Source organism: Thalassotalea sp. LPB0316 (assembly GCF_014898095.1).
In the GTDB taxonomy this organism is placed as follows: Bacteria; Pseudomonadota; Gammaproteobacteria; order Enterobacterales; family Alteromonadaceae; genus Thalassotalea_G.
In genome coordinates, this window is record NZ_CP062946.1 from 1,557,127 (window position 1) to 1,614,797 (window position 57,671).

Sequence of the window (57,671 nt, forward strand, 5' to 3'; positions counted from 1 at the left end):
CTCCGGCCGCTGGTGTGGTAACTGAAATTAACCGTGGTGAAAAACGTGTTTTACAGTCTGTTGTCATTGAAATAGATGGCAATGAGCAAGAAACGTTTGCAAGCTACGCCGCAGACCAACTATCAACAATTGCTCGTGAAGTTGTTGTTGAAAACTTGGTTAAGTCAGGTTTATGGACAGCGCTTCGCACGCGCCCATACAGCAAAATCCCAGCGATTGATGCAACGCCTAAAGCGATCTTTGTGAGTGCCATGGATACCAACCCACTAGCGGGTGATCCAGCGGTAATTATCAACGAGCAAAGTGAAGCGTTCAAAAACGGTTTAAACGTGTTAGCTCGTTTAACTGAAGGTGAAGTGTTTGTTTCTAAAGCGCCAGGTGCAGATATTCCTGTTGAGAGTCATGTAGTTGTTAACGAGTTTGCAGGTAAACACCCTGCGGGCTTAGTTGGTACACACATTCACTTCTTAAAGCCGGTTAACGCTGACAACATGGTTTGGCATTTAAACTACCAAGACGTTATAGCATTCGGTAAGTTATTTACGACTGGTGAATTAGACGCGTCTCGTGTGGTTTCTTTAGCTGGTCCAGCTGCTAAAAATCCTCGTTTAGTGCGCACCGTTATGGGTGCCAACATCAGCGAGTTAACAGCGGGTGAAGCAACCGACGGCGAAGTGCGTGCGGTATCTGGTTCTTTATTACAAGGCCACACAGCGCAAAGCGTTCACGCTTACCTAGGTCGTTATCACGTTCAAGTCTGTTTGTTACTTGAAGGTCGTGAAAAAGAGTTCATTGGCTACATGATGCCAGGTGCGAATAAGTTCTCAGTAACTCGTGCTTATCTATCGCATTTCTCGCCAAGCAAGTTATTCAACATGACAACAACGACTAACGGTAGTTCACGTGCCATGGTACCAATCGGTAACTTCGAGCGTGTAATGCCATTAGATATTTTACCAACCTTATTGTTACGTGATTTATGTGCCGGTGATACCGACAGTGCGCAGCAACTAGGTGCATTAGAGCTTGACGAAGAAGATTTAGCGTTATGTACATTTGTTTGCCCTGGTAAAACAGATTACGGCGTATTACTTCGTGATTGCCTAACCACGATTGAGAAGGAAGGTTAGACATGGGCTTGAAAAAGTTTATTGAAGATATTGAACCGCATTTTGAAAAAGGCGGTAAACACGAGAAGTGGTTTGCTTTATACGAAGCAATCGCTACTGGTTTATTTACTCCTGGTTACGTAACTAAGGGTAAAACACACATTCGCGACAGCATCGACTTAAAACGTATCATGATTACGGTTTGGTTGGCTGTATTCCCAGCTATGTTCTGGGGTATGTATAACATAGGCTTTCAAGCGCAAGATGCTTTAGCTGCTGGTTATGCAATCCAGCAAACATGGCAAGTTGGCCTTTACGAATTCTTTGGTGGTAACTTAACTGCTGAAACGGGTTGGTTTGGCTTGATGGGCTACGGTGCATGTTTCTTCCTGCCTATTTACATGACAGTGTTCATTGTTGGTGGTTTCTGGGAAGTATTATTTGCTGCGGTGCGCAAGCATGAAGTAAACGAAGGTTTCTTCGTAACATCAATTTTATTTGCCCTAATTTTACCAGCGTCTATCCCATTGTGGCAGGCGGCTTTAGGTATTACCTTCGGTGTCGTTATCGCAAAAGAAATCTTTGGTGGTACAGGTAAAAACTTCTTAAACCCTGCATTAGCCGGTCGTGCGTTCTTATTCTTCGCATACCCAAGTGAAATCTCAGGTGACGCTGTTTGGGTTGCTGTTGACGGCTTCTCAGGTGCTACTGCGTTAGCTGCTGGTGCTGCTGCACAAGTTGGCGCTATCGATTACAGCTTAAACGCTGATTGGTGGAACGCGTTCTGGGGTCTAATTCCTGGTTCAGTGGGTGAAGTTTCTACAGCGGCAATTTTCTTAGGTGGTGCATATATCCTTTACAAAGGTATCGCATCATGGCGCATCGTGTTAAGTGTTTTTGTTGGTATGGTTGCAACAGCAACGTTATTCAACATGATTGGCTCTGAGACAAATGCAATGTTTGCAATGCCTTGGTACTGGCACTTAGTCGTTGGTGGTTTTGCTTTTGGTATGATGTTCATGGCAACAGACCCAGTAACTATGTCGTTCACTAATACTGGTAAATACTGGTTTGGTGCGTTAGTTGGTGTAATGGTGGTATTAGTACGTGTTGTCAACCCAGCATTCCCAGAAGGTATGATGTTAGCAATCTTATTCGCTAACCTATTTGCTCCATTGTTTGACTACTTTGTCGTTCAGTCGAACATCAAGAGGAGGGTTGCTCGCAATGTCTAGTAATAAAGAAACATTCGGTAGAACGGTTGGGTTCGTTTTAGTAGTTTGTTTAGTTTGTGCTTTATTAGTATCGTTCTCAGCGGTGCAATTAAAGCCACTACAACAATCCAATAAATTATTAGATCAACAAACTAAGATCTTAGAAGCGGCAGACCTTTTAGAAGTTGCTAAAGGTGATATCGTTGGTACGTACAACAAATACGTTGAAGCGAAAATGATCGACCTAGATTCAGGTGAGTTCATTGAAGGTAATCCTGAGTTATTTGACGAGCGTCGCAACGCACGTGACGTAACCAAGTCAGACAAGCCTGAAAACGATATCGCTGGTATCAACCGTCGCTCACATGATGCCGTTGTTTACCTAGTACGTGATGGTGGCGGTAAAATTGAGACCGTTGTTTTACCAATCGTTGGCTCTGGTTTATGGGATCTAATGTACGGTTACGTTGGTCTTGAAGCTGACTTAAATACAGTTCGTAGCGTTGTATACTCTGATCACAAAGAAACTCCGGGCTTAGGTGCCGAAGTGATGAACCCTAAGTGGAAAGCTTTGTGGCCGGGTAAGAAAATGTTTGACGAGCAAAACAACGTTGCGATCAAGCTTGTTAAAGGCGGTGCAAAAGCTGGTGACATCCACGGTGTTGACGGTTTATCAGGCGCTACATTAACAAGTGTTGGTGTTGAGAAAACATTACATTTCTGGCTTGGCGAAGAAGGCTACGGTCCATTCGTTAACAAATTCCGTAACGGAGGCTTGAACTAATGGCTAATGAAGCAAAGAAAGTATTAACGGCTCCTATCGTTGATAACAACCCAATTGCTTTACAAGTACTCGGTATTTGTTCTGCATTAGCGGTAACTAGCTCTATGGCTAACGCATTAGTAATGACGTTAGCGGTAATCTTCGTAACTGCATTCTCGAATTTATTTATTTCGATTATTCGTAATCACATTCCATCTAGTGTACGTATCATTGTACAAATGGCGATTATTGCGTCGTTGGTAATTGTGGTTGACCAGGTACTTAAAGCGTTTTCATACCAATTATCGAAAGAACTTTCGGTATTCGTTGGTTTGATCATTACTAACTGTATCGTTATGGGTCGTGCTGAAGCTTTCGCGATGAAAGAGAAGCCGGGCGTAAGCTTTATGGATGGTATTGGTAACGGTTTAGGTTACGGTTTCATTCTTATGACGGTTGCTTTCTTCCGCGAATTATTTGGTTTCGGTACAGTATTTGGTATTGAAATTTTACCATTAATTCAAAACGGTGGTTGGTACCAAGCGAATGGTTTATTAGTATTGCCATTCTCGTCATTCTTCATCATTGGTTTCATTATCTGGGCAATTCGCCAGTGGAAGCCAGAGCAAGTTGAGAAGGACTAATCACGATGGAACATTATTTATCACTATTGATTAAAACGATTTTCATCGAGAATATCGCATTATCGTTTTTCTTAGGTATGTGTACTTTCCTAGCGGTATCTAAGAAAGTACAAACAGCAATGGGCTTAGGTGTTGCGGTTATCGTAGTACTAGGTATTGCTGTACCTGTTAACCAAATTATTTACCAAGCAATCTTAGCGCCAGGTGCGTTAGACGGTATGCTAGGTATTACTGACCCATCGCAGTCAGTAGACTTAAGCTTCTTGTCTTTCATTACCTTTATCGGTGTAATTGCTGCGCTAGTACAAATCCTTGAGATGGTACTAGACAAGTATTTTCCACCGCTATACAACGCTTTAGGTATCTTCTTACCATTGATCACAGTTAACTGTGCGATTTTTGGTGCCGTGTCTTTCATGGTTGCGAAGAACTTAACGTTAGGTGAGTCAGTTGTTTACGGTATCGGTTCTGGTACTGGTTGGGCATTAGCTATTGTCTTATTAGCGGGTTTACGTGAAAAGATGAAGTATTCAGATGTGCCTGATGGCTTGAAAGGTTTAGGTATTACGTTTATCAGCACGGGATTGATGGCATTTGGCTTTCTGTCTTTTGGTGGTATCTCGTTATAAGGTTAATGTAGAAGGTGGTTAACGCCGCCTTCTTATGATGTACAAAGGAAAAGTCGATGGAAATTATACTCGGCGTATCGATGTTCACCGCCATTGTTATCTTGCTAGTTTTAGTAATCTTATTTGCTAAATCTAAGCTGGTATCAACAGGTGATGTGACTATCGCTATTAACGGTGATCCAGATAAAGCGATCACTACAGCTGCTGGCGGCAAATTATTAGGCGCATTAGCAGACAAAGGTATTTTCGTACCATCAGCCTGTGGTGGTGGTGGTACATGTGGTCAGTGTCGCGTACACGTTCATTCTGGTGGTGGTGACATCTTACCAACTGAGCAAAGCCATATTACAAAGCGTGAAGCAAAAGAAGGTTGTCGTTTATCGTGTCAGGTTGCTGTTAAGCAAGACATGGACATTGAGTTAGAAGACGAAATCTTTGGTGTTCAGCAGTGGGAATGTACAGTTATCTCGAACGATAACAAAGCAACATTCATCAAGGAGCTTAAATTAGCTATCCCTGATGGTGAATCAGTGCCGTTCCGCGCGGGTGGTTACATTCAGATTGAAGCGCCTGCTCACCACGTTAAATACAAAGATTTCGATATTCCAGAAGAATATCGCGGTGACTGGGAGCGTTTTGGCTTCTTCGATATTGAGTCTAAAGTTGATACTGACACATTACGTGCCTACTCGATGGCGAACTACCCAGAAGAAGAAGGCATTATCATGCTTAACGTGCGTATCGCTACGCCGCCGCCAAACAACTTATCACTTCCTGCTGGTAAAATGTCATCGTACATTTGGAGCTTAAAAGAAGGTGATAAAGTAACTATCTCTGGTCCATTCGGTGAATTCTTCGCGAAAGACACTGATGCAGAAATGGTATTTATCGGTGGTGGTGCAGGTATGGCACCTATGCGTTCTCACATCTTCGACCAGCTTAAGCGTCTTAAGTCTAAGCGTAAGATCTCTTTCTGGTACGGTGCACGTTCATTACGTGAAATGTTCTATGAAGATGATTTCAACGGCTTAGCGGCTGAGAATGACAACTTCGAATGGCACGTAGCACTTTCAGATCCTCAACCAGAAGATAACTGGGACGGTATGACTGGCTTTATCCACAACGTGCTTTACGAAAACTACTTACGTGATCACGAAGCGCCAGAAGATTGTGAATACTACATGTGTGGTCCACCTATGATGAACGCAGCTGTTATTGGCATGCTGAAAGATTTAGGTGTAGAAGATGAGAACATCTTACTAGACGACTTCGGCGGCTAAAATTTAAGCTTTTGCTTGCCTGATAATGCTATTTCGTTGTCGTGAGTGCTCACTTGCTTGGTTTATTAGAGAATCCAAGCTCCGCGCTCTCTCCTAGAACTAGCAATATCAATCTTCGCAAAATCATTAAATTTAGGGTTATAAAAAAGAGCGACATAGTCGCTCTTTTTTTATGATTCCGTCATTCCCGCGAAGGCGGCAATCTCTTTTTATCCCATGATTCCGTCATTCCCGCGAAGGCGGGAATCTCAATTTAAATGCTTTAGATCTGTCATTCCCTGATGTCGTTACAGGGAAGCTATTACTATTTATTGAATTAACATGACAATCTCTGACTGAATTATAGAGGTTCCCGCCTCGATAATTGCTCCTGCATTATTCTACTTACATCAATATAAGCATTCGCGGGAATGACAGGAGTTTTTTCGGTGTAAAGTTAATTTACTCTGATCAGGTTGGTTTTTTCAGGTAAAATAGCGCGCAAAATCTGATTAGCTTATAGGAATATAAATGCGTTTAGTTAAGTTACTGAGCTTTTTGGTTGTTATCGCATTGGTTCAAGGTTGTTTCCCTAATAATAACGATAGCACGAAAGAAGAGCTGCTGTTGCAAGGCCCCACGATGGGGACGACATATAACATTAAGTTTGTTATAGAAAAAGGGCAGCTTGACGTTGAACAATTGCACCAAGAAATTGATACTGCACTGGTTCAAGTGAATCAAGAGATGTCGACGTATATCCCAGATTCAGAATTATCGTTATTTAATAAATCAACAGGTGACGTGCCAGTTGAAATGTCAAGGGGCTTAGCAACCGTTATCAATGAGTCAATTCGCCTTGGTGAGATGACCGAAGGAAAACTTGATATCACCATTGGCCCTTTAGTTAATTTATGGGGATTTGGCCCGCAAGCAAGGCCTGATGTCGTGCCTTCTGATGAGCTATTAGCTAATACCGAAGCGCAAACAGGTTTGCGCCACCTTGTAGTGTCGGGTAATAAAATAAGCAAAACCTTACCGTCACTTTATGTCGATTTGTCGACTACTGCTAAAGGTTACGGTGTCGATGTTATTGCTGAATTACTTGAAGCCAAAAATATTCACAATTACCTTGTTGAAGTTGGCGGTGAAATGCGGGTAAAAGGCTTTAAGGCTAATGGCACGCTGTGGCATATTGCGATTGAGAAACCCATTACCAATGATCGAGTAGTACATCAAATTGTTGTACCACAAGATAATGCAGTGGCCACGTCTGGCGATTATCGTAATTATTTTGAAGAAAACGGGCAGCGATTCTCTCATATCATTGATCCAGATACCGGTAAGCCAATTAACCATAAGCTAGTGTCTGTCACCGTAATTCACCCTTCTGCAATGACTGCTGATGGCTTATCTACAGCGATTATGGTAATGGGGCCAGAGCAAGGGTTAGCGTTTGCCCAAAAGCATGAACTTGCTGCCATGCTAATCGTCAAAACAGATAATGGCTTTGAAGAGATAAATACAGTAAAATTCATGCCGTATTTGAAATAGAAATTTTGGCGTCAAAGTTAATTGACTCTGACCCCTCCTTATTTACCACTGATTTGAGAAATTAAGATGACTGTTTTTTTACTTACCTTAGCCTTTTTCTTGCTTGTTGTTGTCGGCATGGCAGTCGGTTATATTTTTCAAAAAAAATCGTTAGCAGGTAGCTGTGGTGGTTTAGGTACGTTAGGCATTGATAAGGCCTGCAACTGTGACAACCCTTGTGAGAAACGTCAAGAACGCGAGCGCAAGGCGGCAGAACTAAAAGAAAATAGTATTAATGTCAAAAACCTTTAAGCTTGACAACTAACGAAATAAAAAGCACCGTTCGGTGCTTTTTTTGTAGCAAAATCTACTGGAACCTCGGATAAAAAAACAATAAACTGTATTTATGTACAGTTATTTGGTTTTGATGTGAAAAAGATCATTCATATCGATATGGATTGCTTTTATGCCGCGGTTGAAATGCGCGATAATCCAGAGTATGCAAATATCCCCCTGGCTGTAGGCGGTGAAGGTAAGCGAAGTGTATTATCTACTTGTAACTACCTAGCACGTAGTTATGGTGTGCGATCTGCTATGCCATCAACAAAAGCAAAAGTCCTTTGTCCTTCACTTAAAATTGTTCATGGTCGCATGGCTGTTTATAAACAAGTCAGTGAGCAAATAAGAGAGATTTTTTCTCGATATACGACACTGGTAGAGCCTCTTTCGCTCGATGAAGCTTTTTTAGATGTCACCGATAGTCATCATTGCCAAGGTAGTGCGACATTAATCGCGCAAGAGATCAGGCAAGCGATATACGATGAAACAGGGCTTACTGCTTCAGCCGGAGTTGCGCCAAATAAATTTCTCGCCAAAATAGCCAGTGATGAAAATAAGCCCAATGGCATTTTTGTTATATCGCCTGATAAAGTCTCAGCATTTGTTGAACAATTATCGTTAAAGAAAATTCCTGGTATTGGCCCTAAAACCTTCGACAAGCTCAATAACAAAGGTTTTTACACCTGTGCAGATGTTAGACAAGCTTCTGTTAAACAGCTTCAAGTAGTCGTTGGTAGCTTTGCTCAGTCGCTTTACCGGCGAAGTTTTGGTGAAGATGATAGAGAGGTCGTTAGCCATCGAGAGCGCAAGTCTGTTGCTATTGAAAGGACATTTAGCGAAGATTTTGATAACACAGAAGAGGCTTGTTGGCCGCTCGTTGAACAGTTAGTTCCCGCCTTAGAAAAGCGCTTAGCCAAGCACCACAACAAACAAATCGTCAAACAAGGCATCAAACTCAAGTTTGCCGATTTTAATCAAACTACGGTCGAGCAACGCTCATCGGGGTTAGATATTTGCGTATTAAAATGTTTACTCCAAAAAGCGCTAGAGCGAAGTAGTGATCGAAAAGTTCGCTTGATTGGTATTACTATTGGCTTTGGTAGCGAAACAAAAATTTCGGCGAAGCAATTGGATTTACCTATTATTCAGTGACATACTGATTAAATTACAAAATATGTTTCAAACTCATTAAAAGAATAAACAAGATGAAAAATAAATTTATAACCTTGATTGCAAGTGCGTGTTTGGGTCTAAGTGCGGTTGCTCAAGACTTTTCTAAAGTAGAAATCAAAACCCATAATGTAGCTGGCGATGTTTATATGCTTGAAGGGTATGGCGGCAATATTGGCGTGCTATCGACAAACAAAGGGTTATTACTTGTCGATGATCAATTTCAGGGGCTTGCCGAAAAGATTGAGCAGGCAATGAAAGAAGTCAATGATAAGCCATTAAAATATGTGGTTAATACTCACTACCATGGTGATCATACCGGCTCGAATAGCTACTTTTCACATAAAGCGCCAATTTTTGCTCATGAAAATGTTAGAGAGCGCTTGTCAAACAAAGCTGAACCGAATAGAGATGAACTCCCTGTTGTTACATACGAAAATGGCGTAAATATATACTTAGACAACGAGCACGTGCAGTTGCGTCATTTCCCTACAGGTCATACGGATGGCGATACCGTTGTATATTTCAAAAATGCTAATGTCATCCACACAGGGGACTTATTTTTTAATGAGCGCTTCCCATATATCGACCTTAAAGGTGGCGGTGACGTTAAAGGTTATTTAAAAAGCGTGAAGACCATTATTAATGACTACCCAAGTGACGCGAAGATTATTCCTGGTCACGGCAATATTACCGATATCGCAGGTTATAAAGTATTTGCCGCAATGATTGAATACTCAATTGAGCGTGTCGAGAAAGCGTTAGCTGATGGAAAAACAGAAGCTCAAATTCTAGAAATGGGCATTGGCGAGAAGTACAAAGACTACAGTTGGGCGTTTATCAGTGAAGAGCGTTGGTTAAAAACCTTGGTCACTGGGTTGCAATAACCGCAAAGTTATTAGGCGGTAAGGAGGTAAAGCTGGAAGGCGGTAAGCACTTAAGACTTAAAGCGTTCCAGCCCTCAAGCCTTCACAGCATAAAGCGTTTAAGTAAACCAGCGTTCCAGCATTAAAGCATTACAGCGTTGCTATTACTCTTCAGACAAACAGTCACTTGCCTTTAAAGAGAATTCAGCAAGTAGGGCGTCGATAAAACGGTTGATTTCTCCTGCCATTAACGCGAAGTCTGCGTCTAATCGGGCTACTATGTCATCTTTGTCAATGTCGTCATTTTGTTCATGAATAACATCAAAGAACTTTAATCGTTTAACGGCTAAATCGTCACATAAAACAAATGACAAGGTTTCATCCCATTCCATTGCTACTTTAACAACAAACTTGTCGGCATCTAAATGCGCTTTAATTTCATCAGAATCTAGCGGCTGATTTTTTACTCGAACAACGGCACCATCGTCCCCTAAAGCGTGAAATTCCGCTTCAGTACCTAGCTCAAAGTTGCCACCTAGATTTTGTTCTGTCAGCCAATCTGTCATGATTTCATCTGGCGCTTGTTCTGGTGCTAAGCCAGTGACTGGCAAGCTACCTAAACATTTGCGTAATAGCGCTAGAAAGTCTTCCGCTTTAGTGCGAGAGCTTGAGTTGATAACGATTAAGTTGTGTGCAGGGCTAATATAGGCGTGTGTATCGGTAATACGTGAGAAGGCACGTGGTAAAAGTTCGAAAATAATATCTTCTTTAAATTGCTCTTTTTCTTTTTTTGTTGCGCTGCGACCTTGCTCGTTTTCCAACAAAGCAACTTTTTCTTCAAGCATATCTTTTACAACGGGGGCCGGCAAAATTTTCTCTTCTTTGCGAGCGCACAAAAGCATGTTGTTATTGGCTGTATGGACAAGGGTTTGACCGTGTTTGCCCAAGGCATTCACCCAACCAAAGTGTGATTGTTCAGTAGAGCCACAAGGGGTAAACAAGTGCTCGCTTAGCTGTTTTTCAAGGCTTTGTTCGTTTAACTCAAAAGGGCGGGTAAAAGCGAAAAAATAAAGATTCTTAAACCACATGGTAATTCCTACAATAATCGGTGAACTCTCTAAGAGTTTTGGCCGGTCATCATACCGTATACCGATTGAATATAACAAGTGGATGCTTAGGATGCGTCAGAGTAAAAGTTTTGGTTAACAAGCAAAAAACAATGATTAGCGCATATTGTTAAATTCAATGTGGTAGTGCAGACCTTGTCCAACTTCACTATGAGCAGAAATTTGGCCATTAAGATTATCTATAACCAAGTTCTGGATGATGTGAGTACCCAAGCCACTACCACCCTCATTTTCTTTAGTTGTGTAAAATTGTTCAAACAATTTGGCCAGTTGCTCACTGGTTAAACCGTGGCCATCATCGTGGTAATCAATTTTTATTCTTTCGTTTTCCATTGTGATGTCGATGTCGATATTGCCATCGTCACGACCATCAAAGCCGTGAATTACCGAGTTCATAATTAAGTTAGTGAAAATTTGTGATAATGCACCTGCATGGGTGAATATGTTTAGGTTGTTGGGGCAGTTAACATTAATCTGGTGATTGGTGCCTTTTAACCTAGGTTGAAGTGAGTTGACCACTTCATCAATATAGGTCTTTAAATTAATCTCGCGCACTTTATTACTCGTTTGGTCAACGGCTACTTGCTTAAAGCTCGCAATTAGCTCAGATGCGCGTTTTAAATTATTCATTAATAGGTCAATGGATTGTTGGGCATTGCTACAGTAATCCATTGTTTCATCTGGGCTAATGTCATTCGCTTTGATTTTGGTTGTAACTTCGTCTAATAAGTCAGCTAAATAACTCGCAGAGGTTATACTAATACCAACAGGGGTATTTACCTCATGCGACACTTCTGCAGCTAAGTTGCCAAGCGATGCCATTTTTTCTGCTTCGAGTAAACGAACTTGTGCTTTATTGAGCTCTTCTATCGACTCCGTTAGATCTTTATTGGTTTTTAATAAGCGATGCTCAGTGCGCTTTCGACGCTCATTCTCGTCTTCTAAGCGCTTTTGTTGTTCAATTAAATCACGTTGCTGTAATTCCATTTTCAACATGTTAGAGCTCAACGATGAAGCTTTTTTGGCAACTTCTTGCTCGAGCATTAAATTGTGCTCATCCAGTTTTTGATTGGTTTGTAGGATTTGCTCTTGCGCATCTGCAAGCTCTTCTTTATATAAAACGAGCTGATCAATTAGGTTGTTATAGGCATTTTCAAGTACTTTTAATTCATTGTTTTCCACGGTTTGAGAGTTAATCTTAGACGATTCAGGATCGTCAATATCAAACCGGCGAATCTGATCGGTTAGGCTGTTAAGTGGCGTCGTTAATAGAGAATTAAATGCTAGCGTAAAAAGTAGAATTAATGCCGCTGTTTTTAACATGGCATTACCGATTAGAAAGTAAAGACCAATTTCAATACGGTTAAAAATCACTTGGTTACTTGAAAGTAACGTTACACTGCCAACTTGGGTATTGCGTCCCGAAAACTCGAAGATTAATGGAAAGGTGTGGCCAAACGTACCTTGGGAAAATGATTGGATACTGAAGTACGTCGCTTTATCGGAATCCCCTTCTTTTTTGGTGTATGAAGCAGCCCGCTCAACATCACCATATTGTACAATGACTTCATTGTTTTCATTGGTGACCACGATACTTCTGATCATCGGAATCGCTACTAAACCATTGGCAATATCATTGACTTGGTCGGTATTAAGTTCCCATACCGCACGGGTTAAACTGCCGCTGAACGTTCTTTCTAAAGTCAATAGTTCACTATTAATGTTACTTTTAGCGTTGTAGTACTCAGCAATAATTTGCACCCCTGTAACAATAAAGGTGAGCACAAAGTATAAAGACAATACGCGAGATAACAGCTTTCTAGATATACTAGTAGTGACCATAGAATATAAACTTCTTTGAATTATAAGCTTGATTGTAGACGCTTTTTTTAGAGATATCAGTATATTTAGCTTATTTTGATAAGCAAATGGTTAAATTTTTTGTTATGACGGTTTTATTTCAACTATATGAAACAATTAATAAAAATGTCATTTAAGTCATAAATCAGTAATAAAAGTGTCACGTTGTAATATTTCTGTCATAAACTGAAGTCACAATAGCCGCCATTAAAAACAAGCAATCAGTTTGCTTTGATTTTCAAAACAATGGCATTGCAAAGTACGCCCATTATTAGGCGATTTAAAATAGTAGGTATCACATGAAATTAACTAAAAGCGCAATCGCACTTGCTTTACTAAGTAGCTTCTCTTTATCGGCCGCAGCAGCTGACGTTGTCATTTACGGTAAAGTAAATGTAACATTCCAATACTCAGATGATAAAGAAGAAGGAAACAGATTTACTGAGGTAAAATCAAACGCATCACGTATTGGCTTTAAAGGTGACCACAGTATAAATGACGATTTAATGGTTGTTTATCAAGCTGAGTTCCAAGTTGATATTGACGGTGACGACGATAACTTTACCGAGCGTACTCAGTTCCTTGGTTTACAAGGTAACTTTGGTAAAGTTTACCTTGGTAAGATGGATACTATGTTAAAGCAGTCGCAAGGTAAGGTTGACTTGTTTAACGATTTAGAAACGGATATTAAAGTACTTTGGACGGGTGAAAACCGTTCTAGCAATGTATTAGCGTACATGTCACCGAGTTTTGGTGGCTTTAAGTTTGGTGCTACATACTTAGCTGAAGAGCAAACTAATGATGATCGCGGTTACTCAGTAGCGGCGTTTTACGGTGATGCAAACCTTAAAAAATCGAAGTTCTACGCATCTCTTGCTCATGACAGCAATGTAGAAGGTGAAACGCGAGCTTTTGGTGAGAAAGGCTCTTACGATACAACTCGTGCGACGGTTCAAACTAAAGTAGCTGGCGTTAAGTTAGGTGCGATTTACCACACACAAGAAGATGTTGAAACAGGTGCTGAGTTAGACGGTTACATGGTTTCAGCTTCTTATGCAATTGACCAGTGGACGTTAAAAGGTCAATACCAAGTGGCTGATATGAAGGGCGTAGAAGAAAAAACCGGTTACTCAATCGGTGCCGACTACCGTTTAGCTAAGCCGACTAAAGCATTTGTATTCTACTCTGCAATCGACAGTGATAACTCTGATGATAAAGAGTGGTTAGGTGTAGGTTTAGAGCATAAGTTTTAATGTCATCTATTTGACACAAACCTATTGATAAAAAGCCACTTGTTGAAGTGGCTTTTTATTTAATACCAATTTTATTAAATAGTTAATCATTCAGAGCTACGTCAGGGAAGTTAGAACAAAACAAATTGGTGCAGGTGTGGCATTCCCCATCAAGGCAATTTGTAAAGTTATTACTTTTCTGACGAGCTCCCAAAGGGCGAGTTTAAATGGCTTATATGCTTCGTTACTGATTTTGATAAGGGAATAACCGTTACCAGCAATCAAAGCCTCGCCTATAAACCATTTAATTCTCGCTGAATGACCAAGTATTTAATGAACTTGGTATAACTGGTATAATTTATTGTTAATGCATAAAATTATTTCAGGTAATTGAATTTTTTTTTACGTTCATGTCATAAAAGTGTCATGGTTGTTTAGCAAAATACCTACAGTTAATCGGATAATACTCAAGGTAATTGTTAGGATTTTAGGATGAACAGAGAAATATTAGTCGTTGAAGACGAAGCGCCAATTCGCGAGATGATTTGCTTTGTACTTGAGCAAAATGGCTATAATCCAATACCTGCTGCAGACATAAGCGTTGCACAACAGCTGATCAAAGAACCATACCCAGATTTGATTCTTCTGGACTGGATGTTACCAGGCGGCACAGGTGTCAAGTTTGCAAAATCACTTAAGCAAAGTGAATATACTCGTAATATCCCTATTATTATGCTCACTGCGCGTGGCGATGAAGACGATAAGGTCAAGGGATTTGAAGCTGGGGTCGATGATTATGTCACTAAGCCATTTTCACCGAAAGAGCTCATTGCACGTATAAAAGCGGTTATTCGCCGCGTCTCGCCAACGTCAATCGAAGAGACTATCGAATTTCACGGTTTATCACTCGACCCAATTGCACATCGGGTATCAATTAATGAGCGTAAACTCGACTTGGGACCAACAGAATTTCGGCTGTTACACTTTTTTATGACCCATACAGAGCGTGTCTATTCTCGCGAGCAATTACTTGATAATGTATGGGGAACTAACGTCTTTGTTGAAGACAGAACGGTAGATGTTCATATTCGCCGTTTGCGCAAAGCAATTTCAGGTGATGGGCATGAACATTTTATTCAAACGGTTCGAGGTTCAGGCTACCGTTTTTCAGGACAAGTAAGCCAATAATTTATGTATTCAAACACATCAACAGTTTTGCTCTATAAAAGACTGTTATTCGTTTTATTAGCCAGCGGTTTTATCGGCTGGCTTTTTGACATCTTCTGGCCAGCAATTGCGATATCGAGCATTGCACTTTTGATCTGGCATTATCATCACTTAGTTCAACTTGCTCACTGGCTATGGCAATCTAAATCGATTAATCCGCCGCATGCTTCAGGCACTTGGGGGCGAATTTATGATGGTTTATTCCACGTTTTAAATAAACAACGTAAAAAGCAAAAGCAATTGCGTCATCGCATCCGTCAATTTAGAGATGGCGCCGAGGCACTGCCTGATGCAGCGGTTGTATTATCAGACGACTTTATTATCGAATGGAGTAATAAAAAGGCACAAAACTTACTCGGTATTGTTTGTCCTGGCGATGTTGGTCAACGCATTGATAACTTGATACGCAACCCTGAGTTTACTCGAGTGCTATATCAGCAGGCCTTTGAAGCGCCATTTCATATTGATTCACCACTTAAAGAAGACACCACATTAGAGCTGCGCATTATGACCTACGGTGTCGATCAATATTTGCTCGTTGCTCGGGATGTCAGTAAATTAAACCGACTAGAAACAATGCGCCGCGATTTTGTCGCCAATGTTTCTCATGAGCTGAAAACTCCATTAACAGTGATGCGTGGTTACATTGAGATGATCCAAGCGCCAGGTAATAATTTCGACGAACATTGGTTAACCGTGTTTGCCACGATAGAAGGGCAAGTAACCCGGATGGATCGGTTAGTAGAGCAATTGCTGATTTTGTCAAAAGTCGAAAATAACGCGACTTATGATGAGACCTATCGGGTTAATTTAAGTGACCTAGTGACTAATATCGTCAAAGAGTGTCATTGGTTAAACCAAGATAAACAGCACAAAATCACTAGTGATATAGCGCCCGATATTTACATTTCAGGCATAGAAACTGAGCTTAAAAGCGCTTGTACTAACTTAATTTCTAATGCCATTGCTTATACGCCCGCTCAAGGTGATATTCAAGTAAGCCTTGAGCAAGTGAAACAGAGTATGGGGATGGGCGTTAAATTCACCGTTAAAGACAATGGCAGTGGTATTAAACCCGAGCACGTAAACCGGATTACCGAGCGTTTTTATCGAATAGATAAGTCACGATCTCGTAATACAGGCGGATCGGGGTTAGGCTTATCAATCGTTAAACACGTATTACAACATCACAATGCTGAGCTTGTCATCAACAGTCAATGGGGCGTTGGTAGCGAATTCAGTATTATTTTTTCATCAACCTCTGTTATTCAATAAAATCAGAGAGTTAACCTAGTGGTAATCGGTGTGTTATAGGCTGGACTTTCCAGCCTTTTTTTATTGTCTGCTGAACTGACACATTTAGTTTTCGCTGTAACATAACTGTAATATTGCTTAAATATAATTGTCACAAAAGCTGAGTATAGTTTTCAGCGTCCCAACCAGACAGATAATTTATATTTGGAGAATTCAATGAAGTTCAAAAGAGCTTTAACTGCTTTAGGTTTAGCAGGTTTAATGAGCGTATCAGCATACGCAGTAGATAAAGACTTACCAGAATACAAAAAAGTAAGTGGTGTATCAGGTAACTTATCATCTGTAGGTTCAGATACGTTAGCAAACATGATGACATTTTGGGCTGAAGAATTTAAGCGTACTTACCCTAATGTAAATATTCAAATTCAAGCAGCTGGCTCTTCTACTGCGCCACCAGCTTTAACAGAATCTACTTCAAATTTAGGCCCTATGAGCCGCAAGATGAAGTCTCGTGAAATTCAAGCCTTTGAAAAGCACTTTGGCTACAAGCCAACAGCTGTTCGCGTAGCTATCGACGCGTTAGCGGTATTCGTTCACAAAGATAACCCTATCGAAGGTTTACGCATCGACCAAGTAGACGCTATTTTCTCTAGTAACCGCAAATGTGGTGGCGAAAAAGATGCAGACCGTTGGGGTGACTTAGGTTTGGCTGGCGACTGGACAGCGAAAGACATTCAATTATACGGCCGTAATTCAGTATCGGGTACTTACGGTTACTTCAAGAAGAAAGCTCTTTGTAAAGGTGACTTCAAAAATACTGTAAACGAGCAACCAGGTTCTGCTTCTGTTGTACAATCAGTATCAGCATCATTAAACGGTATTGGTTACTCAGGTATTGGTTACCAAACGTCAGGTGTTCGCGCTTTACCATTAGCGAAAAAAGGCGACAACTTCGTTGAAGCGAACATGGAAAATGCAGTATCTGGTAAGTACCCACTATCGCGTTACTTATACGTATACGTAAACAAGCATCCAAACAAGCCATTAGATCCAATGACTGCTGAGTTCTTAAAAATGGTACTTTCTAAGTCAGGTCAATACATTGTTGAAAAAGACGGCTATATTCCTTTACCGAATAAAGTTGTTGAAAAAGAATTGAAGAAACTTGGTTTAACTATGTAAGTTAAAGCAATTATCGATGAGAAAAAACGCTAGCCTTGGCTAGCGTTTTTTTATGGCTGTGATTTTTCTTTTATTAGACATGTTAAATGAAGCGCTTAGCGGCAGGAGACCCCCTATAACAACATTAGGGGATGACTAAGGTCGTTATTCTCGCGGATGCGGGAATCTCACCCTATATACCTTTTCATCGTCATTCTCGCGGATGCGTGAATCTCAATTACCGACAATGAAATTCTCTGTTAAATAAAATGCGCTTAGCGGCAGGAGATCCCTATAACAACATTAGGGGATGACGTTTCTTCCGTATCGTGGATGATGTTTGTTTGGTGCAGGGGAAGACGTTAGTTTAGTGCAGGGTTAACCGTCGTTTTTAAATTCGCTACAGTGAGTTTTAGCGTCTTCAAAATAGAAACAGTAATTACCCATATCATATCTGGCATAGCCTATAGCTATATTCAATTTAGTCTTCATACCAGCTAAGATACAACTGGGTGTTTTTTTTCCTCATCACAATAATAATGATTATTGTATCTAATTTCTGGTTCCTCTACAGCACTTAACCTAAAGGCCTTGTCACTTGCGCCAAAGGATTCATCTAGATAAATATAATCAGATTGGTGAAATAAATATAAGTAAACAAATGAAATAAAATCGGCATGGTACTTCGGAGTTTTAAAAAGCTCACAGGTGTTGTCAGGGCAATACCTAACCTCTTGACTAGAAATGATCTCTAACGCCCCTTGTAAGTCTCGTTTTAACAGCGATTCAACGTTGATATTTTCGCAGTGCACTTGACATGTTAGTAACAAGAGAGAAACGATTAAGAACTTCAATACTACCTACCTCAGCGTTAACCAATAAATTCAAAGTCGATATTAATTTGCTTTAAGTGTTTTTGCTCACTTAATAAATCCGCTTCTATAAGCGGTTTATCAGATAGCCATTGCTGCTTTAACTTGATTTTTAACAGGTTGTCTTTAGCACTTATTTTGAGGTTTGGTAATTCGGCAAGTTGGCGCTGTTGGCTTAATAGTACTGAAAGTCTGATCAGTGCGCCTATTCGTTCGAGCTTTTGCTGGTCGAGTAGGTACCATTGTTGTTCAGAGGCCTTAGTGATTTTTTTGCGGTGGTTACCAACAAGCCAAGCGAGTGCTTGTTGTTGCTCTAAGGTAAAACCGGGTAAATCAGCATGGGCGACAATATATTCACTGTGTTTGTGATAACTTGATGGGTTTATATCAAAGCCAATTTCATGTAAGTAAACAGCCCCTTGCAACAACACATAGTAATTATTATTGGTGAGCTTCCAATCTTTTTTCACTTCCTGATAGAGTTTATCTGCTAAGGCAAAAACTTTATCTGCCTGCTCTCTTTCTACGTTAAAGCGGGTGGTCAAGGAAGAAATCGCGGTCTTTCTAACATCTTCATACTGACTTAGCTCAAATTTTTCATACAGTACACCTTCACGCAGTGCGTAATCACAGTAACTCAACGACGAGACTTCTAACATCTCGACAACGGCGATTAATATAGCTAGCCCGGAACACAAGATAGTTTTACGACTTTCTTTTAATGGCGATAGGGTGATGTTATCAACATGCTGACAAGCAATAAGTTTCGCTTTTAACTCGTGCAGTTGTCTAAGATTAATTGGTTGCGGAAACTCACATTCAGCGTTAATCAGGTTATAGATACTTTTAATCGTACCTGAAGTGCCTAAGCACTCTTGCCAACCGACTTTTTTAAAGCGCTTTACATGGGCTTCAAGTTCTTGGCGAGCGGCTATAATTGCCTGCTTAAATGCTTTTTCGGTAATTTTACCATCGCTGAAAAATTGTCTTTGAAAACTGACACAACCGACGTTTAAGCTAGTTAGCGTTTTGGTCGCATCGTTTTCGCCAATGACACATTCAGTTGAGCCACCGCCGATATCAATCACTAAGCGGGTAGTATCAGGTGTGGTGTAATGGGCAACACCTTGATAAATTAAGCGCGCTTCTTCATGGCCTGAAATTACTTCAATATCGAACGGTAAAATGACTTTAGCTGCATTGAGAAATTCACGAGCGTTGACCGCTTGGCGTAAAGTGTATGTTGCTACTGCGCGAAAATTTTCGGCAGAAAGTTTACTGATCGCCGGTGAAAGATCGCGCAGCGCTTGTAAGCCTCGCTCCATAGCAGCTTGGCTTAAAACGCTGTCTTCACTAAGGCCTTCAGCGAGTTTTACCTGATATTTCTCTGAGTGAACGGTTTGTAAATTGCCATCAACTAAGCGGGCAAACACAAAATGAAAACTATTGGAGCCGATATCTAAAGCGCCAAAATAGTTTTCAGGTAACTCGAGGTTTGTTGGTTCATTCATGGGTTAATTGCTTTGCTAAAAGGTGCTTAAGTGACTTATCTTCAACGTCTCTCAAATAGTCATATATCGCTAACTGTGAGCGTACGGCTTGTCCCGTGGTGTTCTTAACGTAATGGTTCTTTTGTCGACGATCGATGATTCGCGCTTTGACATTATCTTTAAAGTGAAACTCAAGGATATCTAGGATTCGCTGTTTTAAATGTGGTGCGTATATTGGGCAAGCAACTTCAACGCGTTGATCAATATTGCGTTCCATCCAGTCAGCGGAGGTGATCAATACCTGTTTATCACCTTGGTTATAAAACACCATAACGCGTGGGTGCTCAAGAAATTGGTCGACTATTGAAATAGCGGTGATGTTCTCACTAAAGCCTTTAACGCCTGGCACTAGGGTACACATACCACGTATTAATAGGCGTATTTTCACCCCCGCATTACTGGCCTGATAAAGCCGATTGATTAAACCTTTATCAACCAAATTATTAAGCTTGAGATCGATGCCTGAAATTTTGCCTTGGTTGGCATTTTCAATTTCGTTGTCAATTAATTGATATAACCGGCGGCGTGATGTCAACGGCGAAACAATTAAATGATTAAATCGAAAACGCTTGTAGCTATGGGCAATAAAAGAGAAAACGTTTTCAACTTCTTGAGTGATCTCTTTATGGCAAGTAAATAGTGAGAAATCGGTATAAATTCGAGCGTTTTTTTCGTGAAAGTTTCCTGTGCCAATATGCGCATAGTTAACTAAATTGCCATGCTCTTCTCGGCTAATTAAGCATAGCTTTGAATGGATTTTTAATGACTCAATGCCAAATTCCACTTTAATGCCAGCATCCTTCATTAATTTTGACCACTCGATATTCGCTTCTTCATCAAAACGAGCTTTCAGCTCAACTACCACGGTCACTTGCTTACCATTTTTCACCGCTTCTATCAGTGAGTGAATAATCTCCGACTTTTTGGCTACGCGATAAATGTTAATTTTAATTTGCTTAACGGCAGGGTCGTATGATGCTTGGCGAACAAACTCGGTGAAATGGCGGAACTTGTAGTAAGGGTAATAGACGAGAATGTCTTCTTGTTTAATTGCGTCGAATATCGAGTTGGCTAGCTTTATATTAGCGGCTTCAAGGGCGACTAAATCGGTTTTCTCTAGCGAATGTTCACCGAGATTAGGAAAACCAGTAAAGTCTTTAAAATGGCGGTAACGAACGCCAGCAACTAGGTTGTCGGCTTTTTTGATCTTAAGCTCTTTGCGCAAAAACTTTAGCATGTACGCAGGCATATGTCGGTCGTAGCCCAAGCGCACAGGATCGGCTTTTAAACGTTGCTTTAAACCTTTCGACATTTTATCTAATAAACTTTGGTCTATTTCGTCGTTTAGGTTGTACTCGGCGTCACGGGTTAGCTTGATTGAATAGGCTTCAATTTGGTCGTAGTCGAAAATACCGGAAAAAATATCGTCCAAAAAGTAGTGTAAGATGTCATCGAGCATAACGATGCGCTGCACTTCATCAATATTATCTTTGGGTAAAATAATGAAGCGCTTGATTTCATCACGCGGGATTTCAACCAAGGCATATTGGGTATTTTCGTCTTTGTTGAGTGCAACGAGTAAATAGATACCGTCGTCATCTAAACATTCAGCAAGCTGGGTTTTATTCGAAATAATTATCGGTGTAACATGACGAATGACTTGATGTTCAAAAAAGGTTTTGAGCCATATTCGCTGTTTACTGGAGAGCTTTTTGGCAAAGTTTTGCGACTGCTCGGTATTGAAAATTAAATCGATATTGTGCTTGGCTAATTCGTCAAATGCAGCATTCGCATAGCTTTGAAACTGTTGGGTGAGTAAATTGACTTTGTCGCTAATTTTGTTGAACAGTACCGACCATTTCATATTCTCAAGTTGTTCGGTTTCAACATTGGCCGCTTCAAGTAATGATTGACGATAGATATTAGCGGCGCGTACGCGAAAAAACTCATCTAAGTTAGACGAGTAAATACCCAAAAAGCGTATCCTTTCGATCAGCGGTACATTAGGATCGGCCGCTTCTTGCAGTACACGTTCATTAAATGACAGCCAACTTAGCTCTTTGTTGTAATAGGGCGTGTCCATTAAATCCCATAGCTTTCGTTGATATCAACCATTAAGTCATTTTCAATTGCTTCAAGCGCTTCAATGAGGCTATCTACATCATTTTCACTGACGGAAATAATGACCTTTGCAGTAAACATTAATTGGCCAGAGTGTGGTGCACTTTGCTGCTGAGAGACTAACTTGATCAGGTTGCCGTGGTTTTGATGGATAACTGAAGAAATATCTTGAACAATGCCGGCGCGATCATTAGCAGTTAAAGATAAACTTATTGATTTACCGCGTTTTTCCGTTGGATTTGGCGCGTCGACTAGCTGTAAGTTGAAATCGGTTAACTGCTCTAGTGCTGTCGTCATCGGCGCGTATTGGCTTTCATCAACCGAAACTTCTAAAATACCGGCAAATTTTCCTGATAGATGATGCAGACTACTTGTTTGCCAGTTACCTTGGTGCTCGGAAATCGTGCGAGACAAAGCGTCAACGAGACCGGGCTTGTCATCACAAATAAAGGAAATAACTAAATGCTTCATAAGGGGATCCTTTTTGAAAAGAAGGCATATCTATTAATAGCGCTTATCTCATTCGCTTGTCAATGCTCTAGTTAACTGATTTAAGTAGAATTTATTGTGCTTACAAGTATATGAATGAAGTATTACAGTTTATTGATGATCAACGCGTGTTAGCTGAGATAACTCTTTGTGGAGTTGGCTGTCGTCACCTAAGTTGAGTTCAATCATCCTGCGTAAATGAGACATGCTATCAATATCCATGGCGTTACAACGCAAGCCCAATTCATTCTCACTCTCGTGCATAACTGCAACGTGCATTTCTACGCGCTCATTATCGATTAACTCAAAGGTTAATGTACCAATTTTCTTAATAAATGAATCACCAAAGCACGGATGGCTTACTAGCGCTCCGTTAAGCGATATATCGTGAATGGATACCAGATATCGTTGATCATCTATGATTAATTGAGCATCGATGGCAAACAATATACGGGTAAATTGACGTCTATTCTCCATACCAATAAAGCAATTTTTTTATTAACATCTTATAAGCATAGACAGTAAATAAAAAAAAGCACCTTGCGGTGCTTTTGATTTTACATTTTTTACATGATTTTCTTGTATTTAATGCGGTGCGGCTCGAGTGCTGCTGGGCCGAGTGTTTTCTTGAGCCACTCGTTGTATTCGCTAAAGTTACCTTCAAAGAAATTCACTTGGCCTTCATCGCGGTAATCGATGATATGGGTGGCGATACGGTCTAAGAACCAACGGTCATGGGAAATAACCATGGCACAGCCCGGAAACTCAAGCAAGGCTTCTTCAAGTGCACGTAAGGTTTCAACGTCTAAGTCGTTGGTTGGCTCATCGAGTAGTAATAAGTTACCACCGGTTTTCACCAGTTTTGCCAAGTGAACACGGTTTCTCTCACCACCAGATAAGTCGCCAATCAGTTTTTGCTGATCGTTACCTTTAAAATTAAAACGGCTGCAGTATGCGCGTGAGTTAATTTCATAACCGCCAATTTGAATAATATCGTGGCCTTCTGAAATTTCTTGGTAAACCGTGTTGCTGTCGTTCATATCGTCGCGGAACTGATCAACACTGGCTAACTTAACGGTTTCACCTAGCTCTACTGTGCCTGAATCTGGCTGCTCAGCATTTGAAAGCATTTTAAATAACGTTGATTTACCCGCGCCATTGGCACCGATAATACCGACAATCGCACCTTTAGGAATACTAAACGATAAATTGTCGATAAGTACGCGATCGCCAAACGATTTGGTTAAGCCGTTAACATCTAATACTTTATCACCTAAGCGTGGCCCTGGTGGAATGTATAGCTCGTTCGTTTCATTGCGCTTTTGGTTTTCTTGGCTGTTAAGCTCTTCAAAACGCGCCATACGCGCTTTACTTTTTGCTTGACGTGCTTTTGGACTTTGACGAACCCACTCAAGCTCTTGCTTAATGGTTTTTTGACGCGCATTTTCAGATTTTGCTTCAATCGCCAAACGCTTTTCTTTTTGCTCAAGCCACGATGAGTAGTTACCTTCCCAAGGGATACCTTCACCGCGGTCAAGCTCTAAGATCCAACCTGCAACATTATCTAAGAAGTAACGGTCATGGGTAATGGCGACCACAGTGCCTGAGTAATCGTGTAAGAAACGCTCTAACCAAGCAACAGATTCTGCGTCTAAGTGGTTAGTTGGCTCATCGAGCAATAGCATATCTGGCTTTTGCAGTAATAAACGACAAAGCGCTACACGGCGGCGCTCACCACCACTTAATACAGCAACTTTTTGATCCCATTCTGGTAAACGAAGGGCATCGGCGGCGCGCTCTAACTGGTTTTCTAAGTTATGACCATCGCTGCTGGCAATAATCGCTTCGAGTTCACCTTGCTCTTTGGCAAGTGCGTCAAAGTCAGCGTCTTCTTCTGCGTAAGCGGCGTACACTTCATCTAAGCGCGCCATCGCATTTTTAACCACGTCGACCGCTTCTTCAACGATTTCGCGTACCGTTTTGTTTTCATCTAATTCTGGCTCTTGCGGTAAGTAACCGATTTTTGTGCCAGCTAAAGCGTGAGCTTCACCTTCAAACTCTTTGTCAACGCCTGCCATAATGCGCAAAAGCGTAGACTTACCAGCACCATTTAAACCTAAAACACCGATTTTAGCGCCTGGGAAAAATGAAAGTGAAATGTCTTTTAAGATAGTGCGTTTCGGTGGAACCACCTTAGAAACGCGGTTCATCGAGAAAATAAACTTATCTGGCAATGCCATAATGTGATGTTCCAATAATCAATAAAACAATATTATGTCTATTGTAGTGGAATAACTACCGTAGCGTCTACTGATGATAAAATGTAAGCGTATCTTTTTGAAGCTTATTAAAATGGTTTATTGGATATGAGAGATTAGAGCTATTGAGTGTCTCTTTTGGCTATTATCATAAAATTTCTTAGCTGCGAAAGAGACACTCTGGAGATAGGTTGGAATAACCGACTCAGTTAAGCTTGGCGTGCGACTAAATGCACTGTTGAAGTTGAACGCTCTAAAAACGCCCCTTCACAGTAGGCAAAATAGTATAACCACAAGCGCTTAAACTCATCATCGTAGCCGTGTTGTTGTATTTCAGCCCAGTTTTCAAGGAAGTTTTCACGCCAATGGTTGAGTGTTTTTGCGTAATCCAAGCCAATATCGTCTAGCGACTCAACCACCATATTCGTGTGTTTGGCCACTTGTGAGGTGAGTAGTGAAACCGAAGGTAAAAAGCCGCCTGGGAAGATGTATCGCTGAATAAAATCAACATTGTTGAGGTAATAATCTAAGCGTTGATCGGCGATGGTAATGGCTTGGATCAACATTTTACCTTTTGGCTTAACTAAGGCCTGACATTGTTCAAAAAAGCTTTGTAGGTATTCGTAACCAACGGCTTCTATCATCTCAATTGACACGAGTTTGTCGTATTGCCCGTTGAGATTGCGATAATCTTCTTTGAGTAAGGTGATTTTATCGGTTAAACCGTGCTCGGCAATTTGCGCTTTGGCATAGGCATATTGCTCTTCAGAAATCGTGGTTGTAGTGACGGTTGCACCATAATATTTTGCCATATGTATGGCAAGGCCGCCCCAGCCCGTGCCAATTTCGATAACGTGGTCGTCAGGTGATAAATCAAGGCGCTGACAAATGGTATCGAGTTTGTATAGCTGTGCCTGCTCTAGTGAAGACTGTTCGTCAGGGTAAATAGCCGAAGAATACATCATGCGCTTATCTAAAAAGCGGGTATAGAGTTCGTTACCTAGATCATAATGGGCAACAATATTTTTCTTAGAGCCCGATTGTGAATTGCGGTTTAATCGGTGAAAAAAGTAGTCTTTGAGGCTGTTAAGCCACGATTTTTTATTGTCGATGTTATCGGTGATTTGCTGAGCTCTGGCGAAAATACGAATGATCTCGGTCAGATTTGGGCTAGACCATTTTTGCTCAATGAACGCTTCCGCAACGCCAATGCTGCCACCTTTGACGAAATCGAGGTAGGCGGTAGCATCTTTGATGTAAATTTTTCCTGAAAGAGGTGTTTGACCGTGAACCGCCTTTTTTTTGCCAAATTTGTGACTATGGTTGCCCTCGATAATTTCTACTTCATCGTTTTGCAAGTTTTCTAACGCTGAAAAAACTAAATTGCGACAACGTTTGGTTAACCAATTAAACTTGATAGCCGGCTGTAAATTTGCAATTGACTCCATAACGACCTCTTTTTTAATGCCCACTGTTTTTCGTTTGATAAGGAACAAAGGGTACTTTCTTGATAAATAGTTTTAACGCTTGATAATAAATGCCTGCGACGATTTTCAGCGTCATGTGTGGCAACGTTAACCAAACGCGTGATAAGTGTTTACTTGTCATTGGTACTCGCTTTAACGCCAAGGTTGCATCGAACAGTTTTTCTTGCTCCTTGATATTTTCAATATGTACTAGCAAGTTTTTGTCTTTTTTAGTTGGCGGGTTGACACGCCAGTGATACTGCATAGCTAAATCAAAAAACGGTGAAACATGAAACACTTTTTCGGTTGCCTCAACCTTCGTTAAATCAACCAGGTAATAATGACGTTTATTCCATGGGGTGTTGCTAACTTCCACTAACATGTAGCGACAATTGTCGTGTTCATCGTAGCAAAAGAAAAAATTTGCAGGGCTAAAATACAGGCCAAAGCAGCGTGCCTGAACAAGCATAACAACCTTGCCGCCCTGCCAAATACCACCTAAGGAGTTTACTTTGTTGGTAATACGCGCTCTTAAATCACCCGGTTCACTTTTTAGGTAATCTTTTTCGACAAAGCGAATCGGTTTGTACCAATATTGACCTAACAGGCCTTGATTGATGCCACCAGATTCAACATCAGCTAAATCTAGCGCCAACATATATAAGTGATAGGTAAACCCGTGCTTAGCCGGCGTAAAGCGGCGGTGCCTGATTTGGCCGTGGTAAATTGCGCTATCACCTAGAAGTTCCATGTGTTTCTCACTTAAAGTTGGCAGTCAAAGCGTTTGGCAACATCAACCGCACTACGTACACCATCTTCATGAAAGCCGTTGTACCAGTATGCACCAGCAAAATGGGTGTTGTTTTGACCACAAATTGTTGAGCGCTGCTGTTGAGCTTGCATTGATTCAAGACTAAATATCGGATGATGGTAAACAAAACTGCGCAAGATTTTCTCTGGTGCAATCGCTTCACTTTGATTTAGCGTAACACAAAACGTGGTATCACTTTCAAGTCCTTGTAATATATTCATATTATAGGTAACACTTGCCGGCTTTGTGCGATCGTTGACTAATTGATAGTTCCAACTTGCCCAGGCACTACGGCGCTTGGGCAGCAACTGTGTATCAGTATGCAGAACCACTTCATTAGCGCTATACGGCATCGCTGACAGTATCGCTTGCTCTTGTTCGCTTTTATCGCTCAGTAATGCCAGTGCTTGATCTGAATGACAAGCCAGCACCACTTCATCAAATTCTTCAACTTGTATTTCATCGCCTTGTTGCAAGTGGATCTGAACTTTGCCTTGTTGTCGCTCAATGTTGACAATATTAGTGTTGAGTTTAATGCTATCTTTAAACGGCTCGATTAACGGCTTGATATAACTACGTGATCCTCTGGGAATAACATACCATTGCGGACGATCAGTAATGTTAAGCAGACCGTGGTTGTGAAAAAACTGAACGAAAAACTTAAATTGGAACTGACTCATTTGATCAATTGAGCTCGACCAAATTGCTGCGCCCATCGGTAAAATATAGTGTTGGGCAAAAAAGTCGCTAAACTGATGTTGGTTTAAAAACTCACCTAATGTTAGGTTTTCATCGTATTGCCCGTGCTCGAAGGCCGCTTTACAGGCTTTGTTAAAACGGATGATTTGTTTGATCAAATGCCAAAATTTCGGGCGAAAAATATTTCTGCGTTGGGCAAATAGCGTGTTGAGGTTATGGCCGTTATATTCTAACCCTGTTTGGGTGTTGTGCACCGAGAAGCTCATTTCAGTGGCTTGTTTGTCCATGCCGAGTTTGGCAAGTAGCTTCAAAAAGTTCGGATAGGTTTTGTCATTGAAAACGATAAAACCGGTATCTATGGCGTAATCTTGACCTTGGTAATTGATATCGACTGTCGCTGTGTGTCCGCCGATGTAATCGTTCTGCTCAAACACAGTAACTTTGTGCTTTTGCGAAAGTAGGTATGCACTGGTTAAACCGGAAATACCCGAGCCAATGATGGCGATATTTTTCATTTAGATAGCCTCGATGCTGCAATTGCCTGCCACCAAGCGGTTGGCAATAACGAAAAAAGATGAAGAAAACAGGTTAAGCGCTTCGGAAAGTGCAAGTAGCTTTTGTGCTTAGCAACGCCTTGATAAATTCTGTGCGCGGCTTGTTCGCTACTGATCAAAAACGGCATATCAAAATCGTTTTTATCAGTCAGTGGTGTTTTGATAAAGCCGGGGTGTACAAGCGTTACATCAATGTGATGTTTTGCCAAATCTACCGCTAATGAACGGGCCAAATAGTCAACGCCCGCTTTTGATGCGCCGTAAGCTTGTGCCTTGGGAAATGGCACTAAGCTCGCACTTGAGCTGACGAACACAACTTGTCGATTCTCTTTGTTGTTTATTGAAGCGTTAGTTTTAGCTGTAGTGAGTATCGGTAGAAACCTCGAAAGCATAGTCGCCATACTCTTGAGATTAACATCGATAATATGGTCAAAGAGTTGGTCATCAAAGTGGACAGGATCGTCTATGTAACGACAATCCCCAGCATTTAAAATTAGAATATCAAGGTCTTCTACTTGTTTGGCGGCCGCAGTGACTTGCGCTTTGTCGGTAATGTCAAAAACTAGTGGTGTTATATTGTGGTGCTCAATAACGAGCTGGTTCAACGCTTGTTCATTTCTACCGCACGCATAAACAAGGTGGCCATTAGCGGCATAATGCTTAGCTAGTGATAAACCAATACCTGAAGTTGCACCCGTGATCAAAACCCGTTTCATGATTGCGCTCGATTTTTAATGTACTTTATCATTCGGCCAACGAGTGGAATATACTCATAAACCATCGCGCCCATATCGACATAGTCTCGGTGGTAGATAACTTTGTCGCCCTCGGCAATGAGCTTAGTATGCCCCTCTACGGTTATCGGTTGAGCTTTATTGAGCTGCTTGTGAATGTATGTCATACGCCAATAGAGCGCCGCTTTGTTGTCTTGATGCATGACTTCTGTTATCTCAAATTGGCAACTGATTAGATTGGTATATAAACTATCGAAATAAGCGCGTAAGTCCTTTAGCCCAACAACTAAGTGCATTGGATCTTTGAAGGTAACTTGGTCATGATAAACAGAATCGAGTAATGCTAAATTATCTGTGCCTAGCTGCTGATAAACTTCAATAAAGTGTGATAACCAAAGCGGTTGTACAGCACCTTGTGATGTTTGCAATGGGGTAGTGTCTATCGATGTAAGCTCGTTGGTATTTGCCATAGTTTACCGCGTGTACTGTTTATAAAAAGCGAGAGCTTGTTCTCGCGCTTGTTTGTGCTCAACAATCGCTGGCCAATAAGTTGTCAGTTTCTGCTCGGCGATATAAGCATGTGGAAAATGTATTTTTTTATCTGGAATATCAGATAATTCTGGTAAGTAATTACGGATAAACGCACCTTGTGGATCAAACTTTTCACTCTGGCTTATCGGGTTAAAGATGCGAAAATACGGTTGGGCATCACACCCCGTGCCTGCAGACCACTGCCAACCACCATTGTTGGCAGCAAAGTCACCATCGATTAATTTTTCCATAAAATATTGTTCGCCAATACGCCAATCCACCAGTAGGTGCTTAGTTAAAAAGCTAGCAACAATCATCCGCAAGCGGTTGTGCATCCAACCGGTTTGATTCAGCTGGCGCATGGCGGCGTCAACGATTGGATAACCGGTTTTGCCTTCTTGCCATGCTTTAATATGGTCAGGATCATTGCGCCACGGTAGCTCATCGTATTTGTCGTTAAAGTTTTTGTGTTTAATCAGCTCGGGAAAATCCATCAATAAATGGCGATAAAACTCACGCCAAATTAACTCATTTAACCAACTAAAGACATTAGGCGGTTGCTGATGGAGTAGATCAGGATAGGTATTTAATAACAGGGCTAATAAGTAACGACTGCTGATCGCGCCAATGTTAAGGTAAGCCGATAATCCAGAAGTGCCTTTTATACTTGGGATGTCGCGATTGTCGTGATAAGCGCTAACTTTTGTTTGTAAGAATTCAGGTATCACCCGGCTTTCTACATCAGGTGCTAGTGGCCACTTACTTGCGTCACCACGACTAATTTTTGGAAGCAAAGGTTCAAGCGCGTGATAATCTACCGGCGTAATCACACGTTTTGGGATATATTGAAAGCCGTTATTTAGCAGATAATTAAGCCAGGCTTTTTTAAAAGGCGTGAAAACTTTAAACATCGCGCCAGCGTTGTTTCTGACCAAGCCTTTTGGCACGATAACATCGCTTTCAAATGCGGTAATCGTGATATCAAGCGCTGCAAGTTTTTGATCGCGCTGACGCTCTCTTAATTCGAGCTCTTGATTAACAATGACTTGATTACTGCCTAATGACTCAAGTGTTTTACTTATCACGTCAATTTGGGCATTAAAATCCGGTGCGTTAACAACTTGCAATTCAATATCTAATGTTGCTAATTGCGCTTTTAGGAGTGCGACATGACGCAAGATCAAGTCGACTTTGATTGGCGCCATATGATGTTTATGCCACTGCTGTGGCGTGGCAATAAAGATAGCGTGTTTAACGCCATGCGCTAGTGCGTATTCGAGGGCAGGGTTGTCGTGAATCCGAAGATCGTTTCTAAACCACAGTAACAAAATTCTTCCTTAATAAATGTTAAAAGCCTACCTTTAGGTAAGCTTTTATAATCACTAGTAGCCGTATCTCAGTTTTAGTTGTTCCGGGTAGGGCGACAAATAAAACTGCTTCGACAGATAGGGTTTCGGGAACGACAACAAATAATGCTTAATTAATGTTAATGGCACCATTAGTGGCATCAAGCCTTTGCGATAGGCCTCAATTTGCTGGCACAATTCTTCGCGTTGAACTTTGGATAAGTGATGCGAAAAATACCCTTGAATGTGCTGCAAGGTATTGGCATGGCCCTTGCGAGTCGCCTTTATTTTCAACGCTTCCATCAATCCGGTGATGTAAGTATCGGCTAGCTCTTCTAATGATAGCTCATTGCCTGCCAACAATCGCCCTAGTGATTTGTAAGCTTGCTGTGAATGGCTCATTACGGTGTACTTAAACGTTGAGTGGAACTCAATCAATTTGTGTTTAGTTAAGCCGCTAGCGACTAAATCTTGCCATTTGCGATAAGCAAACACACGGGCAACAAAGTTCTCGCGAATAATCGGATCATTTAACCGACCATTCTCTTCACAAGGCAGTAGTGGATTGGCTTTCATAATTTCGCGGGCAAACACACCAACACCATCTGAAGTCGCGCCTTTGCCGTCTTCGCGATAGACTTTGACGCGTTCCATGCCACAACTTGGGCTCTTGGCAGTAAAGATAAAACCACTAAATTGCTTGGCCACTTTTGCAACGCGCTTACCGTATTCCTCTAACGCATCGGTAATATCACCACTGCCATCAGGGCGGGCAACTGTGATGATATCGTCTTTTCTGATTTGACGAATCGTTGGTCTAGGTACAGGTAAACCTACGGCAACTTCAGGGCAAAAGCTTCTGTATTGCACGTGCTGACCAAGCTCTTTGACGCAAAAGTGTGACGTTTTTGCGCTTGCATCATATCTCACTTCATGGCCTGTTAAACAGGCGCTGATACCAATGTTAATAGGTTTAGCCATGATAAATTCCTCTACAGTACTTAATACAGAAATTGAGCAATTGGGTTAAGTAACTTATTAATACCTTGGGTAAAGTGTTGGGCATCGTCTGACACAGTAAAGCATAAACAGCCCTCTTCCGACACGGGTTGGTGAGTGTGCTCGCCATCTAGCATAATAAAATCACCTGCGACATATTCACCCATATCATCTTTAAAACTACCCGATAACAACAACGTCAATTCATAGCCTTTGTGGGTATGCTCTGGTACGCTGCCACCGGGCTCTATATTGAGTAGGCTAGAGCGCACTTTACCTTCATCAAGGGCTAACCGAGCGCGCGATAACTTGCCGATATTCGACCAGTTCGTGGTCGGGATGTTACTGATGGCTCTAGGCAATACAATATTCTTGCCTTTGATTGATATCGTTTTTTGTTCTGGTGTTTTTGTCTGTTCGATGTCGTCACTTGCCGTAATCGCACTGATCATAGCGTCGAGATCTAGCTCGATAGCTTCGTTTTCGAGCTTACTATCGGTAGGTTTACCAGAAGCCACCTCAAATGAGATTTCAGCGCGTTCATCAGTGATTGTCGCGACTTTTTCTGCGCAAACAGGACACATCTCCACATGCATAGCGATAGCAGCCGATAGTGAAACCGGTAACTCAGCCTCAACATATGACGCTAATAATTCTTGGCTAGGGTGGTGTTTAATCATGTTCTGCTCCCATGTGTTGCTTGAGCTTCGCCAGTGCTAGTCTTAATCTTGATTTAATCGTGCCAAGTGGAATATTGAGTTGCTTCGACAACTGCTCTTGCGATAGCTCCATAAAGTAAACGCCACGGATCACTTGTTGTTGGGCTTCAGGTAGTTTGTCGATGTGCGCCATTAAGTGTTGATTTTCAAGATGGTCGTCATAATCTACTTCGGTTTGTTGATCACCTTCAATTAATGGCCAAATGTCATCGCTTAACGTGTCTTCCTTCTTTGCCTTAATTTTGCGTAATAAATCGAAACTGGCGTTGCGCATGATTGAGTAAATCCATGTGGTTGGCGCCCCTTTTTCTGGGTGGAACAAATGGGCCTTTCGCCAAACGTTAGTCATGGTTTCTTGCAAAATTTCGCCAGCTAGTTGCGGGTTGTTGAATTTTTGCGAGCAGATGTTAGTGATTTTAGGCGCAAAAAATCTAAACAATTGGGTAAAAGCTTGTTTATCTCGGTGCTGAGCGACTTGTTCTAGCCAAGTTGTTAATTGCGCTAAGTCTGTTTTTTCGTTCATCTTTATAGGTTTACTCTGGCTTTTGCCTTTTGACAAGGGCTTTGTCATAACTTTTGCCGAAAAACCTTGTTGTTTTTGAGATGAATGCTCCACTATTTGCATGCCAGTCTCCATTTTTAGGTGTTACTAGTCAGTACGGTACTGGTGCTGCAAACAGATCAAAAAAAATTGAAAAAAGTTTAGCTTTTTGCGCTTGCTAATATGGAGGTGATAAGCGATTCAGCACGGTTAATTTTCGAAGGTTCGATTAGCGTGTTTTTTTGATCGAATTTGATTGGCAATAATTCAAGCCAACGTGCGCACAACCAAGATAAATCGAGAACGATCTCTGGATAAAGTTTTTCCAAAGGCGGATTGTGTTTGATTAAGTGAGCTAAGTTAATCGCGAGTTCATGGTCTTCGTCAACGGGTGTGAATGACCAAAAAGGTTTTTCACTGACGTTGCCGATTAGCAGTAGATCTTCATTTTGAAAAGCATCGTTAATCTTAACAAGCTGTTTGCATTTTACCGTAATTAGCAACATGCCGTTGTCGTCTTGATCGAAATCGATGATCTCAACCCAACTCGCCCAATCAGCATATTGTTCAAGCGCTTGGTTTTGATATTTAATTGCAAAACCTTGTGTTTTATTACAGTTTTTAACCATGTTGAGATAACGCTGCTCGAATATTCGCAGCTGGGTTACCCCTTCAGGTAATAGAAAAATCGGTAATGGAAAAATTGGTAAATTCATAACAGCTAAACTCAAGTAATCTTGATAGCTATACGCGTCAGAGGAATTTTTTGGTTCACATAAAAAAAGCCTCATTGTAAAAGAGGCTTTCTAAATGATAGCGAGTGCAATTATTTTCTGGCTTGAATAATGTCTTGAACCAAGGCCAATCCTGATTTCTCACATAGAGGCAGCGATACTGTCGCTTTAGCATCTGATACGGGTTTTTCAGCGAAGTACAACATATGCGCACTCCAAGTTAAGCCGCCGCCAAATGCTGGCATTAATACGTTATCACCGGCTTCAATTCGGCCTTCTTCAATCGCTTCAACTAGCGCAACAAGCGCCGTTGCCGCTGACATATTGCCGTATTTTTCGATGTTGATGAATACTTTTTCTTTCGGGGTTTTTAGCTTTTTCGCCAGAGAATCAATAATTCTTAAATTGGCTTGATGCGGTACAACAAGATCAATATCAGCATCGCTCATTGATAACTTTTCAAGGGTTTTATCACAAGCTTGTGCCATACCAGCAACCGCTTTTTTAAATATATCTTGGCCTAAAAAGTTCCACCATGTATGGCCGACAATGTGATCTTTATTGGCATACTTTACACCTAGACCTCGTACCGCAAGAATGTCACGAGATTCACCAAAACAGCCTAGAGACTCTCCTAAAACGCCTGATTTTTCTTCGCTAGCTTCTAGGTAAAGTGCCGCAGCGCCATCACCGAATAACACAGCAACATCGCGATTTGACCAGTCCATTACCTTTGATATGACTTCAGCGCCAATGATTAACGCTGAGTTAATTGCGCCAGATTTGATCATACCCGTTGCCACACTTAAGCTATACATACCACTGGTACAAGCGGTATTAACATCCATACAAGCAGCATTATCAGCACCTAGTAAGCGTTGCACATTAGATGCTGAATTTGGACATTGCTCATCAAATGTTGTCGAGCCAAAGACTATCATGTCTACGTCTAGCGCTGTTTTTCCAGCAACGGCCAATGCTTGGGCGCATGCGATATGAGCAAGTTCACTAACATCAACGTGCGAAATACGACGCTCCTTCATCCCTGTGCGGGTGGTGATCCATTCGTCATTGGTGTCTAAAAAAGTGGCGAGATCGTCGTTCGACAAAATAGCTGGCGGCATACATTTGCCCCAGCCCTTAATTGCTGCATATGTCATTTATTACCTACTGCTTTCAACGTGCTGAAACAGTTTGTTAACAAGCACGTGTATTACATAAATTTAGCTATGCGTAGGATAGTTTTCTTTGGTCAAAAAGTCTATGAAAAAGCGCGATTGAACTAACTTATGCCAAGTTGCTTTTCTTGGTATCTAATGGCTAACATTTTGAGAATATCTCGCCAAGTAATGATACCTAAAGCTTTGTGGTCGGCATTGACGATGGGTAAAGCGGAAATATGGTTATCGTGAAATAACACCGCCATTTCACCTAGGGAAGTGTTGGGTAGGCATGACACTGGATTGCGAGTCATGACTAAGTGGATTTTTTTGGCGAGAATACGCTCATCTTCTCGGGTTTGTTTGGCACTGCCAATCGTAGGGCCTAACTGCTTATACAAATCTCGATCGGTAAGAATACCAACAAGTTTTTCTTCCTCGTCGAGCACAATGAGGTGATGGATGTTATGACGGTCAAACAAAGTTTTTGCATCGCGCAAGGTACTGTCTAAGGTCAGATAAACGAGTTTAGTTGAAATGTATTTCGTTAAATTCATGATGCTCTTCACTCAGCAGGCTAATTAACATTAAGACTCGATATCGGCAATTGATATAGCTGCCGAGCATTTTCAAAACTTAGTTGGTACCATAGTGTTTTATCATTGGTTAACGTGTCGTGCAAGGCTTGCCAGTACGATTGATAAGACATTACTAGTGTGGTTAACGGAAAGTTACTGGCGAGCATTACCCGCTTAGTTGAAAATATTTTCACGCACTTGTTGATAATCTCGGTGAGTAAATTGGCATCTATTTTACGGTTTTTAGGATCTGCCATTTCTAAACCAGAGCACTTGATATAGACATTTTCAAAGGCTGATAATTGCTTGAGATTGTGGTACCAAATACGTTGACCGGTTTTATTTATCGGGTAAAAACCGCAATGATTGATCACTAGCTTAAATGTTGGCGCAAGTGTTAATACGTTGAGCAGTGCTTGCGTTAATAACGGATTGTCTAGCGCAAACTGCACTTCAAAAAGGATATTTTGCTCGGCTAAGGCTAATAGATTTTGTTGAATATGCGGTAGGGATAAAAAGTCATCACAAACATCTTCGAGAATATACCGAACTCCTTGGAAACAATCGTATGAAGTCAATTGAGTTAGTGTTGCATTAAAGCTGGCTCTCTCTTGGCTAATATCGATATAAGCAATTGCTTTGAAGGGTAAAGTACAGTGTTTCGTTAAGAAGTCTAGCTCTCGCCAAGGCTGTTCGTTATCAAACCCCGCTTCAATGTGGACAAAACCAGCTAACGCAAACTCACCCGTTAGCGCAAGATCTTGCTGACCAAAGGATCTCGCTATTTGGGCTTTATCAGGCCAATGAGGTGGATTTTCAGGCGCTAGCCAATGATATTGGCCAAGCGTGATGTCGAACAAATGAATGTGGGGATCGATGATTTTTATCATTGTGCCGTATAGCCGCCATCGATAACTTGTAAGCTACCGGTAATAAAGCGCGCTTTATCTGAGCTGAGAAAATAAACCAGCTCTGCAACTTCTTCTGGTTGACCTAGTCGCCCAAGTGGTTGAAGAGCGGCTTCTTCTTGATGAACGTCACTTTTATCAGCACCAGATGTTTTACAATAATTGTCGATCGCCTTGTGGTACAGTGGCGTTTCAATGGTTCCTGGGCAAACGGCATTGGCGCGAATATTAAACTGAGCGTAATCAAGAGCTGTTGTTTTTGCCATACTGGCAAGCGCGCTCTTACTTAAATTGTAGGCAAAGGAATTGCGCTTCCCAACAAGTGCTTGATCGGATGACATCAAAATAATCGCGCCGTTGTTTGCTTGTTTCATACTCGGTAATACAGCTTTAATGGCAGCGTAGGCACCTTTGACATTGATATTAAATACCTTATCTAAATCGGCTTCGGAAGTATTTTCAATATTGGCTGAGAAGTGAATGCCGGCGTTTGATACCAAAACATCAATTGCGTATGAGGCGGCAATTGTTTTTATCACCGTATCAACTTCGTTGACATTGGTGATATTACAAGCGCAAAATTCACCGATATCACTTGGCGTAATATCAAGGTTAAACACGCGATAATTTTTGGCGAGAAATTTTTCGACAATACTTCGGCCAATACCTGAGCTACCACCGGTTACAATACATACTTTTTGAGTCATAAGCTGCGCTTTTACTGAATTTTTCAAAAAAGTAGCAATATGTGCCGGCTAATTCAAGTAATTCCATTAGTATAAAGCTTTGATTGTTCGTTATAATAACGCCATAAAGAAACAGGAGCTTATATGAAAGTTTGTGGCGTAGAAATTAAAGGTAATGATGCAATTATCTGCATAATGTCGCTAAATATGGGGTTGTACGATATCCCGAAAGTACGTGTCCCCAAGTTAACTGTTGGTGATGCAAGCGATGCAGAAGAAATGCGAAAATTCCAATTTGCCTTTGCCAAGTTACTTGAAGATTATCAAGTAGACAAAGTGGTTATTAAAGGTCGCTCATTAAAAGGTAAATTTGCCGGAGGGGCGATTGGTTTTAAAATTGAAGCAGCGATCCAATTAATCGCGGATTTAGATGTCGATATTGTCGCTTCAGCACATATCAAGAAAACCCTTGAACGCTCGCAAGTCGCGATCGACTTTCGCGATACTGGCTTAAAAAATTACCAACAAACGGCATTTGAAACAGTATTTGCTCATTTTGAAGCGAAAAATCACTAAAACGCTCTTTCAGAGTAAAAAGCAAAACGCACTATCAGTGCGTTTTTTTATGCAAAATTTTTGAGCTTCAACCATAGTTAAACCGTAAATCAACATGAAAGTTGCTCGTAATAATTTCAAAAGCGCTTTCAAAGCCAATCTTTTCTTGCTTATAATGTTGAAAAAAAAGTGGTAAGACCTCTTAAAAGAAATAAGGAAACAAGATGCCAGAATATAAAGCGCCCCTTAGAGATACAAAATTTGTCATGCAAGAATTACTCAACTGTAATGAGCATTACGCCCGCTTAGGTTATGAAGACGCGACTGAAGATATGGTCGATGCGATTTTATCGGAAGCCGGTAAATTTACTGAGCAAGTATTAGCGCCAATCAACCAAATTGGTGATGAGCAAGGCTGTACGTGGAATGATGGCGAAGTTACCACTCCTGACGGTTTTAAAGAAGCGTATCAACAATATGTTGAAGGTGGTTGGCCGACGCTTTCGCAAAGCGTTGAGTTTGGTGGCCAAGGCTTGCCACACTCATTAAACACCCACATTGGTGAAATGATATCAGCAGCTAACCATTCTTTTGCTATGTATCCTGGTTTAAGCCATGGTGCGTTAGCAACATTAGAAGCCCACGGTACGCCGGAGCAACAAACAATGTTTATGCCTAAATTAGTTGAAGGCACATGGACAGGTACTATGTGTTTAACTGAGCCACATTGTGGTACTGATCTAGGTATGCTGCGCACGAAAGCTGAATTAAACGATGACGGCACTTACTCGTTATCCGGCACTAAAATTTTCATCTCTGCTGGTGAACACGATTTGTCTGAAAATATCGTTCATATTGTGATCGCTCGTATTCCAGGCTCACCTGCAGGTACTAAAGGTATTTCACTTTTTGCTGTACCTAAATTCAATGTGACACCTGACGGGGAAAAAGCTGATCGCAACGGGGTTAACTGTGGCTCTATTGAGCACAAAATGGGTATCAATGCCAATGCCACTTGTGTGATCAACTTTGACAATGCCAAAGGCTATTTAATTGGTGAGGTAAACCGCGGGTTACACTGTATGTTTACCTTTATGAACGCAGCGCGTTTAGGCGTTGCTAATGAAGGTGTGGCAGCCGCAGATGCATCATATCAAGGTGCTTTAGCCTACGCCAAAGAGCGTCTGCAAATGCGTTCATTATCGGGCCCTAAAAACCCTGACGGTCCTGCTGATCCGATTATCGTTCACCCTGATGTTCGTCGCATGCTATTAACGCAAAAATCAATTGCTGAAGGTGGTCGCGCGTTCATTGGTTACTTAGCACAATTGGTTGACGAAGTAGAGCATGGTACCGATGAGAAACTCAAAGCTGTTGCTGAGAGTAAACTTGCATTACTCACGCCGATTGCTAAAGCGTTTTTAACCGAAGTAGGCTTTGAGTGTACTTCTCATGGTGTACAAATCTTTGGTGGTCACGGCTTTATCAAAGAGTGGGGCATGGAGCAGTTAATGCGTGATACGCGCATTAGTATGTTGTATGAAGGTACTACGGGTGTTCAGGCGATCGACTTATTAGGCCGAAAAATTCTAGGCTCAAAAGGTGAGCTAATTAAGCCATTTGCTGCTGAAGTCATGGCATTTTGCCAAGAGCACGGCACTGACGACGAGATGGCTGAATTCATAAAGCCAATGATCTCATTCGGTGTTAAGTGGCAAGAAATGACCAAAGAAATTGGTATGAAGGCAATGACCAACCCAGATGAAATTGGTGCAGCATCGGTTGATTACCTAATGTACTCAGGTTATATGACGTTAGCGTACTTCTGGGCAAAAATGGCCAAGGTTGCGATGAATGCACTAGCAACTGGCACCGACGAACAAGCGTTTTACCAAGCGAAAATTAAAACAGCTCAGTTTTACTTCCAACGCATTTTACCACGGGTAAAAGGTCACGCGGCTTGTATCAATAATGGTGGCGAATCGATGATGTCACTCACTGCAGACGACTTCTTGTTTTAATGGCTAGATGTTTTAAAAAAGGCAGCGAAAGCTGCCTTTTTTTATTTACTTGTACTTGCTACGAGGTTGTCACCTTCCGGTAACTCTACTATCGTGAACGTCGTATCGTTCTCGCCGTAAAATAGCACAGAGCAAGCCTGCCAGTGCTCGGGAAGCTGCCAAGCCGACTGCTCATTAACACTGAATATATGACGTTGATTTTGGCATCTAACATCTAGTTTGGTTAGTCGACCATCGATATCCTTTAACATAAACTTGTTACGCAATAAGCGGTGTTTGAGTACATCTTTGTTTGCCAAATTAACCCGTTTACTAATCAACTGATCACTATTGATGAGTGCTTCTAAATGCTCTTGTTGCTTCGCATAAAGTGGGTGGTGCTTTTTATTTATCTCTAAGCTCAAAAGTGAGTTGACTGTCTTAATTGCGTTAGCAATGTCTTGCGTTTCAAGCTCTAACAGTAACTTTTGATGCAACACAGGAAATAGATTGCGCTCAATCGATTGTTTTACTTCCATTTGTTTCTGGGTTAATTCGGTGTCACTGGCAAACTCTCGAAGCCTTGAGAAGCGTAAAGCTCGATCTAAATGATAGAGTTGCTTTTCTGGCTGGTTTTGTTTTTCGGCATATTGAGCCAGTGCTACATTTTGGTAATAACTTTCGATACCTAAAACGATTTCGTAATTTTCCATAGATTGAGCAAGTTTATCGAGCTCAGTACTGGTTGCGCTCTCGTTGTTTAACGCTTCATTGAATCGATTGTGTAAACTGAGGAACTTTCTTGAGACACCAACACCACTATTGTGCATTTTAAAGTCAAGTTGGACGGTGTTTTTACATTGAGTGACCGGTTTGCCATCTTCAATAGCTGGGCTAAATTGCCATTTTTCTACAGCCCGAATTGCTTCTCTTTCAAACTGTGATGAGCCTGAAGAGTCTTCAATGACGATACCTGAAACTTCGCCATCAGTTTCAATTACATAGCTTAAAACAACCCAACCTTCACGACCGGCTCTAGCTTCATTTGTTGGATAGCGGGCTGCCACTCGTTTAATTGGCACAGCGTTTGTGATTGTCGCTAGTTGCTTTGATAAGTTTGCTTGTGACTCGAGCGCACCAGCATTAGAGGATAAAAAAGTGCTGAATGCGAGTAAACAAGCGATAGAAGTCTTTGTGAGGCTAACCATAATAAAATCCATTTTTTTATTTTTATTTCAATAAGTATCAACTCTAACAAAGTTAACTGAGAAGAAAAAGAGTGTTGTTGTAGAGTAAAAAAACGGGGTCAGAGTATTTTTACTCTGACCCCGTTTTAAAAAGTGTCGGTAACACTATTCCGCTAGCGGACGCATGTGCGGGAATAAAATCACGTCTTTGATCGTTGGCGAGTCGGTAAATAACATGACTAAGCGGTCGATACCGATACCTTCACCCGCTGTTGGTGGTAAGCCATATTCAAGTGCGTTGATGTAGTCTTCATCAAAGTGCATCGCTTCATCGTCACCAGCATCTTTTTCTTCAACTTGCTTTTTAAAGCGCTCTGCTTGATCTTCTGCATCGTTTAGCTCAGAGAAGCCATTGGCTAACTCGCGGCCACCAACGAAGAATTCGAAGCGGTCGGTGATGAATGGATTTTCGTCGTTACGACGAGCAAGTGGTGAAACTTCCCACGGGTACTCCGTGATAAAGGTTGGTTGATCAAGTAAGTGCTCGGCAACTTCTTCAAAGATTTCACAAATGTACTTACCAGGGCCCCAAACTTTTGCCGCGTCACCTTCTTTAACGTGAACTTTCTTGGCTAGCGCTTTGATTTGATCAAAGTGGTTTTCAGGATCGCGCAGAGCAACTTCGTCATCTGCTGTAACAACACCGTCTTTGGCGTATTTTAAGATGGCATCAACCATAGATAAGCGCTGGAATGGCTGACCAAAGTCGTAGAATTTCTCTTCAACGACTTCACCGTCAGCGTCTTTGACAGTATTGCGAATGACTGTTGTGCCCATCACGTCTTGCGCTAGAGTACGTAACATATCTTCAGTTAAGTTCATTAAGTCGTTGTAGTCAGCGTACGCTTGGTAGAATTCGATCATGGTGAACTCAGGGTTATGACGCGTTGATAAACCTTCGTTACGGAAGTTACGGTTGATTTCGAAGACTTTTTCGAAACCACCAACGACTAAACGCTTCAAGTATAACTCTGGCGCAATACGCATGAACATTTGCACATCTAATGCGTTGTGGTGGGTAACGAAAGGTTTGGCCGTTGCACCACCAGGAATGGTTTGTAGCATTGGCGTTTCAACTTCCATGAAGTCACGATCGGTTAGGAAACGACGAATACCTTCGACGATTTTCGAACGCACCTTAAAGGTTTCGCGCGTTTCTTCGTTGATAATTAAATCAACGTAACGTTGGCGGTATTTGGTTTCAACATCTGATAAACCGTGGAACTTCTCTGGTAATGGGCGCAGTGACTTAGTAAGTAACTGGTACTCGTTCATGTTGACGTATAAGTCGCCTTTGCCAGATTTGTGCAGAGTACCCGTAACACCAATGATGTCGCCGATGTCTAATACGCCACCTAGATTGGCTTTAATTTCTTTTTGAACGGTTTTGTCTGCATAGGCTTGAATACGACCCGTCATATCTTGGAGGACAAGGAACGGACCGCGTTTAGCCATGATACGACCAGCAATAGAGTAAACGTCTGATTCAGCTTCAAGCGTCTCTTTGTCTTTATCACCGTGTGCAGCTTGTAAATCAGCTGCATAATGTTTTCGATCAAACTTGTTTGGGTGGCCGTTGGCACTGCAGTTTTCTCGAATTTGCGCTAATTTGCCGCGACGTTCGGCAATTAATTTGTTTTCGTCTTGTTTTGCTTGGTCTGTCATTTTCAGTCTCAAACTAGGTTAATTTAAAATGTTTTAAGGTTGGAAGGTTTAAAGGTTTTAACGTTACTGACTTATCAACCTTCCTACTTTTTAACTTGTTACTCTTATAGTCCCGATTTCAGGCTGGCTTCGATAAATTTATCTAGGTCGCCATCTAGTACGGCTTGGGTATTGCGATTCTCAACACCTGTGCGTAAGTCTTTAATTCGGCTGTCGTCTAATACGTAAGAGCGAATTTGACTACCCCAACCGATATCTGATTTACCTTCCTCAAGTGCTTGTTTGTCTTCATTTTGCTTTTGAATTTCCATCTCGTATAACTTAGCTTTCAAAAGCTTCATCGCCGTTGCACGGTTTTTGTGCTGTGAACGGTCTGCCTGACAAGCCACTACGGCGCCCGTTGGAATATGGGTCAATCGAATTGCCGAGTCGGTTTTGTTAACGTGCTGGCCACCAGCACCAGAAGCGCGGAACGTGTCGACGCGTAAATCAGCTGGGTTGATGTCGATTTCAATGTTGTCGTCAATTTCAGGGTAAATAAACGCTGAGGCAAATGAAGTATGGCGACGGCCACTTGAATCAAACGGCGATTTACGCACTAAGCGGTGAACCCCGGTTTCTGTGCGCATCCAACCGTAAGCGTAATCACCTGAGAATTTAATTGTACAGCCTTTGATACCGGCAACATCACCGTCTGAGACTTCCAGTACTTCGGTTTTAAAACCGTGTGACTCACCCCAGCGCAAGTACATCCGCATTAGCATTTCTGCCCAATCTTGTGCTTCTGTACCGCCAGAGCCCGATTGAATGTCTAAGTAACAATCGCTCTGATCTGAGTCGCCAGAGAACATGCGGCGAAATTCTAAGGTGTTTAATTTTTCGTCTAGGCCTTCGACCTCTGCTTGAGCGTCATTGAAGGTTTCTTCGTCTTCTTCTTCAACAGCAAGTTCAACTAAACCTTCAACGTCGTCACAACCGGCCTCTAGTTGATCAACCGTGTGAACAACAGCTTCTAGCGATGCGCGCTCTTTTCCTAGGGCTTGCGCACGTTCAGGTTCGTTCCATATCTCAGGCAGTTCTAATTCGCGGCAAACCTCGACCAGGCGCTCTGATTTAATATCGTAGTCAAAGGTACCCCCTAAGCATCTGGGTGCGCTCACGAATATCTTTTAATTTGTTTAATACAGGGTTTACTTCAAACATTTCCGTTTTGCTTAGAAATCGCCGATAAAATAGTGGCGCATTGTAGCGTATAAAACACACCAAATAAACGACTTTAAAGGTTATTAGTCGAAAAGTTTGAAGTAAAAAAGTTCAAGGCTTGAAGGCGTTGATGCTAGAAGGGTGCTTAATTTTTCACCATAGCGTTTTGTCGCCTTCTTGGGTATTAAATAGCCTCGATATTTTCGACCATTAACTGGAGATTCTTTCTACCTCTAAACTCGTTGATATCGAGCTTATAAGCAAGGTGAACACGACTTGCTTGGTGATTAGGCCAAGCTTTTACATCAACATTAAAGGCAATCGCATCAAAGGCGACGCCGTCTTTTTGTACCATCAACTTTAAATGCTTTTCACCGACGATACGCTGTTGTAATAAGGTAAATACATCATCAAAAATAGGCTCAGGAAAATGTTGCCCCCAAGGGCCTGCATCGCGGATTAGTTGGGCAAATTCTATGGTCATTTCACTGACAGGTAACTGGCCATCAGAATAGAGTTTTCCTTGAAAGTCTTCTTCTTTGATCCAAAGACCGGCATAGTGGCTAAACAAACGTTGAAACTCTTCGAAACGACTCACGTCAATGGATAAGCCTGCCGCCATTGCATGACCGCCAAATTTGAGAATAATGCCTTCGTGTTGGCCGGCAATATGTTCAAGTAAATCGCGAATGTGTAGGCCTTCAATTGAACGTGCAGAGCCCTTTATTTCGCTAATGTTTTCTTCACTAGCTGGCGCAAAAACGATCGTAGGGCGGTGAAACTTTTCTTTGATCCTCCCTGCAACAATGCCGATAACACCTTGATGCCAATCTTTTTGATAAAGTGAAATAGCGTTGGGGAGATTATCTTGATTAAAGCTCAAGCGGCTCATAATGGCCTCAGCTTCAATTTGCATGCCTTGTTCAATTTCACGGCGACTTTTATTTAAGCCATCAAGCTCAGCTGCCATCATTCGCGCACTACTGATATCGTTAGCTAATAAGCAATTAATGCCAAAAGACATATCGTCTAACCGGCCAGCGGCGTTGATCCTTGGCCCGAGGGCAAAGCCAAAATCACTGGCCACTAACTGGCTTTGGTCGCGCTTGGCGATTTCAATCAGCGCTTGAATACCTGGCCGGGTGACACCTGCGCGAATTCGATTGAGACCTTGCTGCACTAATATGCGATTATTAGCATCGAGTGGCACAACATCGGCAACCGTGCCTAATGCCACTAAATCAAGCAGTTGCGCTATATTGGGCTCGTTTATTCCAACGCTAGCGAAGTAGTTTTGCTCTCTAAGTGTTTTGCGCAAAGCTAGCATTAAATAAAAGGCTACACCGACACCTGCTAAGGCTTTTGAGGGAAACTGACAACTGGCGAGGTTTGGGTTAACAATGGCATCGGCACAAGGTAAGCGATTACCCGGCAAATGGTGATCAGTGATGATCACGGTTAAACCAAGCGTTTTTGCTTTTTCAACACCGGCATGACAACTAATGCCGCTATCAACGGTGATCAGTGTTTGCGCGCCTTGTTGATGGGCTATTTCGACAATTTCGGGAGACAAGCCGTAACCATATTCAAAACGATTAGGCACTAAGAACTCATGGTTCTGATAGCCAAATAAACTTAGTCCTTCCATCATTAACGCCGTTGAAGTCGCGCCATCGGCGTCAAAGTCGCCAATAATAAAGATTTTCTCTTTGGCTAGCATTACCTGGTATAAAATGTCACTTGCCTGTTGAATGCCGTCAAGGGCATTCACATCGGCTAAGTTTGCTACTTGTAATGCGAGCTCTTCATCGCTTTTTACCCCGCGCTGGGCATAAATTTGTCTAATAATGGGATGTAATGGTGCAAGGATGTGCTCGTCGGATACTGCAGGGCGTTGAATGATTTGTCTTTGCATGATGAAGATAAAGCGACGTCGAGTCGATCTAGAACTTAGCGAAATATAGTGTGGTTAAGCCTACGGCAAATTAAAGTAAAAAACGAGAGCTAGGCTCTCGTTTTTGATAATAAATATTAAGCTAAGTATTCGCTTATTGTTGCTTGTTGATTTCTTGAAGTAAGGCTTGTGGAGGTCTGAAACCGCTAAACATTGTACCGTTTTCTAGCATGATAGCCGGTGTACCTGAAACGCCAACTTGGCGGCCAAAATAAAACTCGTCTTCAACGCTCGTCTCACAAATACGTAGGGCTACGCCGCCACCGTCCTTTGCTTTCGTCAGTGCTTTGTTTGGGTTCTCATTACACCAGATAGAGCGCAAATCCTTATACCCGTTGGTGAACTCACCAATGCGATTGTAAATGCCTTCACGCGGGTAAGCTAAATATCGGATAGTAATGCCAAGATCATGGTATTTATCCATTTCTTTGTGCATTTGTCGGCAATAGGTACAGGTTATATCAGTAAAGACGGTAACCACGTGCTTCTCATCTTTAGCTGGGTAGACGATCATATTTTCGGCAAATTTTGCCATGCCGTCGACTCGCATTTTAGCTAACGTTGTTTCGCTGTGGTTGATCACCTCACCGGCTATACCATAGAGCTTACCTTGAAGGAAAAAATCGCCATTTTTGTCGGTATAAAATAAACCGGCTTCAGTTATCAACTCATACAATCCGGCCATAGGGGATTCTTTTACTTCGCTAACGGCTAAGCCCAGCTTTTGGCCAATTTTCGTTTTTATTACTTGCTCTTCTTGGCTACTTAGCGCTGCGTTAGCCGATAGCGGCATGAGTGAAAAACTTAACAATAGGCTCGCTGAAACAAAACCAAGGAGTAATTTTTTAAACATCAAAACAACCTGTATTAATTGACTTATCATAATAAGACCTAAAATTCGGCGATAAAATTACCGTTTATAACTACTAATTGCAAATTAACTAGGGTTCAATTAACAATTTGTCGATTAATTGTGCATGGTTAATGCAACAAATTAGTAATATTACTAGCCTTGTAATTGAGGATTTTGGTAAACTGCGCGCCACAGAGTAAATAGCGTTTGATGTAATTTTAATGAAAATAGGTTTGTTTTACGGTTCAACGACTTGTTATACCGAAATGGCGGCGGAGAAAATCCAAGCAGCCATTGGTGAGGAGTTAGTTGATTTACACAATATTAAAGACGTACCACTTAGCCTATGTTTAGATTACGATTACCTGATTTTTGGTATTTCAACTTGGGACTACGGCGAGCTTCAAGAAGATTGGGAGTCTCACTGGGAAGAGGTTGCTTCGCTTGATTTACAAGGAAAAATCGTCGCGCTATACGGTATGGGTGACCAAATTGGTTATACCGAATGGTTCCAAGATGCCTTAGGTATGTTACATGAGCAAATACTGCCAAGTGGTTGCCAAATTGTTGGCTATTGGCCAAATCAAGGTTACGAATTTGAAGCGTCAAAAGCGTTAACCGACGATCAATCTCAGTTTGTCGGTTTGGCGATTGATGATGAAAATCAGTATCAATTGACGGATGAACGCATTGCTCAGTGGACGTTACAGGTGCTAGAAGAAATCCAAGCAAGCTTGGCAGCATCGTAAAATTCAGCCTTTCTTGATTTAAGCGATACAGCTTGAAACGCGATAATGGATAAAGTGTTTAGGAAAATATTCACTTTAACATTATAATTTCAGTTAATTTTTTAATTATTAGTGAACAAATATGTTTGAGCAGTTTGATCTCGACAATGAGTTGTTGGGTGCGGTAAAAGATATCGGATTTAAAAAACCAACGTCTATTCAGCAACTTGTATTGCCAGAAGCGATGGCAGGTAAAGATGTATTAGCCTCAGCACCTACCGGTACGGGTAAAACAGCAGCGTTTCTATTACCAGTAATTCAGCACTTGCTAGATTACCCACGAACGAAACCGGGCTTTCCTCGCGTACTTATTTTATCGCCGACTCGCGAGTTAGCACTGCAAATTTACGAACAAGCTCAGTTGTTGACTAAATACACCAGTGTAAAAACTGGCGTGATCACCGGTGGTGTGAACTACGGCTCGCACAAAGAAATTCTCACTAGCACTACCGACATGCTCATTGCAACGCCTGGTCGCCTGCTTGAATATATTGAAACTGAACAGTTCGACGCGCGAGAAATTGAAATATTGGTACTTGATGAAGCCGATCGCATGTTAGATATGGGGTTTGCTGCGACCATTAATCGCATTGTTGGCGAAGCGCGCTGGCGCAAGCAAACGATGTTGTTTTCTGCCACGTTAGAAGGTTCTGGCGTTTTAAAATTCTCAAAAGAATTATTAGAAGAGCCGGTGTTTTTAGAGTCGAATCCGTCGCGCAAAGAAAAGGCAAAAATTCATCAGTGGATCCATTTAGCTGATGATAAAAAACACAAGTACGCCCTATTAGTTGCTTTGTTAAAGCAAGAAGACGTTAAGCGTGCTGTGGTATTTGCCAATAAACGCGAAACTGTGCAATTTTTATCGGGTCGCTTATATGGTGAAGAACTGCCTTGTGCTTGGTTAGAAGGCAAAATGCCACAAGATAAGCGCAATAGTGCTGTTGAGCGCGTGCGCAGTGGCGATGTCAGTATTTTGGTGGCAACCGATGTTGCTGCTCGTGGTTTAGATATTGATGATGTTACTCACGTAATTAACTTTGATATGCCGCGCAAAGCTGATATCTATTTGCACCGCATTGGTCGAACAGGCCGTGCGGGTAACAAAGGTACCGCGATTTCATTGGTTGAAGCCCATGATATGGCGGTGATTGGTAAGATTGAGCGCTATATTGATGAAAAACTGCCACGACGCGTTATTGACGGGTTACGCCCGAATAATAAAGAAGCAAAAGTGCCATTGAAAAAGCCGAAGGTGAAAAAGTCTAAAGCAGAGAAAAAAGCCAAGGCGAAGAAAATTGCCAAGCGCAATAGCAAAAAAGCGAAAAAGCCATAAGACTAAAATGCGGGAAGGTCGTAAAGCGGGAAGGTTATAAGGCGGTAAGAAGATTCCCGATAAAAACATTCGGGAATGACGGATTTCTTTGCTCATGTTCCCGTCTTTAAGTATTCAAGCCTTCTAGCGTTTCCACCATACAGCATTCAAGCTAACTCAATAGGCTATAAGGCGGTAAGTAGATTCCCGATAAAAACATTCGGGAATGACGGCTTTCATTTCTCACGTTAGCGCCTTCAAACATTCAAGCCATCTAGCGTTTTCGCCTTACAGCGTTCAAGTTAATTTAGTAACCTATAAGCTTTAAACCTATATAAGGCGCTAGATTAAATACAAACACTAAGATTTTGTAAAAGCCAAAGCAGATATAATTCATTTGGTTAAATTGCTCAAAACTAATATCAAACCAGCGGCTGTGCATTTTGTAGATCATCGGTTTTGCTAACACTAACGCGATAAACCACAGTAACAACACACCGTAGTTTAAAATTAGACACCAAGCTAATAGCTTCATTGTAATGTCCATATCCTCTCCTTAAACTTTGACCTTATAACCTTTGCGCGCTCAAGCGTTCTAGCCTGAACGCGTTGAAGCGCCATGTCGATATTGCTAGCCGCCAAATAAATCACCGAGTTTACCTTTGAGTTTATCGGTCGCTTTTTTCTTGAGTTTATCTTCTTGTTGTTTAACGATATCGTTGTTTAACAGGTTTGATAAAGAGCCGTCAGTGGCGTTTAAAAGGTTTTCAAAATCGAGAATGTCAGCATCGGCACTATCACCTAATTTTAAGCCATTGGCGAGTTTCTCATTGAGCCCTGCTTGAATATCTGACTTAAACCCTGCAAGTTTACTGTTAACTTGACTCATCACGCTTTTTTGTAAAATTTGATTCATTGGCGATTTTATTGAAAAGTTAGGCGATGCTAATAATCCTGTCGCGTTAACACCTAATTCGAGCGTATCTAAACTACTGATTGTTTCTAGCACTGCTTTGGCAAGCGACGAGTCAGCACTACCTTGATATTTCGCTTGGCTCAAGGTGAAGGCATTGATGCTATCTAAATCGTCATTAGATACTTTAAATTGGCCATTACCGGCGAGTAAACCACTCAGTAAAGTAACGCTCAACTCATTAGTTTTTGCTAATGCAGCTTCAGGTAATGGCAGTTTATTCATTTGCCAGTTGCCTTGTGTTTCAAAGTCATTATTGGCTGCTAATGAAAACTGACCAGCTAAGTTAGCGATACCTTGGGTCAGGAGATTATTGGTTTTGATCGCGTATTGCGTAGGCACATTGCGCAACCAATGTTGATGGGTAACTTCAGATAAATCGATATCAAAATCACCTTGTGGCGTTACCACCGAAAAGTGTGCTTTTTTAATTAGCAGATCAGGCTGGGCATTTTCTTCATCAAAATGAACAAAGCGACCTTTGGCTGCGTGGTTAATCAGTGTTTGCTGCTCGGACGAAGGTGCTAATAGTGGTTTAACATATTGATAAACCGTTAATGCCATGTCGTGATATTCACGTGCTTTTTCACCAAATAAAATATGAGCAAAGTCTGCAGAATCGATATTGTCGAGCTGATAAGTTGACTCGATCTCACGCCAATCTTGTGATGGCGCAATTTTTAAGTCATTTACTCGCTTCGCCATAATGTTTTTTGTTTGACTCAACTGCTCTTTGGTTTTTAGGACAATAGCTTTGTCTTGCTCAAATTGCTTTTTCAACTTGTCAAAGTCTTGCTTGATCTTATTAATATCACTAATTGAGTTAACCTTAATTTTACTTAACGCATCGACCTGCTTTTGATAGTTTTCTATCGTTTCTTCACTTGGCAGTTGACTTTTAAGCTGGCTTAACTTGTCTTTTTCTTCTTGGTAAGACTGTTCAAGTGCATTGGCCGCTTTGATCGTTTTTAAGTTACTGCCGGCGAGTAATGCTTTCGGATCGGGTAAGCTAATATCCGCTTCAGCCATGGCATTTTGCGCTTGTTGTTTTAATCTGTCGGTAATTGATAGTTCAGGATCGCGATAAACTTTTCCTTCACTTGCGCGTTTAGTGGCAAATTGAACCTGCTCGGCACGCAATTCCTCAACCAGTACTTTGCCGAGCAAATACTGCCAAATATCAACACCCGCATTGACATGGGCAATTTCAACAACATTCTGTTCAGGCTTAGCAGCATCCGTTATTTGAATGCGGTAAACGTCAACGATAAAAGGTGAATAGTTGATGTTAACCTCATCGATATTGACTTCTGCCCCCGTGTAGCTTTCTAAACCATGCTCCATCGCTTTGCGAGCGATTGTTTCGGCAAATAAATAAACAAGCAAAACGAGTGTTGCCATGACAACGACAAATCCGGCAATACCTTGCCAACGAATGACTTTACTCATGATTAAACTCCTTGGCCGGATAAGCTAGTGTATATGCGGTAAAATTTTGAGGCTTTTAACGCTTTAACCACTCGATAGCGCTCTAGTGTTGCCATAAATGATTCGCGATACTTTTCGACTAGGCGCATCGATAAAAAGTAGATAGGTAACAACATCACTAAACCAAAAACAAAAGCGCCTAAGGTATAGGTGTGGTGCAAGTGGGCCAATTTGAACCAATCAAATTGATATAAACTGGTGAATAAGCCCGCAAGCGCTGGTGCTGTGAGTAAGCTCTCACCCAAGCCAACCAAGGCAAAGGAGAATAGATAACTAATACCGCTAAAAAAGGTTGCAGATAAAATGAAGCTACTCAAATGAACGCGAATAAACAATGCGATAAATAAAATGACAATATTATGAAGTGAGGCTAGCGGAGCTAGGCCGAAGTAAAAACCCAAGGCGACAGCTAGGGCGATTTGTCTTGAAGAGCTTTCAGAATTTAGCGCTTGCAATAATTTAGCTAATAAAGTCAGCATTATTCCTCCTTAAAATGCTCAGCAGGTTACTTTTTTGAATTACATAGCAACCTACTGCTTACTGTTAGTATTGTGTGTTTTACGCTTCTTTGCGAGTAAACACCCAATCATTATTTTTTGATAGTGCTTCGTTGTAAGTGTAACCACCGTAATTAAAGGCTTTGAGCGCGTCGAGGCTCGATACTCTATTTTCAATGATATAGCGCGCCATTAGGCCACGCGCTTTTTTAGCAAAAAAGCTAATCATTTTGTATTGGCCGTTTTTCCAGTCTTTAAAGGCAGGTGTAATAACCGTTGCTTTTAACTGCTTTTTCTTGACTGATTTAAAGTACTCGTTTGATGCAAGGTTGATCAGTAAGTCGTCACCTTGTGAAGCAATGGCATCATTTAACTGATTGGTGATAATGTCGCCCCAGAATTCATAGAGGTTTTTACCGCGATCGTTATCGAGCTTAGTGCCCATTTCTAGGCGATAGGCTTGCATTAAATCAAGTGGTTTTAGAATGCCGTACAGGCCAGATAAAATGCGCATGTGTTGTTGCGCATAGTTAAAGTCGTCTTCGCTTAGTGTGGCTGCATCTAAGCCAGTATATACATCACCATTAAAGGCTAGAACCGCCGGACGCGCATTTTCTGGCGTGAATGGCTGTTGCCACTCACCAAATCTTGCCGCGTTTAAACCGGCGAGTTTATCACTGATCCCCATCAGCGAGCTTAAGTCTGCTGGCGTTAATTTTACGCAACGCTCAACAAGCTCTTGAGCGTGCTCAAGCAACTCAGGTTGGCTGTATTGCTCAGTTGCAAGTGGTGATTCGTAATCTAAATTTTTAGCTGGAGATACAACAAATAACATAATAATTAACATGATAGTGAACGTTAAATGAAACTATAACATAGCTCTGTTACATTCATATATACGCAGATGAGTTTTTGCTGTGTATATCGAGTTAACGTTCGTTACCTTCATGTAATAAAACTAGCTACCTGACCATTTAGTAAACAAAATATAAGTAATAGCAATTTTATACTGCATCTTACGTGTAGAATGATGTAATATTTTTACAAATTGGACGTATTACTTGGCGACGAGCCAAGAAAGGAAAAGTTATGACAAATCAGTTAGAGCAATTAAAAACCATGACCACTGTGGTTGCCGACACCGGTGATATTGAAGCCATTGCAAAGTTTCAGCCACAAGACGCAACAACTAACCCTTCATTATTACTCAAAGCTGCAGCCTTGCCTGCTTATCAAACGCTATTACAGCAAGCGGTTGATTGGGCAAAATTACAATCATCTGACGAAAGCAAACAAGTGATTGATGCGGCCGATAAACTTTCTGTGCTCATCGGTTTAGAAATTTTAAAAATAGTGCCTGGCCGAATTTCAACGGAAGTTGATGCGCGATTGTCTTTTGATACTCAAGCAACATTAGCAAAAGCGCGCAAGTTAATGGCGATGTATAACGAAGCGGGCATTTCAAATGATCGCATCTTGATCAAAATAGCCTCAACTTGGGAAGGGATCAAAGCCGCAGAAGTACTTGAAAAAGAAGGTATCAATTGTAATTTAACGCTGTTGTTCAATTTTGCTCAAGCTCAAGCATGTGCAGAAGCGGGGGTTTATTTAATCTCGCCATTTGTCGGTCGTATTTTAGATTGGTATAAAAAAGACACGGGCAAAGCAAGTTACACAGCTGATGAAGACCCAGGTGTTATTTCGGTCACTAATATCTACAACTATTACAAAGCGAATAGCTACAACACTGTTGTGATGGGCGCGAGCTTTAGAAATGTCGGTGAAATCACTGAGCTTGCAGGTTGTGATCGCTTAACACTGAGCCCTCAGTTGATGGATGAACTCGCTAATACAGAAAGTAAAATTGAGCGAAAATTAACGCCAGACAATGCTCAAGCAAGCAAGTTACCAACCCTGACTGAGCAAGCTTTCCGTTGGCAGTTAAACCAAGATCCAATGGCGACTGAAAAGCTTGCTGAAGGTATTCGCAATTTTGCTGCTGATCAGGAAAAATTAGAACATCAGCTGAAAAGCTTGTTCTAGTAAGGGCTTGGTAAAAAGCGTTTAAAAAATCGTAAAATTTTCTTCATAAAGTTGTTTTATTCTACAGCAGGGTATGATATTAAAAAGATGCAGTTGTAGAAAAAAGGAGCATTCCATGGATAAAATTAGCAGTGTGCTTGAAGCAGTAGAACAACCGAAAACAAAAACTACAAACAAAAAACGAAAGTGGCGCGAAATAGAACAACTGAAGGAAAAATTCCAGTTAGAAAAGGAGCTCAGAATCTACGAAGATTCAATGGAATACTTGTTAGAAGAATTTTAACCTAACTAATTTATTCTCTAACATTGAAGCACAAAGCTCGGTTATACCGAGCTTTGTTTTATGTAAAAAAAAATAAACTCATCTCAAACTATCATCTATATCCCTCAATATACTGCTTACTTGATTTGGCAAAATATCAATGAATTTAAAGCGGGATAGGTAAATTTGGAAAATAAATTTTTTATCCTCTAAACCTTTTGTGTTTTATGTGAGACTAAGATAAAAACGACAACAAGGATTGATAAACATGAAAAAACTTATAGCAGTACTGATCTCAGCAACAATATTTAACACCTCTGCCCATTCGTTTTTTGACGACTACCAAAAAGTTGGTACTGAAACGTTATCATTACCAGCAGATAATTTACGCCATTTTTCAATTGAAGCTGGCGCTGGCAGTTTAACGCTTATTGGCCATGACAATAGTGTGATTGAAGTGACTGCAGAGATCTATCAAGAAGAAAAAGGATCGCCATACTGCTTAACTTTAGGTTCATTGAGTGATAACAAAGCCAAGCTTAAAGCCAATACATGCCACAATAATAATCATACCAGGATCAACTTAGCCGTTTATTTACCTAAACAACTGTTAACTGAAATCAGTGATGGTTCAGGGCCAATTAATAGTGAAAATACGGCTATTTTTTCTATTAATGACGGTTCGGGAGAGATCGTTATGACGAGTAATCATGCTGACCTTGAAGTTAATGATGGTTCAGGTGCGATTGAGATCAGACAACAGTACGGCGGGCTGACTATCAATGATGGCTCAGGTGGTATTGATGTCAATCAAGTTGATGGGGATGTCAATATATCTGATGGCTCAGGTAGTATTGATGTTAAAAATATCGCAGGCCGAGTCATGGTCTCTGATGGTTCCGGCAGTATTAATATCGACACAGCACAAGCGTTTGAGTTAATCAGCGATGGCTCAGGTAGCGTAAGTGTGGTTAACGTAAATTCAGCTAAGTAGCTAATGATTAATGTCATCTAGAAAAGTAAGCCAACTAGCACAGTTATCCCGTTGAAGAACGGGATTTCCTCCAGTTTTGGGTGACTCGTAACTGTAGCTTAGTGCCATTAAGAGTCGTTCAAGTAAATCTCACTCATTATTCGTATGTTGAAATAACGGACACTCAGAAAAGGTTAAACTGAGTTTTTTCAAAATGCTAAAGCAAAGCAACCTTAATCTAGTCAGTTGGCTAGATTAAGGTTCATATATTACGATTAAATGTGAAACTAGTTATAAATCTTAGGTTAAGAGTTTATGAATGAACATGGAGATTTTTACATAACATTTTCAAATAATGTTTTTTATATAAAGGTACTAGGACCATGGAACTTTGAAACGTTTGAGCACTATAACAATGACTTCAACACGCTACTGACAGTCAATAAATGCTCTTCTTATTCAGTATTTGCTGTCCTTGATGGTGAGAGTTTAATGATCCCTGAGGTATGTGAAATATTTAAAACCGCAACAACTCAACGCATAGCGACAGGACTTAACAACGTCGCATTCTACTTAACAAAATCTGCATACCCACAAGCATTTAAGCAACAAATACGTGGGCTTTATCAAGGTAAAAACCTAAACTTTAAGTTTTTTAATGATATAGAGTCGGCTAAGTCTTGGCTGAACAAATGCGAGATTACCTTAAAAGATGAGCTAATTAATAAGCTACTTTGAATTTATCTGAACATCATTAGATTCTGACCAAATTCTTAACTCTTCCAAGATATGTAAAGCTGACTTCCCAAAAGCAGTTAATTCATATGTAACAGCTATAGGTCTATCACTAATAACCTTTCTAATTACCATTCCTTCGTCTTCCAGTTCCTTTAAGCGCTGATCGACCATTTTCTTAGTGGCACCGCCTAGCATTCTAGTTAAATCATTAAATCGGACTGGCTCATCTTTCAGGTGATAAATGATTGAACCTTTCCACTTTCCGCCTATTAGTCGCATGCCTTTTTCAATTGCACAAGGCTCCATGCATGCGTTATAAACTTTTTTTCTTCCCTTACTATCTGTTTCTATTGAACTTTCCACAATTACTCACTTATTTATTCTAGGTTACTAAAAGTATACTAATTGATTGTTGTTAAAAGGTACCTAAAATATACCACAAATAACCGTTCAAAATAAATTTTAATTTTGGAGAAACAAAAATGAGCAATATTTTAATTATCAATGGTCACCAGTATTACCCTTTTTCTGAAGGTAAGCTTAACGGTACGCTAGTAGATAAAGCAGCTAGCTTATTAGAAGAAAAAGGTCACAAAACACGTGTAGTGACAATGTCGGAAACCATAGATGTTGAAAAAGAACTTGAGAATCATCAATGGGCTGACATCGTTATTCTTCAAACTCCTGTAAATTGGATGGGCGTTACTTGGTCATTCAAAAAATATATGGATGAAGTGTATACAGCAGGTATGGGCGGCGCGTTATGTGTAGGCGACGGCCGAACAGAAGAAGCGCCTAAGAAAAATTATGGTATGGGCGGCACGCTAACAAATACCAAATATATGATGTCTCTCACTTTTAATGCACCAGAAGAGTCATTTAATGATGCTACTGAGTTCTTTGATGGTAAATCAATCGACGACTTAATGTTCCCTATGCATATGAACTTCAAGTTCTTTGGTATGAAACCAATGGAAACGTTTGCGTGCTTTGACGTGATGAAAAATGCAGATGTTGAAAATGACTTCAAACGTTTTGAAGCTCACATTAACAAACATTTTTAAGGAATAGATATGAACATTGAATATACCAATAAACTGCATGCTGGTGCTGATTTTCCTGCAATTGAAGCAAAGCTACTAAGTGGTGAAGTAAAAAAACTATCAACACCTGAAAATGGTTTAGATTGGAAGATGGTTGTTGTGTACAGAGGACAGCACTGCCCACTTTGTACACGATACCTGAACCAATTAGAAAGTGCGAAGAACCTACTCGCTCAAACAGGCGTAGATTTAATCGCCGTTTCTGGTGACAGTAAAAAACAACTAGAGAGTCATATGGATAGACTTAATGTGACTTTTCCTATCGCATACGGCCTTACTGTTGAACAAATGGAAGAACTTGGCTTGTATATATCAGATCCAAGATCGCCTGAAGAAACTGACCATCCGTTTGCTGAGCCAGGGTTATATGTAATTAACAGCGAAGGCAAAGTGCACGTTGCCGATATTTCTAACAACCCGTTTGTAAGACCAGAGCTTCAGTCATTAATTAGTGGCTTAGATTGGATACGCAATCCTGCTAACAACTATCCTATCCGTGGTATGCATAAATAGGAGTTCTTATGAAAAAAGTTGTATTGACTGCTGTTATTTCAGCCCTATTGTTTGGCAATGCGTTTGCAGAAGACACGAAAGTCGAATCTGCACACATCGCTTCGCCAAACCAGTATGAACTTCTACTTGAGAACGAAGAGGTTACGGTACTTAAGATGACACTTAAACCGGGTGAGCAAGATAATTGGCATAAACACAATGCTGAAACTGTTTACTTTGAAAAAGGTGGTAAGGCGATAATAACGACGAGTGAAAAAAACATGACATTGGAAATCCCTGACGGCTATGTAATGTGGCATGACAAGTGGGAGCATCAAGTTAAAAATGTTGGTAAAACAACAATCACTGCAATTATCGTTGA

Annotated in this window: 56 protein-coding genes (2 of these 56 only partly in view); 25 read left to right on the top strand and 31 right to left on the bottom strand. The window is 41.2% G+C overall.

Annotated features, from left to right (window positions below; translation table 11 throughout):
• The 10 genes from LP316_RS06840 to LP316_RS06885 all read left to right on the top strand — a co-directional run.
• On the top strand, positions 1-1,130 hold the 3' portion of the coding sequence (locus LP316_RS06840) for a Na(+)-translocating NADH-quinone reductase subunit A (RefSeq protein WP_193023573.1). It extends 208 nt beyond the left edge of the window; only the last 1,130 of its 1,338 coding nucleotides appear in the window; its start codon lies off the left edge, out of view; its stop codon occupies positions 1,128-1,130.
• 2 nt (positions 1,131-1,132) lie between these two features.
• Positions 1,133-2,344 (top strand): NADH:ubiquinone reductase (Na(+)-transporting) subunit B, encoded by a 1,212-nt coding sequence (locus tag LP316_RS06845; RefSeq protein ID WP_193023574.1) that lies wholly within the window; start codon positions 1,133-1,135, stop codon positions 2,342-2,344.
• Positions 2,337-3,107 (top strand): Na(+)-translocating NADH-quinone reductase subunit C, encoded by a 771-nt coding sequence (locus LP316_RS06850; protein WP_193023575.1) that lies wholly within the window; start codon positions 2,337-2,339, stop codon positions 3,105-3,107. Before LP316_RS06845 ends, LP316_RS06850 begins: the two co-directional genes overlap by 8 nt.
• Complete coding sequence (locus tag LP316_RS06855) at positions 3,107-3,730, top strand: NADH:ubiquinone reductase (Na(+)-transporting) subunit D (RefSeq protein ID WP_193023576.1); 624 nt, start codon at positions 3,107-3,109, stop codon at positions 3,728-3,730. The genes LP316_RS06850 and LP316_RS06855 overlap by 1 nt, the downstream gene beginning before the upstream one ends.
• Before the next feature lie 5 nt (positions 3,731-3,735).
• Complete coding sequence (gene nqrE / locus LP316_RS06860) at positions 3,736-4,359, top strand: NADH:ubiquinone reductase (Na(+)-transporting) subunit E (RefSeq protein WP_193023577.1); 624 nt, start codon at positions 3,736-3,738, stop codon at positions 4,357-4,359.
• A gap of 56 nt (positions 4,360-4,415) precedes the next feature.
• Positions 4,416-5,639 (top strand): NADH:ubiquinone reductase (Na(+)-transporting) subunit F, encoded by a 1,224-nt coding sequence (gene nqrF, locus LP316_RS06865; protein WP_193023578.1) that lies wholly within the window; start codon positions 4,416-4,418, stop codon positions 5,637-5,639.
• Positions 5,640-6,149: 510 nt separating this feature from the next.
• Positions 6,150-7,172 carry an FAD:protein FMN transferase gene (locus LP316_RS06870; RefSeq protein WP_193023579.1) on the top strand — a complete coding sequence of 341 codons (1,023 nt, stop codon included), beginning with the start codon at positions 6,150-6,152 and terminating at the stop codon, positions 7,170-7,172.
• A gap of 66 nt (positions 7,173-7,238) precedes the next feature.
• Positions 7,239-7,463 carry a (Na+)-NQR maturation NqrM gene (gene nqrM / locus LP316_RS06875; protein WP_193023580.1) on the top strand — a complete coding sequence of 75 codons (225 nt, stop codon included), beginning with the start codon at positions 7,239-7,241 and terminating at the stop codon, positions 7,461-7,463.
• A gap of 117 nt (positions 7,464-7,580) precedes the next feature.
• Positions 7,581-8,642 (top strand): DNA polymerase IV, encoded by a 1,062-nt coding sequence (gene dinB / locus LP316_RS06880; protein WP_226960823.1) that lies wholly within the window; start codon positions 7,581-7,583, stop codon positions 8,640-8,642.
• Between the two features lie 53 nt (positions 8,643-8,695).
• Positions 8,696-9,547: an MBL fold metallo-hydrolase gene (locus LP316_RS06885; RefSeq protein WP_193023581.1), complete on the top strand. Its 852-nt coding sequence runs from the start codon at positions 8,696-8,698 to the stop codon at positions 9,545-9,547.
• Between the two features lie 143 nt (positions 9,548-9,690).
• Here LP316_RS06885 and rdgC read toward each other — a convergent pair whose 3' ends face one another.
• Positions 9,691-10,614 (bottom strand): recombination-associated protein RdgC, encoded by a 924-nt coding sequence (rdgC, locus tag LP316_RS06890; RefSeq protein ID WP_193023582.1) that lies wholly within the window; start codon positions 10,612-10,614, stop codon positions 9,691-9,693.
• Between the two features lie 135 nt (positions 10,615-10,749).
• On the bottom strand, positions 10,750-12,495 hold the full coding sequence (locus LP316_RS06895; RefSeq protein WP_193023583.1) for a sensor histidine kinase: 1,746 nt from the start codon (positions 12,493-12,495) through the stop codon (positions 10,750-10,752).
• A 317-nt stretch (positions 12,496-12,812) separates the two neighbouring features.
• Here LP316_RS06895 and LP316_RS06900 point away from each other — a divergent pair, with 317 nt between their 5' ends.
• The 4 genes from LP316_RS06900 to LP316_RS06915 all read left to right on the top strand — a co-directional run bounded on the left by LP316_RS06900 (position 12,813) and on the right by LP316_RS06915 (position 17,408).
• Positions 12,813-13,766 carry a porin gene (locus LP316_RS06900; RefSeq protein WP_193023584.1) on the top strand — a complete coding sequence of 318 codons (954 nt, stop codon included), beginning with the start codon at positions 12,813-12,815 and terminating at the stop codon, positions 13,764-13,766.
• 471 nt (positions 13,767-14,237) lie between these two features.
• A complete protein-coding gene (gene phoB / locus LP316_RS06905) occupies positions 14,238-14,933 on the top strand; it encodes a phosphate regulon transcriptional regulator PhoB (protein WP_193023585.1) in 696 nt (231 codons plus the stop codon).
• A 3-nt stretch (positions 14,934-14,936) separates the two neighbouring features.
• Positions 14,937-16,247 carry a phosphate regulon sensor histidine kinase PhoR gene (gene phoR / locus LP316_RS06910; RefSeq protein ID WP_193023586.1) on the top strand — a complete coding sequence of 437 codons (1,311 nt, stop codon included), beginning with the start codon at positions 14,937-14,939 and terminating at the stop codon, positions 16,245-16,247.
• Positions 16,248-16,442: 195 nt separating this feature from the next.
• Complete coding sequence (locus LP316_RS06915; protein WP_193023587.1) at positions 16,443-17,408, top strand: PstS family phosphate ABC transporter substrate-binding protein; 966 nt, start codon at positions 16,443-16,445, stop codon at positions 17,406-17,408.
• An 850-nt stretch (positions 17,409-18,258) separates the two neighbouring features.
• On the opposite strand, the gene LP316_RS06920 is transcribed toward LP316_RS06915, so the two are convergent.
• The 19 genes from LP316_RS06920 to LP316_RS07010 form a co-directional block, all read right to left on the bottom strand.
• The gene (locus LP316_RS06920; RefSeq protein ID WP_193023588.1) at positions 18,259-19,770 is read right to left on the bottom strand and encodes an exopolyphosphatase; all 1,512 of its coding nucleotides are present in this window, start codon (positions 19,768-19,770) and stop codon (positions 18,259-18,261) included.
• A complete protein-coding gene (ppk1, locus tag LP316_RS06925) occupies positions 19,763-21,892 on the bottom strand; it encodes a polyphosphate kinase 1 (RefSeq protein ID WP_193023589.1) in 2,130 nt (709 codons plus the stop codon). Before ppk1 ends, LP316_RS06920 begins: the two co-directional genes overlap by 8 nt.
• Positions 21,892-22,401: a glycine cleavage system protein R gene (locus LP316_RS06930; protein WP_193023590.1), complete on the bottom strand. Its 510-nt coding sequence runs from the start codon at positions 22,399-22,401 to the stop codon at positions 21,892-21,894. Before LP316_RS06930 ends, ppk1 begins: the two co-directional genes overlap by 1 nt.
• A 129-nt stretch (positions 22,402-22,530) precedes the next feature.
• Positions 22,531-22,896 carry a PilZ domain-containing protein gene (locus LP316_RS06935; RefSeq protein WP_193023591.1) on the bottom strand — a complete coding sequence of 122 codons (366 nt, stop codon included), beginning with the start codon at positions 22,894-22,896 and terminating at the stop codon, positions 22,531-22,533.
• A gap of 89 nt (positions 22,897-22,985) precedes the next feature.
• On the bottom strand, positions 22,986-24,659 hold the full coding sequence (gene ettA / locus LP316_RS06940; RefSeq protein ID WP_193023592.1) for an energy-dependent translational throttle protein EttA: 1,674 nt from the start codon (positions 24,657-24,659) through the stop codon (positions 22,986-22,988).
• Positions 24,660-24,886: 227 nt separating this feature from the next.
• Positions 24,887-26,125 carry an SAM-dependent methyltransferase gene (locus tag LP316_RS06945; protein WP_193023593.1) on the bottom strand — a complete coding sequence of 413 codons (1,239 nt, stop codon included), beginning with the start codon at positions 26,123-26,125 and terminating at the stop codon, positions 24,887-24,889.
• Positions 26,126-26,138: 13 nt separating this feature from the next.
• The gene (locus tag LP316_RS06950; protein ID WP_193023594.1) at positions 26,139-26,894 is read right to left on the bottom strand and encodes a DUF1365 domain-containing protein; all 756 of its coding nucleotides are present in this window, start codon (positions 26,892-26,894) and stop codon (positions 26,139-26,141) included.
• 11 nt (positions 26,895-26,905) lie between these two features.
• On the bottom strand, positions 26,906-28,168 hold the full coding sequence (locus LP316_RS06955) for an NAD(P)/FAD-dependent oxidoreductase (protein WP_193023595.1): 1,263 nt from the start codon (positions 28,166-28,168) through the stop codon (positions 26,906-26,908).
• Entirely contained in the window at positions 28,165-28,923 is a 759-nt protein-coding gene (locus LP316_RS06960) for an SDR family NAD(P)-dependent oxidoreductase (RefSeq protein WP_193023596.1), read from the bottom strand. The genes LP316_RS06955 and LP316_RS06960 overlap by 4 nt, the downstream gene beginning before the upstream one ends.
• Entirely contained in the window at positions 28,920-29,411 is a 492-nt protein-coding gene (locus LP316_RS06965; protein ID WP_193023597.1) for a nuclear transport factor 2 family protein, read from the bottom strand. The genes LP316_RS06960 and LP316_RS06965 overlap by 4 nt, the downstream gene beginning before the upstream one ends.
• Before the next feature lie 3 nt (positions 29,412-29,414).
• Complete coding sequence (phrB, locus tag LP316_RS06970; RefSeq protein ID WP_193023835.1) at positions 29,415-30,803, bottom strand: deoxyribodipyrimidine photo-lyase; 1,389 nt, start codon at positions 30,801-30,803, stop codon at positions 29,415-29,417.
• Positions 30,804-30,854: 51 nt separating this feature from the next.
• A complete protein-coding gene (locus LP316_RS06975) occupies positions 30,855-31,799 on the bottom strand; it encodes a YbgA family protein (RefSeq protein WP_193023598.1) in 945 nt (314 codons plus the stop codon).
• Between the two features lie 20 nt (positions 31,800-31,819).
• Positions 31,820-32,497: a ChrR family anti-sigma-E factor gene (locus LP316_RS06980; RefSeq protein WP_193023599.1), complete on the bottom strand. Its 678-nt coding sequence runs from the start codon at positions 32,495-32,497 to the stop codon at positions 31,820-31,822.
• Positions 32,490-33,161, bottom strand: coding sequence for a sigma-70 family RNA polymerase sigma factor (locus LP316_RS06985; RefSeq protein ID WP_226960824.1), 672 nt, complete (start codon positions 33,159-33,161; stop codon positions 32,490-32,492). Before LP316_RS06985 ends, LP316_RS06980 begins: the two co-directional genes overlap by 8 nt.
• Before the next feature lie 77 nt (positions 33,162-33,238).
• Positions 33,239-33,793: an LON peptidase substrate-binding domain-containing protein gene (locus LP316_RS06990; RefSeq protein ID WP_193023600.1), complete on the bottom strand. Its 555-nt coding sequence runs from the start codon at positions 33,791-33,793 to the stop codon at positions 33,239-33,241.
• Between the two features lie 110 nt (positions 33,794-33,903).
• Complete coding sequence (locus LP316_RS06995) at positions 33,904-34,971, bottom strand: ketoacyl-ACP synthase III (RefSeq protein WP_193023601.1); 1,068 nt, start codon at positions 34,969-34,971, stop codon at positions 33,904-33,906.
• A gap of 122 nt (positions 34,972-35,093) precedes the next feature.
• Positions 35,094-35,528, bottom strand: a complete 435-nt coding sequence (locus tag LP316_RS07000) for an HPP family protein (RefSeq protein ID WP_193023602.1) — start codon at positions 35,526-35,528, stop codon at positions 35,094-35,096.
• Positions 35,529-35,548: 20 nt separating this feature from the next.
• Positions 35,549-36,439 (bottom strand): amidohydrolase family protein, encoded by an 891-nt coding sequence (locus LP316_RS07005; protein ID WP_193023603.1) that lies wholly within the window; start codon positions 36,437-36,439, stop codon positions 35,549-35,551.
• The gene (locus tag LP316_RS07010; RefSeq protein WP_193023604.1) at positions 36,436-37,164 is read right to left on the bottom strand and encodes an SDR family NAD(P)-dependent oxidoreductase; all 729 of its coding nucleotides are present in this window, start codon (positions 37,162-37,164) and stop codon (positions 36,436-36,438) included. The genes LP316_RS07005 and LP316_RS07010 overlap by 4 nt, the downstream gene beginning before the upstream one ends.
• A 123-nt stretch (positions 37,165-37,287) precedes the next feature.
• Here LP316_RS07010 and LP316_RS07015 point away from each other — a divergent pair, with 123 nt between their 5' ends.
• Positions 37,288-37,719 (top strand): DUF3010 family protein, encoded by a 432-nt coding sequence (locus LP316_RS07015; protein WP_193023605.1) that lies wholly within the window; start codon positions 37,288-37,290, stop codon positions 37,717-37,719.
• Positions 37,720-37,922: 203 nt separating this feature from the next.
• Positions 37,923-39,719 (top strand): acyl-CoA dehydrogenase C-terminal domain-containing protein, encoded by a 1,797-nt coding sequence (locus LP316_RS07020; protein WP_193023606.1) that lies wholly within the window; start codon positions 37,923-37,925, stop codon positions 39,717-39,719.
• Positions 39,720-39,760: 41 nt separating this feature from the next.
• Here the strand turns inward: LP316_RS07020 and LP316_RS07025 are convergent, their stop codons facing one another.
• The 5 genes from LP316_RS07025 to dsbC all read right to left on the bottom strand — a co-directional run bounded on the left by LP316_RS07025 (position 39,761) and on the right by dsbC (position 46,620).
• The gene (locus LP316_RS07025) at positions 39,761-40,906 is read right to left on the bottom strand and encodes an energy transducer TonB (protein ID WP_193023607.1); all 1,146 of its coding nucleotides are present in this window, start codon (positions 40,904-40,906) and stop codon (positions 39,761-39,763) included.
• A 144-nt stretch (positions 40,907-41,050) separates the two neighbouring features.
• Complete coding sequence (gene lysS / locus LP316_RS07030) at positions 41,051-42,610, bottom strand: lysine--tRNA ligase (RefSeq protein WP_193023608.1); 1,560 nt, start codon at positions 42,608-42,610, stop codon at positions 41,051-41,053.
• 104 nt (positions 42,611-42,714) lie between these two features.
• Positions 42,715-43,813, bottom strand: a protein-coding gene (prfB, locus tag LP316_RS07035; RefSeq protein WP_193023609.1) for a peptide chain release factor 2 whose coding sequence is annotated in 2 segments (ribosomal slippage) — positions 42,715-43,737 and positions 43,739-43,813 — 1,098 coding nt in all. Because the reading frame shifts where the segments join, the coding sequence is not laid out codon by codon here.
• 184 nt (positions 43,814-43,997) lie between these two features.
• The gene (gene recJ, locus LP316_RS07040) at positions 43,998-45,728 is read right to left on the bottom strand and encodes a single-stranded-DNA-specific exonuclease RecJ (protein WP_193023610.1); all 1,731 of its coding nucleotides are present in this window, start codon (positions 45,726-45,728) and stop codon (positions 43,998-44,000) included.
• Positions 45,729-45,861: 133 nt separating this feature from the next.
• Positions 45,862-46,620 (bottom strand): bifunctional protein-disulfide isomerase/oxidoreductase DsbC, encoded by a 759-nt coding sequence (gene dsbC / locus LP316_RS07045; protein ID WP_193023611.1) that lies wholly within the window; start codon positions 46,618-46,620, stop codon positions 45,862-45,864.
• A 221-nt stretch (positions 46,621-46,841) separates the two neighbouring features.
• On the opposite strand from dsbC, the gene fldB reads away from it, so the two are divergent.
• Complete coding sequence (gene fldB, locus LP316_RS07050) at positions 46,842-47,369, top strand: flavodoxin FldB (RefSeq protein ID WP_193023612.1); 528 nt, start codon at positions 46,842-46,844, stop codon at positions 47,367-47,369.
• 121 nt (positions 47,370-47,490) lie between these two features.
• Positions 47,491-48,741: an ATP-dependent RNA helicase SrmB gene (gene srmB, locus LP316_RS07055; RefSeq protein WP_193023613.1), complete on the top strand. Its 1,251-nt coding sequence runs from the start codon at positions 47,491-47,493 to the stop codon at positions 48,739-48,741.
• Between the two features lie 286 nt (positions 48,742-49,027).
• Here the strand turns inward: srmB and LP316_RS07060 are convergent, their stop codons facing one another.
• The 4 genes from LP316_RS07060 to yaaA form a co-directional block, all read right to left on the bottom strand.
• Entirely contained in the window at positions 49,028-49,267 is a 240-nt protein-coding gene (locus tag LP316_RS07060; protein WP_193023614.1) for a DUF6868 family protein, read from the bottom strand.
• 84 nt (positions 49,268-49,351) lie between these two features.
• Positions 49,352-51,142: a TIGR03545 family protein gene (locus LP316_RS07065; protein WP_193023615.1), complete on the bottom strand. Its 1,791-nt coding sequence runs from the start codon at positions 51,140-51,142 to the stop codon at positions 49,352-49,354.
• 2 nt (positions 51,143-51,144) lie between these two features.
• On the bottom strand, positions 51,145-51,660 hold the full coding sequence (locus LP316_RS07070) for a TIGR03546 family protein (RefSeq protein ID WP_193023616.1): 516 nt from the start codon (positions 51,658-51,660) through the stop codon (positions 51,145-51,147).
• 79 nt (positions 51,661-51,739) lie between these two features.
• Positions 51,740-52,513 carry a peroxide stress protein YaaA gene (yaaA, locus tag LP316_RS07075; RefSeq protein WP_193023617.1) on the bottom strand — a complete coding sequence of 258 codons (774 nt, stop codon included), beginning with the start codon at positions 52,511-52,513 and terminating at the stop codon, positions 51,740-51,742.
• 254 nt (positions 52,514-52,767) lie between these two features.
• Here yaaA and tal point away from each other — a divergent pair, with 254 nt between their 5' ends.
• The 4 genes from tal to LP316_RS07095 all read left to right on the top strand — a co-directional run bounded on the left by tal (position 52,768) and on the right by LP316_RS07095 (position 55,694).
• The gene (tal, locus tag LP316_RS07080; protein ID WP_193023618.1) at positions 52,768-53,721 is read left to right on the top strand and encodes a transaldolase; all 954 of its coding nucleotides are present in this window, start codon (positions 52,768-52,770) and stop codon (positions 53,719-53,721) included.
• Between the two features lie 115 nt (positions 53,722-53,836).
• Complete coding sequence (locus LP316_RS07085; RefSeq protein WP_193023619.1) at positions 53,837-54,004, top strand: DUF3545 family protein; 168 nt, start codon at positions 53,837-53,839, stop codon at positions 54,002-54,004.
• Between the two features lie 247 nt (positions 54,005-54,251).
• Positions 54,252-54,977, top strand: coding sequence for a hypothetical protein (locus LP316_RS07090; protein WP_193023620.1), 726 nt, complete (start codon positions 54,252-54,254; stop codon positions 54,975-54,977).
• Positions 54,978-55,271: 294 nt separating this feature from the next.
• Positions 55,272-55,694: a hypothetical protein gene (locus LP316_RS07095; protein WP_193023621.1), complete on the top strand. Its 423-nt coding sequence runs from the start codon at positions 55,272-55,274 to the stop codon at positions 55,692-55,694.
• Here LP316_RS07095 and LP316_RS07100 read toward each other — a convergent pair.
• Positions 55,686-56,057, bottom strand: coding sequence for a winged helix-turn-helix transcriptional regulator (locus tag LP316_RS07100; protein ID WP_193023622.1), 372 nt, complete (start codon positions 56,055-56,057; stop codon positions 55,686-55,688). The two genes, LP316_RS07095 and LP316_RS07100, sit on opposite strands and share 9 nt — an antisense overlap.
• 119 nt (positions 56,058-56,176) lie before the next feature.
• On the opposite strand from LP316_RS07100, the gene LP316_RS07105 reads away from it, so the two are divergent.
• The 3 genes in view from LP316_RS07105 to LP316_RS07115 are tightly spaced (at most 9 nt apart) and all read left to right on the top strand, a layout consistent with a single transcriptional unit that may run on beyond the window.
• The gene (locus LP316_RS07105) at positions 56,177-56,758 is read left to right on the top strand and encodes an NAD(P)H-dependent oxidoreductase (RefSeq protein ID WP_193023623.1); all 582 of its coding nucleotides are present in this window, start codon (positions 56,177-56,179) and stop codon (positions 56,756-56,758) included.
• A 9-nt stretch (positions 56,759-56,767) separates the two neighbouring features.
• Positions 56,768-57,310: a peroxiredoxin-like family protein gene (locus tag LP316_RS07110; protein WP_193023624.1), complete on the top strand. Its 543-nt coding sequence runs from the start codon at positions 56,768-56,770 to the stop codon at positions 57,308-57,310.
• Positions 57,311-57,318: 8 nt separating this feature from the next.
• A protein-coding gene (locus LP316_RS07115) for a hypothetical protein (RefSeq protein WP_193023625.1) crosses the window boundary here: on the top strand, positions 57,319-57,671 show its 5' portion. Its footprint extends 10 nt past the window's final position; only the first 353 of its 363 coding nucleotides appear in the window; the start codon lies at positions 57,319-57,321; its stop codon lies beyond the right edge, outside the window.

Coding starts and splice junctions, on each gene's coding strand:
- LP316_RS06845 (WP_193023574.1), top strand. CDS start 1,133: ATGGGCTTGAAAAAGTTTATTGAAGATATTGAACCGCATTTTGAAAAA.
- LP316_RS06850 (WP_193023575.1), top strand. CDS start 2,337: ATGTCTAGTAATAAAGAAACATTCGGTAGAACGGTTGGGTTCGTTTTA.
- LP316_RS06855 (WP_193023576.1), top strand. CDS start 3,107: ATGGCTAATGAAGCAAAGAAAGTATTAACGGCTCCTATCGTTGATAAC.
- nqrE (WP_193023577.1), top strand. CDS start 3,736: ATGGAACATTATTTATCACTATTGATTAAAACGATTTTCATCGAGAAT.
- nqrF (WP_193023578.1), top strand. CDS start 4,416: ATGGAAATTATACTCGGCGTATCGATGTTCACCGCCATTGTTATCTTG.
- LP316_RS06870 (WP_193023579.1), top strand. CDS start 6,150: ATGCGTTTAGTTAAGTTACTGAGCTTTTTGGTTGTTATCGCATTGGTT.
- nqrM (WP_193023580.1), top strand. CDS start 7,239: ATGACTGTTTTTTTACTTACCTTAGCCTTTTTCTTGCTTGTTGTTGTC.
- LP316_RS06885 (WP_193023581.1), top strand. CDS start 8,696: ATGAAAAATAAATTTATAACCTTGATTGCAAGTGCGTGTTTGGGTCTA.
- rdgC (WP_193023582.1), bottom strand. CDS start 10,614: ATGTGGTTTAAGAATCTTTATTTTTTCGCTTTTACCCGCCCTTTTGAG.
- LP316_RS06895 (WP_193023583.1), bottom strand. CDS start 12,495: ATGGTCACTACTAGTATATCTAGAAAGCTGTTATCTCGCGTATTGTCT.
- LP316_RS06900 (WP_193023584.1), top strand. CDS start 12,813: ATGAAATTAACTAAAAGCGCAATCGCACTTGCTTTACTAAGTAGCTTC.
- phoB (WP_193023585.1), top strand. CDS start 14,238: ATGAACAGAGAAATATTAGTCGTTGAAGACGAAGCGCCAATTCGCGAG.
- phoR (WP_193023586.1), top strand. CDS start 14,937: ATGTATTCAAACACATCAACAGTTTTGCTCTATAAAAGACTGTTATTC.
- LP316_RS06915 (WP_193023587.1), top strand. CDS start 16,443: ATGAAGTTCAAAAGAGCTTTAACTGCTTTAGGTTTAGCAGGTTTAATG.
- LP316_RS06920 (WP_193023588.1), bottom strand. CDS start 19,770: ATGAATGAACCAACAAACCTCGAGTTACCTGAAAACTATTTTGGCGCT.
- ppk1 (WP_193023589.1), bottom strand. CDS start 21,892: ATGGACACGCCCTATTACAACAAAGAGCTAAGTTGGCTGTCATTTAAT.
- LP316_RS06930 (WP_193023590.1), bottom strand. CDS start 22,401: ATGAAGCATTTAGTTATTTCCTTTATTTGTGATGACAAGCCCGGTCTC.
- LP316_RS06935 (WP_193023591.1), bottom strand. CDS start 22,896: ATGGAGAATAGACGTCAATTTACCCGTATATTGTTTGCCATCGATGCT.
- ettA (WP_193023592.1), bottom strand. CDS start 24,659: ATGGCATTGCCAGATAAGTTTATTTTCTCGATGAACCGCGTTTCTAAG.
- LP316_RS06945 (WP_193023593.1), bottom strand. CDS start 26,125: ATGGAGTCAATTGCAAATTTACAGCCGGCTATCAAGTTTAATTGGTTA.
- LP316_RS06950 (WP_193023594.1), bottom strand. CDS start 26,894: ATGGAACTTCTAGGTGATAGCGCAATTTACCACGGCCAAATCAGGCAC.
- LP316_RS06955 (WP_193023595.1), bottom strand. CDS start 28,168: ATGAAAAATATCGCCATCATTGGCTCGGGTATTTCCGGTTTAACCAGT.
- LP316_RS06960 (WP_193023596.1), bottom strand. CDS start 28,923: ATGAAACGGGTTTTGATCACGGGTGCAACTTCAGGTATTGGTTTATCA.
- LP316_RS06965 (WP_193023597.1), bottom strand. CDS start 29,411: ATGGCAAATACCAACGAGCTTACATCGATAGACACTACCCCATTGCAA.
- LP316_RS06975 (WP_193023598.1), bottom strand. CDS start 31,799: ATGGCTAAACCTATTAACATTGGTATCAGCGCCTGTTTAACAGGCCAT.
- LP316_RS06980 (WP_193023599.1), bottom strand. CDS start 32,497: ATGATTAAACACCACCCTAGCCAAGAATTATTAGCGTCATATGTTGAG.
- LP316_RS06985 (WP_226960824.1), bottom strand. CDS start 33,161: ATGCAAATAGTGGAGCATTCATCTCAAAAACAACAAGGTTTTTCGGCA.
- LP316_RS06990 (WP_193023600.1), bottom strand. CDS start 33,793: ATGAATTTACCAATTTTTCCATTACCGATTTTTCTATTACCTGAAGGG.
- LP316_RS06995 (WP_193023601.1), bottom strand. CDS start 34,971: ATGACATATGCAGCAATTAAGGGCTGGGGCAAATGTATGCCGCCAGCT.
- LP316_RS07000 (WP_193023602.1), bottom strand. CDS start 35,528: ATGAATTTAACGAAATACATTTCAACTAAACTCGTTTATCTGACCTTA.
- LP316_RS07005 (WP_193023603.1), bottom strand. CDS start 36,439: ATGATAAAAATCATCGATCCCCACATTCATTTGTTCGACATCACGCTT.
- LP316_RS07010 (WP_193023604.1), bottom strand. CDS start 37,164: ATGACTCAAAAAGTATGTATTGTAACCGGTGGTAGCTCAGGTATTGGC.
- LP316_RS07015 (WP_193023605.1), top strand. CDS start 37,288: ATGAAAGTTTGTGGCGTAGAAATTAAAGGTAATGATGCAATTATCTGC.
- LP316_RS07020 (WP_193023606.1), top strand. CDS start 37,923: ATGCCAGAATATAAAGCGCCCCTTAGAGATACAAAATTTGTCATGCAA.
- LP316_RS07025 (WP_193023607.1), bottom strand. CDS start 40,906: ATGGTTAGCCTCACAAAGACTTCTATCGCTTGTTTACTCGCATTCAGC.
- lysS (WP_193023608.1), bottom strand. CDS start 42,610: ATGACAGACCAAGCAAAACAAGACGAAAACAAATTAATTGCCGAACGT.
- recJ (WP_193023610.1), bottom strand. CDS start 45,728: ATGCAAAGACAAATCATTCAACGCCCTGCAGTATCCGACGAGCACATC.
- dsbC (WP_193023611.1), bottom strand. CDS start 46,620: ATGTTTAAAAAATTACTCCTTGGTTTTGTTTCAGCGAGCCTATTGTTA.
- fldB (WP_193023612.1), top strand. CDS start 46,842: ATGAAAATAGGTTTGTTTTACGGTTCAACGACTTGTTATACCGAAATG.
- srmB (WP_193023613.1), top strand. CDS start 47,491: ATGTTTGAGCAGTTTGATCTCGACAATGAGTTGTTGGGTGCGGTAAAA.
- LP316_RS07060 (WP_193023614.1), bottom strand. CDS start 49,267: ATGGACATTACAATGAAGCTATTAGCTTGGTGTCTAATTTTAAACTAC.
- LP316_RS07065 (WP_193023615.1), bottom strand. CDS start 51,142: ATGAGTAAAGTCATTCGTTGGCAAGGTATTGCCGGATTTGTCGTTGTC.
- LP316_RS07070 (WP_193023616.1), bottom strand. CDS start 51,660: ATGCTGACTTTATTAGCTAAATTATTGCAAGCGCTAAATTCTGAAAGC.
- yaaA (WP_193023617.1), bottom strand. CDS start 52,513: ATGTTATTTGTTGTATCTCCAGCTAAAAATTTAGATTACGAATCACCA.
- tal (WP_193023618.1), top strand. CDS start 52,768: ATGACAAATCAGTTAGAGCAATTAAAAACCATGACCACTGTGGTTGCC.
- LP316_RS07085 (WP_193023619.1), top strand. CDS start 53,837: ATGGATAAAATTAGCAGTGTGCTTGAAGCAGTAGAACAACCGAAAACA.
- LP316_RS07090 (WP_193023620.1), top strand. CDS start 54,252: ATGAAAAAACTTATAGCAGTACTGATCTCAGCAACAATATTTAACACC.
- LP316_RS07095 (WP_193023621.1), top strand. CDS start 55,272: ATGAATGAACATGGAGATTTTTACATAACATTTTCAAATAATGTTTTT.
- LP316_RS07105 (WP_193023623.1), top strand. CDS start 56,177: ATGAGCAATATTTTAATTATCAATGGTCACCAGTATTACCCTTTTTCT.
- LP316_RS07110 (WP_193023624.1), top strand. CDS start 56,768: ATGAACATTGAATATACCAATAAACTGCATGCTGGTGCTGATTTTCCT.